We start from the raw sequence: 57,671 nt of genomic DNA, 5'->3' as shown, positions 1-57,671 counted from the left end.
ACTATTAAATTGTAGCTTAGAGGCCTAAAAATCAGGTTTAAGTAAATCTATTTTGGTCTTAAGACTAGCTAAATACCCCATATTCGTTTTCCTTTTTGGCTTGGCATTTTTTCTTGCCAAAGGGGAATTGTTACGTCCTACAGAAAAGGATTTGTTAAGAACAAGTATAGGTTCTGCCGCAAATGACCCTGAATTGATAGGGCCAGATCGATTGTGTAATATTGTGGGAAGTGTTGTGGGTATTTTCTCCGGGGGTGGGGATTCTGCTACTGATGTTTACAAATGGACAATTTTGGCACCAGATGGTAGCGTACTGTTCACTAGACCTCCTGGAGCTTTTCAAAAAATTGAATATACTTTTGAACAATTAGGAGTACACAAAGTCAAATTAGAAGTGAGCCGGGGAAACCAGCCACCATCGAAATTCGAAAAGGAAGTTCTAATAATAAAAGGGCCGACTTTCGCGCTTTCAAGTTCATATAAAATATGTGCGGGCCAGTCCATAGAACTTCAAGCGATATCACCAGCTAGCACAAATTTCTCAAGCTACGTGTTCAACTGGACAAATGAGGCTGGTGAATTGATAGGTTCATCGAATTTATTAAGTGTGAATATCCCCGGTAAATACGATGTTGAATTCTATATACCCGATAATAATTCGAACCCCATATGTCTTAACCGCCTAGCTACTTCTGTAGAAATTCTCGATGCAGTAGAAATAGTTCAGAGCTCTGGCTCAGTCTGTAAAGACGGTAACATCACTTTTCAAACAAACCCACCTACAAAAGGCCAATGGTTTCTAACAAGTCCAGGCGAAACGAATCCAGTATGGTTAGGGGATTCGGTAGATGTCACGCTTACCCCAGATATTGATATTTTAAACTTTGGGGAATATAAGTTGGAGCTCATCATCGAGAATGCAGAGAACCCGGCATGTTCTCCTAAAGCAAGCACCGTATTTACCTACCAAGAGGAGCCTAGAATATCATTTTCCTCATCACTAGGGGCAACCGGATGCTTCAATCCTGATGGTGGATTAGAATTGATTGCAGAGACTAACTTGGACCTTATTAGTGTAGGTGGAGTTGGATCTTCCTATGGCCCTTTTACAGCTGGAGACATCATTACTATACCAAATCTAGAATCAGGGGCATACACATTATATGCCTATTTGAACGGTTGCCAGAACACCTTAGGCGCTGTAGTACCATTAGACGATTCCCCCACAGTTTTAGCATTTACAATTGAGAACATAGAGTCAGAATCTTGTACCACCTCAGGGAAAACGAATGGCTCTTTTGAAGTAAACCTAACAAATGGAGCCACAGAAGGATCTTATCGTGTCCTAAGTGAAAAAGGTGATGTCATAACTAAACAAGCGCTACCTACCATTAATCCATTTACAATAGATCTAGGAGGAGGAAATTACTTTTTCGAAATATTAGATAAAGATAGCTGTAACCTTCCCAATCGAAAGATTATTGAAATTCCAGGGAAATCTCAAACAAACTTTAATATCCCCGAACTACTGACTATTTGTGGTTCTTATGACCTGATTCCTGAAACTACTGAACCTTTGCTGTTTACCTTAACAGACCCATCGGGAAATAGCTCTTCAAAATTAGCCGGTGAGCCCTTCACAATCACTGAAGCTGGAGAATACAGTTTAATAGGGATTTTGCCAGATCAGAGTGAAATATGTCCTTCACAATTGAAGTTGACGGTCAGCACAACAGACCCTATCCCTTTTGATCCTATTTTAAAAAGCGAAGATTGCGTGATAGGAAATAGAGTCTACGAAGCTGAGATCTATGGGACGGATCCAAATACAGCAAATTTTCTCTGGCGAAATTCCGAAGGTGATACTATTGGAACCGGGCAAAACCTTTTTCTTTCTCCTACCTCAATTGGAACCTTCTCGCTGGAAGTTCAGCCCAAAGACAGTGAACTCTGCCCTATTACTCCAAAGGAATTTCTTGTAAAAGCTCCCGTCCTATTTGTGGATGCAACGATTAATTCCACCAAACTCTGTGAATTTGGCCCGGAAGCAATTGTGGAGCTTACGACCACCTCACCAGAGGCAGTTACTGATATCAGATGGCGAAGATTTAACGAAAGTGGAGAAATAGAAGAGCTATTTGAATTCAATAATCAAAAAACAATTACGACGCGTATTGGCGGGACATATGAAGCATCCGCCTATAGCATCATACCTGCTATTCAAAAAGACTGTGAACTGGGAAGAGTAACTTTTCAGCTGGATTTAACACCAGATAAAGTGGTATTTGATATCCCTGAGCAACTGACGATTTGTGACTTTTATGAATTGCTTCCAGAGACCACACAAGATCTTCAATTCTTCTTAACCACGCCCTCTGGTGAGGTGGTTGAAAAACCGTCTGGGCAAACATTCACTTTAGATGAAGCCGGCACCTACACTTTTCTGGCATTTGATAGCAATAGCCCCTCAGTTTATTGCCCTGAGCAAAAAGAGCTGGTAGTTATCTTATCGGATGCAGTGGATTTTGAGCCAGTCATTTCTGAAGAATTTTGTGATGGCAGTATTACTTACCAAGCCATAGTAACAAATTATTCCATTGAGGATGTAGACATTTCTTGGAAGGATAAAGATGGAAATCAGATTGGAACTGAAGAGTTTCTTACGTTAAGAGAGCCTGGTAATTATTCTCTTGAAGTGCAGCCTTCCAATGTAATACCTTGCCACATTGAACCTAAATCCTTTGACGTTTTACCACCAGTTTTGGAGCTAGACGTGCAGTTGGTCGCGGAGCCTCTTTGTCCAGATAGCCCATCTGCCAGCATCGTTGTAGAAACTGATTTCACCACTGTAGAGTCAATAGAATGGTGGTACACCACTCCATCTGGGGAACAATCGGAATTAACTGCTGAAAGAAACAGGCAAGAAATCTTAGCTACAAATGAAGGAACTTATGAAGTCCGAGTCTTCAATGCTATCCCGTGCCTGTTAGGAAGTGATAAAACCTTAATTCTTAGAAGTACGGACACAGTCAGGCCACAGGTAGAAGAAAGCTATCAAATATGTCCTAAATATGAAATTGCTCCCACGATAAACCCTGGTAGCTTCGCAAGCTATGAATGGTATTTTGGAGATCAGCTGGTGTCCACTAGCCCTGTCTACAAACCCAACCTGATTGGTGACTACAACCTAATTGTTTACAGTCAGGAAGGCTGTGCATACCAAACTAGCTTTGTCACTGAAGAAGAGTGTGAGCTTAAGGTAATTTATCCAAATGCGGTGCAGCCAGGAAATCCCGAAAAAGAATTTTTACTCTACACAAATTACCTTATTGATGAGTTGGATTTGGTAATTATGAACAAATGGGGTCAGGTGGTTTTCCAATGCTCCAAAACCAATTTGATTTCGGAAGAATCCACCTGTGCTTGGGATGGTACGTATGATGGAAATGCCATTCCAAATGGAACTTACGCCGTCCGTCTTAATTTTAAGAATTACGAAAAGAACATCACCAAGACTGAGTTTGGATCTATTCTCATCATAGAATAGCTGTGCAAAACTGAATTGGAACATTTTTTGACCCATTTGCTTAAAATCAATTCATTGATAACAGGGATTGTTATCTTTGCACACACCCTAATTTGATTTCATTGAACTCTTATTGCCAAATACCTAATCGGATGATTGGGATGATTTTGGTTTGGATTACCCTCATTTTGTCACCAGAGCCTACGCTAGGATGGCAGGTAAAAAACCCAAATAAACCCGAAACGACCTACTCCATAAATGCTGCCCTGGCACTCACTGGCGACACTAATTTATGTATCGTGATAGGTGGCGTCATCGGCAACTACAGTGCTGGAGGAAATCCCGGTGATGTATATGAATGGAAAATAACTAACTCATCCGGCGATGAACTTTTAAATAGAAGTGGCGGTGACCAGTTTGAATCTATTCAGTTTTTATTCAGTGTAGTAGGAGACTATGTGGTTTCATTGAAAATCAGGAGAGGAACAGATGCTAATTTTTACGAAGAAAGTTTAGATGTAAAAGTTCAAAAAGGGGCGGAATTGGCCTTGAAGCCTGATTACCTCGTTTGTGGTGATGAGCCAGTTTTACTCACTGCATTATTCCCTTCAACACCAAATCTGGCTAATTATACCATCACCTGGAAATCCCTTGATTCAGATGGAGATCAGGTTGTTATCGGCACGGGAAATGAACTCCTAACGTATAATATCGGATACCATTTTGTGGAATTATACCTGACAAATGCCGACGGCACCCAAGCATGTACCATCAAAGGGTCCACTTTCGTAGGACCTCCGATTGATTTCCAAATCACCCAATCTGAGCAACAAATCTGTGAAGGCAGACCTATTACTTTTGGCACAGATACGCCTCTTACGGGTGAATGGTTTATCAAAAAAAGTACATCTCCAACCAAGACAAGTCTCGGGACGGCATTTGAAATAACACTCGAATCAAGCGAGTTGAATGGCCCAGGAATTTATGAGGTCTTTTTTAGCGCGGAGGATGAGCAGTATCCAGATTGTCCTTCTGAGAGAAAAGTTGCTTTCGAACTGTTAGAATCTCCAAAACTAGATGCGCAAATCCTAGTTTCACCGGATGATTGTATTACAGAAAATGGAAGCATGCAAGTTACTAGCAATACAAATTTGGATTCAATCGAAATCCCTGAACTAGGGATAAATACAGGCCCTGTCGCAGCGGGTCAAGTGCTTACTTATTCAAATATAAAGCCACAGATCTACTCGATTTATGCTACCCAAAATGGGTGTAAAGTCACCAAATTGGTACAACTAGAAGCCAAAAACCCACCTGTAACTCCCAACCCTCCTACTCAGCTGACGCCTTCCATTACCAGTACACCGGAAACATGTTCCCAAACTGGAGTAGTAGAAGGTAAAGTGGAGGTTAACTTTGGACAAAGTATAGCCGACGGGAGATATCGCTTACTAGCTGTGTCTGCAGGAGAAATTGAAGCGGGTATCGTTCCTGCGAGTGGATTATTGGCGTTTAATCTTTCTTCAGGAGAATATTTATTAGAGCTAGTCATAGACGGCTGTACCTACCCTATTGAACCTATTTCCATTGCTGATCAGCCACAAGTAAATTTTACAACTCCGGGAGATATTCAAGTCTGCGAAACCTTTGATTTCATCCCAGAAACTGAGGAAGATATGCTATTCACCCTTACCTACCCTGATAAAAGCGTACAAACGTTACGTTCAGGAAAGGCATTTACTATTACCGAAGGAGGATCCTATACCTTACTTGCCGAATCAAATAATCCCACCTCTACTTTATGCCCTAGAGTAGAAGTTTTTAATGCGACTATTTCTCAAAAAATATCATTTAAGCCAGTCAAAGTCGAAAGAGGCTGCTTTGACCCGATCCTTTTTGTTGCAGAAATAGAAGGAATCCTTCCAGAGGACGCAAGTATACGATGGGTGAATTCTGAAGGTGAAATTGTAGGTAGAGGCTATGAGTTTTATCCAGCCACGGTTGGGCTATTCACCTTAACAGCTCAGCCTCTAGAAAGTGGATTTTGTGATGTAGTACATGTAGAATTTGAGGTAATTCCTCCTATCACATCAGTCCCAATGGAGCTAGAAGCTACCAAAATTTGTCCTGAACCAGGCACTTCCACCGTTACTTTAACATCAGATGAAGAAGAAGTCTTTCATACGGAGTGGATTTTTTATGATGTCAATGACCAGCGAAGTGAGTTATCTCAATTTGAGGATTTGCTGGAAATACAAGTTGATCAGCCCGGAACCTACGAAGCTGTTGCCTACAACAAATTCAACTGTGAAATAGGCAGAAACTTCATTTTAGTGGAAGAAAGCAACTTATTAACTCTTCCAAATCTTGATGAAAGCTACCCTGCATGTACAAAAGGAAACACACTAGCCCCAATCGATCCAGGACAATATGCTTCATACGAATGGTATTATGGAGATCAGTTAGTTTCCACTCAACGGCTATTTAAGCCAGCCCAAGTAGGAGATTACCAATTAATTGTCACTACTGAAGATGGATGCGCATTTGAAGATTCCTTCCGAACCTACGATGTTTGCAACTACCAGATTGTATATCCTAATGCAATGATTCTAGGCAACCCTGACAAAGACTTCAGGGTTTTGATGAGCGAAGGAGTGACTGAAGCAGAATTATACATCTATAATCGACTCGGAGAACTCATTCACTATACTACTACAAATGAAATCCCTATCGAAGAGCCAGTGCTCAATTGGGATGGAAAATCTAAAGGAAAGTTCGTCCCAACGGGAAATTACGTAGTTGTAATAATCCTGAAAAATTCATCGTATGGACTTGAAGAAAAAGAGATTGGGTCACTTTTGGTGTTAAATTAGGAGGAAATTCAAAACAATATTTTTTATTAGCGGGAAAGCTGAATGCAATATTTTTCCTATTTTTCCACCTTTACAATCGATTGGTCACAACCCAAAAAATTTAAAACCTATCATATGACTCAAACCATTAACAAATCGGCTCTCTTCAACGCAAGTTGTTTTGCGCTCATTACCACCGCATTTACATTCTCTATTCGAGCTGGAATACTTCCACAATTAGGAGCAGAATTTAATTTATCCAATGAACAACTAGGTTTTATTAATTCCATGTGGTTCTTAGGATTCCCTATTTCTATGATCTTAGGAGGTCTACTTTATCACAAAGTTGGACCAGCAAATATTATGAGAGTTGCATTTGTGATGCACACGCTGGGTATCCTCCTAACTATTTATGCTGGAGGATATACGACACTATTGATGTCTACTCTTTTCATAGGCTTTGGTAACGGCTGTACTGAAGCTGCTTGTAATCCGCTAATTGCTGATATGTATACTGGCGATAAAATGAATAAAATGCTGAATAGATTCCATATGTGGTTCCCCGGTGGCATTGTTGTTGGTAGCTTGATTTCGGAATTTATGACCTCTACAGGTGGAGTTTTAGGTAGCTGGCAAACACAGATGTGGGTTTTAATGATCCCTACTGTAATTTATGCGGTGTTATTCTTCGGTAAGACATTTCCAAAACCACATATTGATGCAGCAATGTCAATTCCGCAGAATTTAAAGGCAATGATTTCCCCTATGTTCATATTCCTATTCATTTGTATGATTTTTACAGCAACTACTGAATTTGGAACAACACAATGGGCGAATGTCGTGTTGAGTTCATCAGGTGCAAGTGGTATGTTACTGCTAGCTTTGACAACAGGTGTCATGGCAGTAGGAAGATTCTTTGGAGGGCCAGTTGTTGCTAAATTTGGACAACCGGGAGTTCTACTAGGAAGTGCAGTACTAGCAACTATTGGTATATATATGTTCAGTACTGTCACTGGGCCTTTAGCTTATTTGGCAGCGATAATATTTGGTCTAGGAGTATGCTTCTTCTGGCCAGTAATGATAGGTGCTACTGCACAGAGAGCTCCTCTAACAGGTGCATTGGGTATGTCTATAATAGGTGGAGTTGGAATGCTTTCTAACTTCTTTTATAACCCAATAACAGGTAGATGGATTGATGATGCCAGAGCAACTAATTCTGCTGCTGGACTTACCGGCGACGCACTAGAATTGGCAACTGGACAAGACACTCTTCAGAAAATGATGCTCTTTCCGATCATACTCATTGTTCTTTTTGCCATATTCTACTTCTGGCAGAAAGGCAAAACACCAGCTGTTTCCGCAGCTCACTAACATAAAAAAAGCAACCTTCGGGTTGCTTTTTTTATGCTTTATTTCTTCTCCCAAAACTTCAGCTTGCCCTTATTACTGGAGTTTACCAATCGAAAACTTTCAGGTATCTCAGCAGCTTCTCCACAGTAAGTGACTATTCTTGTACCTACCGCTACTTCGTCAAACTTCCTCCGGATAAGATCTATGTAACTTCGATACTGGACAAAATCAATCCTGTTGTCTTTATCCAATCTATCTTTGAGATTGATGTTTTCTTCAAAGGAATTGAAAAAGTAAAAAGCGTCATAGTTCTTAAAATCTAGATCCTTCAAATCTCCATGAATGAAGTTCACTCGATCCAGTTTAAACTTTTCGGCTAGCTTTCTGGAGATCTGGACTAAGTTTTCCCGCTGCTCTACGCCTAGGATTTTAGCATCAGAATTTGCTGCAGCAATTAGGCAGAATTTACCTGCTCCAGAGCCGAGGTCCAATACAGAGTTTCCTCCTTTTTGATCTAAAAATGCTATTGCTTTTTTTGCCACTTCGACTGGAGTCCAATGGGTACTGGATAGCATTTTGATTTTCATGGGATAAAGAGAATCAAATTCCTCATCCCCTATTGCCTTCAGACTTGTAGAAATTCGGATCACTTAGAATGATTTGGTTTACTTAGTATCATCCTTAGCTTTTTGTCATACGCGATTGCATACTTTGCCATACCCAAGTCACTTGGGTGGGTTCCATCAACGAAGTCATCTACTCCCATACCAATTTCATCTTTTGACAAAGTATAAATCCCGGTTACACCAGAATCCTGCAGCGTTTCAAAGCTCTCTTGGAGCCATCGATTCAAATTTTGGTAAATCTCAGCTCTTGGCTCAAAAACCAATCCATCAGAATATCCTGCATGTTCCGTTAATAAAATAGGTGTGTTTGGATATTTTGACCGCAGAGTGTTAACGGCATAGCTCAGTTTGTTTTTGACCTCACTTTCAGAAAAGCTGCCTAAGTTTGGAAGACAGTCCAATACAAAAACAGCAGGGTCAATTTGAGACACGTATTGAATCACCTCTTCCTCCATCCTACCGTTTCCTGAGAAAGCCAAATTGATCATTGGCATATCCAAGTCCCTAGACAAAATATTTGTCCAAGCCATGCCCGGTCTAGAGGCACAGGCTCCTTGAGCAATAGAGGTTCCATAAACCAGAATTGGTTTTTCGGTTCTTCTCGGACTAAATGCAAAGCTTTTATCGTCAGGAACACCAATCTGAAGCTCACTCAATCCATTATAAAGAGGCAGGAAAAGTTGAAACTCTTTAGACGAACCTGGTTCATTATTTAGCTGAAAATTATAAGTGATTTTTTCGCCAAATTTATACCCTCCTCTCACCCAAAGGAAATTTCCAGAGGCATCTTTTACATACAAATCCACACCGCTTACACCCGTTGCTGGCATATGTGGCATTTCCAGACGGGTTGATGTTGGCGTGTAGGAAACTTGAATTTCGGGGCTATCAGTAGTAAAATGTAAGGAAAGACCTGCGGTCTGTCTTGACAAGTTCCATACTGGATCTCTTACAATTCCTTCTGAGGATGCTGGCAAACGATTAAATCCTATATCATCCCATCCTCTTCCTTCTAGCGCATTTATCATTTCTGGACTTTCTCCAAACCACTTTATTTCCTGTGCCCATGACGCATTCGCCAAAAGGACAAAAATCAGAACTGCAAAACTGATACGTGTAGTTTTCATACGCTAAAAATAAGGTTCTCCAGGACAAGAGCTAGTACCTATTTGCATGAAAAATGAGCTATCCTTTAAAACACAGACGTTAAGTTGTTTATTGACAAGTAAATGCTCCAGTCCTAAGGATTCAAACCTTGCTTTTTCATCAGTTTCCAAGACTTTTCCTTAATTTGAAGTCTTGTTTAAAAAACCCTATTAACCTCTCATCCTATGTTCAAAAAATTTACACTACTAAGCCTGTTGGGCTTCTTACTTTTTTCCTGTGAAAAAAAACCTGTTCAACTCACAGATGAAGAATATTCAAAACTCACAGACGAGCAAAAAAGATCACCTGAGCATGCGGTAGATGGAATTATCGTGGCGGATGAAAGGCTAGCGCTGACACTTTTTGCATCCGAACCGATGATGTCCAATCCTACCAATATGGATATTGACGATCGGGGTAGGGTGTGGATAGCAGAAGCGTATAATTACCGCACTTCTTTGAACCCTAGAAACCCAACCCGTGCAGAAGGTGATCGAATCCTAATTATGGAAGATACCGATGGAGATGGAGTGGCTGATGAATCAAAGGTTTTTTATCAAGGAAACGATATCAATGCCGCCTTAGGGATTGCCGTATTCGGAGATAAAGTTTACGTCTCAGTCAGCCCATATGTATATGTTTTTACAGATGCAGATGGCGATGATGTGCCGGAGAAAAAGGAGATCTTATTCGAAGGTGTAGGCGGTGAGCAGCATGATCATGGGATGCACTCGTTCACTTTTGGTCCTGACGGGAAATTATATTTCAACTACGGAAATGCTGGCGAAGGTCTTCATTACGCGGACGGCTCGCCTATTTTGGATCCACTTAGTAGACCAGTCAATAACAAAACTCAACCTTATAAAGAGGGCATGGTTTTCCGGATGAATCCCGACGGTTCGGATGTAGAAGTGCTAGGCTGGAATTTCAGAAATAACTACGAAGTTGCCACAGATAGCTACGGTAGAATGTGGCAGTCTGACAATGATGACGATGGAAACAGAAGTACGAGAATTAACTACGTCATGGATTATGGTAATTATGGCTTCAAAGATGAAGTCACAGGCGCGGACTGGAGAGCTAGACGAATCAATATGGAAGACTCCGTCTACCAGCAGCATTGGCACCTCAATGACCCAGGCGTTGTTCCTAATTTACTTCAAACCTATGCAGGTTCGCCAACGGGTATTTTAGTCTATGAAGGAAAATTACTTCCCGAAGAATACCAGAATCAGGTCATTCACTCGGATGCAGGTCCAAATATAGTAAGAGCGTATCCAGCCGTTCCTTCTGGAGCAGGTTTTACTGCTAAAATCATCAACCTTTTGGATGGAAACCCCAGAGACAATTGGTTTAGACCATCTGACGTGACAGTTGCCCCAGATGGTTCATTGTTTATCTCAGACTGGTATGATCCAGGAGTTGGTGGTCATGCTATGGGAGATTTGGACAAAGGAAGAATATATAGACTTGCCCCTAAAGATGTTGACTATGACGTAAGCAAGCCGGATTACACAAGCATTTCTTCTTTAATTAATTTACTTCAAAGCCCAAATCGCGCTACTCATTTTAAGGCGTTCATGGCATTGGTAGAAAAAGGCGACGAGGCAAAAGATGCTTTGGAGCAATTATTTACCGAAGGTGAAAGTAGAATGAGAGCAAGAGCATTCTGGGTACTTACCAAGCTTCCAAATGGCAATGATTACATCAAAACTGCTGCAACTGACCCAGATGAGAATATCAGAGTAGCGGCCATTCGTGCTTATAGAAATAACAAAATGAGTGACGTTTCCTTCTTGCTGGAAATGGCAGGAGACGAATCTGCTCAAGTTCGCCGGGAAGTGGCTCTAGCCATTCGCTATACTTCCGCGCCAGAGGTTTGGCTAAAACTGGTTGAGGGATATGAGAGCGGAGGTCGATGGTATTTGGAAGCGTTGGGAATTGCTGCTGAAGGCTTTTGGGATGATTACTTGCCTGTGTACTTAGAGAAAACAGGTTCAGGATGGATGGAAAATCAGGAAGCTAAAGACATAGTCTGGAGATCACGAGCTTCAAATACTGCAGATCTTTTAGGGAAAATTATACTTTCTCAACCTGGTCGCAACAATCAATCTTACTATCGTGCACTTGATTTCCAGTCTCTAGAGGCTAAAAACAAAACTCTCAAATCACTCTTAGCAAATGCTCCTGAAGAGGATCAACTCATTATCCTAAGACAGATTACTTTTGATCCAGCTTCACCAGATCGAGAGATTCTCACCTTGGCGAAAAACACGGCCGGAAGCATCGCAAATGACAGGGATTTTTTAGATATCGTAAGCAAATACCAGTTGAGAGATCAAAAAGTCAGGTTGGAAAAGCTTATCTACCAATCTGAGAATAGTCAGCATTCCCAGATGGCGGCTAATAGTTTTGCTGCCTTGTATGGAATGGGAGAAATAGAGAAGTCTTTTGTTAATCCTGATCAAGAAAAAGCGATGGCTTCGATTGAGAAATTTGGAGTGATTGATAATGAGGAAATGGCAAAACTCTTGGCTGAAGTTTATCTCAATGAATCCAACTCTTTAGAAATGAGGACTGCCGCGATGGAAGCAGCAAAAGGATATAATTCCGAACCGTATTTATTGGAATTGGCAAAAGCGGATAAGATCCCAGCTGATGTGCTTCCTATAGCGCAGAAAATCCTTCTATCCTCGTGGAATGGAACTATCCGGGCCGAAGCCAATGAGAAATTTGGAGCTGCATCTTCCAACGCAACGGTTGATTTGCCGAAACTTCTAGCTCAGCAAGGAGACGTAGAAAAAGGCCTTCTCATCGCAACTAATTACTGCCTTGCATGTCATAAAATTGCTGACAAGGGAATTGATTTTGGCCCTGGACTTTCGGAAATCGGAGATAAACTATCCAAGGAAGGGCTATTTAATGCCATCATCAATCCATCCGAAGGAATGGGTTTTGGCTATGAAACTCAACTTGTTAAAATGAAAGACGGAACAGAGTTTACCTGTATCGTCAATTCAAAAACAGAAAATGATTTAGTGGTGAAGTTGGTAGGATCAGCTGAGCAGAAGATTTACAAGCTGGTGGATGTCGAGAGCGTCACCCAGTTGGAAGAATCACTGATGCCTAAATTTCCACTATCAGAAACTGAACTGGTGGACTTGGTTAGTTATTTGGAGACGTTGAGAAAGTAATTTCTTTTTTATAAAATACACTGTAATCAATCCCAGCTTATTAAAATAGGCTGGGATTTTGTTTGAGAGATACACCCATAAGTTCAACTCTTCACTTACATTTCCTATGAAACTCTTTGCGACAATCCCTCTACTCATTTTTGCAATTCATTCCTCACCAGCACTTAGTCAAGAAAAAGAGGTCGCCTACAAATCCGAAACCCTACAAATCGAGCAAATTAGTCCAAATACATTTGTACATATCAGCTACCTAAATACGAATGATTTTGGCAAAGTGGCATGCAATGGAATGATCGTGATAAATGAAGGTGAAGCCCTGGTTTTTGATACCCCTGCAAATGATGAGGCAAGTTTAGAATTAATTAATTGGATAGAAAACGATCAAAAAGCCAAAGTCAACGGAGTTGTTGCTACTCATTTTCACTGGGATTGCTTGGGCGGATTAAACGAGTTTTATGCAAAAGGAATCTCTTCATACGCTTCTGACAAGACAATTGAGCTAGCAAGAACTGCTGGCTATCCCACCCCAGAAAATGGCTTTAAAAAGAAACTTATTCTAAAAGCTGGAAGCCTAAAAGTAACAAACCAATTCCTTGGCGAAGGCCACACCAAAGATAATTTCGTGTCGTATGTCCCTTCAGACAAAGTGCTTTTCGGTGGCTGCATGATCAAAGAAATCGCAGCTGGTAACGGCAATCTTGAAGATGCCAACATCGCAGCTTGGTCAGCTACCGTCTCGAAAGTGAAATCGACATTTCCTGAAATTTCTATTGTAATTCCAGGGCATGGCCAAATTGGCGGAACGGAGTTGCTGGATTATACGGTGGAGATGTTTAAAGTAAAACCATAACTCACAAAAAAAAGCTCTTGCAGATATCCGCAAGAGCTTTCCAATTTCAAACCATACTAATTACTTCTTTTCTACTACTTTAAAGACCGTTTCACCTGAATGAACCTGCCCAAAGCGATCAGTCGCCTGGATTCTTATCACGTGCTCACCTGCTTCTAATCCCGCCGGAATACCTCCACGCCACAGATGTTTGCTCGCTGCAGGGTTAGATGGTCTACGACCGTCGATCAGCTCCTCTGTGACATCCCACTGATACAAATCCACCAAATAGGCAGGATCATAATCCTCCACTTTAGATGCTGCTTTCCATTCTCCCTCATCAACTTTGATAAGTACTTCATCTCCCTCACTTCCCATGAAGAAGTTGACAAAGATGCCAGCCGTTGTTCGCTTGTCTTTTTCCAGAACTTTCGGTGCAAAAATCTCCATCTGGTAATCACTCGATTTGCCGGCAACCTGATAGCGGATTTTATACTGATTACCATCGAAATGAATCAGCGCGTAACCTTTTGGAGTTCCGTCACGCATGGTGGAAACGGGAATTCCCTTTTCATCCAACGTGCCCTTGTACCAGTCCCCTGATGTAGTTCCTACATTATAGTGATGATGTGGTTTTTCCTGTCTCCATCCATCTTTTTTATAAAACAAATCCTGCTTCTGCAAATGGGTATGAGCTGAAAGAGAAAGTGTATTCGGAAAATCAGCCAACAGATCAAATATCTCCTGACGATCTTCATCACGGAATGAATCCCCTTCTTCAGCTAAAGGAATATGCATAGATATCACTATCAGATGGTCCTTTGGCACAAACTTCAAATCGTTTCCCAAGAAGTCCAATTGATCTGGACGTAAGCCACCCCAATAGCCTTGTTTGTCTCTAGGGTCCGGCCAAAGGATATCATCAAGAACGATAAAGTGAACTTTACCAACATTGTAAGCATAAGCACTTGGTCCAAAATGAGCCTCGAAAGCTTCATCGGCTAACTCATCACTTTCCACATCGTAATTCTGATCGTGGTTCCCCATGACGTTATACCAAGGAAGGCCAACTTTCGCCACAGCTTTGGCATAAGGACCAAACAAACTCAAATCGTCACCGACCAAATCTCCCAAAGACAGACCAAAAGCGACATTCTGAATCCCTTCCACTTCGCTTACAATCCCCCGATCGAAGAAGTCTACTTCTTCCAAGGTGTAAGGCTGGGGATCACCGAAAATCAAGGCAGTAAAATCATCCTTCTCTTCCACGGCAGTCATGGCAAAATTGATTTCCTTTGGAAGGTCTCCCGTAGGGGCAGATCCTGCATATTTTAACTCTGGAGAGCCGCTAGGCTTATGGATGTAGTAAAACTGTGGTTTATTCAACGAATCCAATGCAACCGTGTACCCCGTTGGTTTGATGACAAAAAGCAGTTGCCCGTCTTCCAGACCAATTTCGTAGTAGCCCTTTTCGTCGGTCTGCACTACCTCATGCCCATTAGAAATGCTGACTCCGGCAAGACCAGCTTCCCGACGTTGCTTTTTGCCATTCCCATTGGCATCATGATAGACATAGCCCTTCGCCAAATCCTGAGAAAAAGCGGTTAAACTTGTAAAAATCAGAGTTGCTCCCAGCCCTGCGATAATTGAATTTCTCATTGTTCCCACCAAACTTTTGTGTTGATATCATCCGCGCCCATTCTGGCCACAGCATTCTTGTAATTTTCTGGATTGTTGATCTGCACACTCACAGGATAACGGAATCGTACCGGAGCCTGCTGATTGTTTAGCATACCCTCATTCTTTGGAAGTGCAGGAAATCCAGTTCTACGATATTCGAACCACTGCTGGTAATCGTTGAAATACAATCCCATATACTTCTGAAGCATAATGCGCTCCAGAGTGCCATCGTAAGAAGCAGCAGGATTTTCAAAATACCCTTCTGTCATTTCTACTTCCCACTGTTCCATGGCTGCTTTCACTCCATTTTCATAATGCGTAGCCGCGTCAGCTTCTATCACTCCTCGTTGAGCCAATTCTGCCTTGATGAATTCCACCTCCGCATACGTCAAAATCAAGGAAATCATCGGAGCTTCCACCAGTACTCTATTGTGATTGCTTGGTAGATACTGAAACTGGTTTTCATTTCCATCAAAACCACTAGGAATTCCTTTATATCCAATGTACGTCGTACCATCCATCTCACGAGCCTGCGTCATGAATCTCGCTCTTCTAGGATCTTCTAGCGCATTGAGATTATCTGCAAAAAACTCAGAAATCGACCGGAAAGTAGTGAAGTCAATCGCTCGTCCCCAAGGAGAAAGATTTGGAGTTACTCCAGTGATCTGAAGAATCGCTGACTCAGCGGTATTTTCAAAAACAGGATACTGCTCCGAATTAGAAATCATCGACGCCATCTTTGTAAATGAATTCATCTCAGCTCTATTCGACACTCTCAATAGCAGTCTCAAATGCAAAGAATTGGTAAACTTCCGCCATTTTTTTACATCGTTGTGAAATAAAATATCATCTCCATAGATCATCGCCTTCGTGTCGTCATAGAGTGTGTTTGCCCGCTCCAAATCTTGAAAAATCTGAGCATAAACCGCTTCCTGTGTATCGAAGGCAGGCTGGAAAATCCCATCTTCTGCCCGACTAGCTTCCACCATAGGAATATCTCCAAAGCTATCCGTCAGCTGACTCAAGCTGTAAGCTCTTAGAGTCAGTGCAATCGCTTCATAGTTTACATCCGAATTTTGAATAGCTGAAGTCTCCATCTCCTTGATGTTGATCAGCCATTTATAATAAGTGCTCCATGTAGAATTACCTGCAGACTCGGAAATATCGTAGCGGTGATAACCTCCATTTGCACTTGGAAATGGCAAAGCGATCTGCATAATCTGGAAAGTCCAGGCATCTGCTCTATCTGTGCCAAAGCTGGATATCCCGTAAATAATTGGGTTCAATAGAGTCCCCGGACTGATCTGGTCGATACGATTTGGATCAGTATTGATTTCTTCAAAATCATCAGTACAGGAAGTCGATGCCCATACCAATGTTCCTAGCAAAAGTGTCGCGATATATTTGTTCATAATTTTCATCGATTAAAACTTAAGGGTAAGATTCACACCCATATTTCTGGTAGTTGGCAACTGGCCCATCTCTATCCCCGGAAGTAAGGTTCCACCATTCAATGCTGCAGTTTCCGGATCAAACATTGGGAAATTGGTCCACATCGCCAGGTCTCTTCCGTATAGCGCGATCGAAGCCTGACGTATACTGGTTTTCTGCAAGAATTTGACAGGAATACCATATTCCAGTCTCATCTCACGCAGCTTGATAAAGGAAGCGTCGAAAGAATTGGACTCCACATTTGCTCTTCTGTAAGCTTCTTTGTAGTAATCTGCGATATTGACTTCTGTGGTGTTTGGAGAAAAAGTGCCGTCTCCATTGTCCACTACCCCATCGCCCACGATCATCCCAGTCTCTCTGCCCTCTAAGGTGTGCGCTAATTTGCCCTGTTCAGTCATTTTATGATGCGTTTGAGAATAGACAATTCCACCATACTGACCGTCAAATAGAACACTCATTCGGAGATTTTTATACACAAACTCATTTCTAAAACCACCTTTCCACTTCGCATAGGCATTGCCTTGGTATTCGATTTCGGAAGGTCTAGTGGGCAGACCATTACTTCCATAGATAATCTCTCCTTCTGGAGATCTCACAAAACCGAATCCATATATATCACCTGTAGTCCCTCCTACTTTGGCGATAATGGTAGCATTTCCTCCGTAGCCAATTACTTGGCTTCCGTCCACTTCGTCAGGAAGTGAGATTACTTCATTTTGATTTTTCGCCCAAGTCACAAATGAATTCCACTGGAAATTATTGGTTTTCACAGGACTTCCGTTCAGCACCAATTCAATGCCTCTGTTCTGTACTTTTCCGGCATTAAGAACTGCGCTGGAATATCCCGTGGTGATATCTACAGGTACTTCGAGAATCTGATTTTTAGTTTCTGAGATGTAGAAATTGACATCAAAACCCAATCTTCTGTTGAAGAAAATCATCTCCAAGCCCGTCTCAAAACTGGTCGTGATCTCAGGTTTGAAGTTAGTATTGTAAAGGGTAGATGGCACAGAAGCAGAACCTGGAAATTCACTTTGACCGTAGTATTTGGAAGTACGGTACGGGTCAGTATCATTCCCCACCTGTGCACCCGACACTCTTAGCTTCGCAAAAGAGATCGGTTCTGGTAAGGCGAAGATATCTGAAAGTACAAAACTGGTACTTACAGACGGGTAGAAGAAACTGTTATTTTGAGTAGGCAACGTACTTGACCAGTCATTTCTTCCTGTGATGTCCACGAATATTTTTTCATCAAAGTCAAAAGTCATTAAGCCATAAAGAGAGTTGATTACCCTGTTGTTGTTATTTGTGGAAAGCACTGGATTGTTGATACCATTGGCGAGTTTATATACACCGGGGATGACCAAACCATCTACATAAGCTGACATCATGCGGTATTTTCTCGACATGTGGTTTCCGCCTACACTTGCTCTCAAGGAGATTTTCTCGGCAAGTTTCCCATTATAAGTGAATAGGAAATCTGAGTTTTGCTCATAGTTCGTGATGTTCTGCTCCTTGTAATAACCTCTTTGGAAGTTTGCTGTGCTGTAAGGTCTTTGTTGCGCACGCTCTTCCTGACTCATCGCCAAACTGGTACGAGCCATCAATTCAAAATGATCATTGAATGTGTAATTGGCAGATAGATTTCCAAAGACTGTGTTATTGTTCACCGAGTTGGTCATCTCATAAGCAATCAGATAGGGATTATCAATAAAAGAGCTGAATGGATGCACCTGCTCTACATTCTCCTGTCCCTCTTTCCAGATAGGTCTGTACCACTCCAAGTCTATACTTGGATTTTGGAAAATCATAAAGTAGGCGATTGACTGATTGTTGTAGCCAGTAGCAGGAAGATTATCCGAACTCTTGTTGGTGTAATTTACTTTCGCATTCAGCTTTAGCTTTTTACTGATTTGCTGGGAAGCAGATAGTGCCGCTACCAGACGGTCAAAACCTGTATTTGGCATGATCCACTCATTCTTAGTTTGAGTGATGGAAGCCCTTAATGAACCCAGCTCGTTTGCACCTTCCAGTGACACACTGTTTATCATATTGAAACCAGTTTCCCAGAAGCCAGTCACGTTATCTTCATATGGCCTCCAAAGTTGGCGCTCTGCGGATTGCCCTTCCAAAGTAGGATCATATTGAAAGTATGATTGCCCATCAAACTTTGGCCCGAACCCACTTGAAGTACCTCCTGTGCTCGATCCATCTTCAGAAGCCCCATAGGAATAATATGGCTCACCAGCAGCATTGAAGGATTTGCCAGTTCCCTGACCATATTCGTATTGTCTTTCAGGCCATTTTAGCACATTTTGGAAGCTGAAGTTAGAATTGATCGTCACCCCAATTCCTTTGTTCTTTTTGGACCCACTTTTCGTAGTCACGATCAAAGCACCATTTGCTGCCCGGCTACCATAAAGTGCCGTGGCACTTGCTCCTTTAAGCACATTTATGGTCTCGATATCATCCGGATTCAAGTCTGCAATTCCATTTCCAAAATCAACAGGCACATCATTGCCAGATCCAGCTCCATACGCATTGCTGACACCGGAAGAAGTCAATCCTGAATTCATCGGAACTCCATCGACCACGATCAAAGCAAAGTTCCCATTTGGATTAAGTGAATTATCTCCTCTAAGGCTGATTTGGGAGGAATTCATTGGTCCTGAACCTGCTGAAAGCACATTCAAACCTGCAACTTTTCCACGCAAAGCATCTGACCAATTGTTCGATCTGGCATCCAAAAGCTGCTCGGAATCCACTTTTTGTGTAGCATAACCCAAGGCTTTTTCCTCTCTTTTGATTCCCAAAGCAGTTACAACAACTTCACCAAGCACATCACTGTCCAGTCTCAACCGAATAGTCAAATCTGTCTGATTTTGAGCAGTCACTTCCTGCTTGTCGTAACCTACGTAAGAGAAAACCAAAACTGCTCCCTCATCAACTGTAATCGCAAACTTCCCATCAATATCAGAAGTAGTTCCTTTTGTAGTGCCTTTGATGATGATATTGACACCCGGGAGTGTCTCACCTGTCTCTTCATCTACAACAATCCCTGAAATCTGCACCTTTTCTTCCTTCACAATCAACTGCTCCAGGTTACTTTTCGTACTTACAGCGATTGTGTTATTAATTTGCTTGAATTTCAGATTGGACTGACCGGAGATTTCCTCTAGAATCGATTGTAGGTCCGTTCTCTTTTTGGAATAGCTCACTTTGGTAGCTAGGTCCAAACCCGTTTCATAAGAAAACTTAAATCCCGACTGCTTTTCTATCTGATTAAATGATTCGAAAAGAGCCAGTTCAATTGAGCTGAGCGAGACCATCGTCTCTTCCAGTTTCTGAGCATTGACGCCACTGGCAAATACCATGGAGTACATGCAGCAACTGAGTAGGCAAGCCGTAAATAATCTCATAACCAAGGTTTTTAAGGCAGGTGGTAACTTTTTTTGCATAAATTTGAAATGTTCAGGTGTTAAAATGTTAGAAGCGTTTTTTACTCGAACTGAATGGATTCGTTGGCGCGGATCCATTCGTCTTTTAAGGGCAGTTTTTAAAGGTTAGGATTACATTTTTCTCTTTGATTTGATAGGTTATCGGGATGGAATATTGGATGAGTTCAAGTAGATTTTCCAGACTTTGTTTCTCATAGGTTCCAGATATTTCACAGGTATTCGTTTGCTTCAGGTCAGCCGAGATTTTCACTCCATACCAATCTTCCAGCGTCCTTATCATCTCTTCCATCGGGGTATTTTCAAAGACGAGTACATCTTTGGTCCAGGCGAATAGCGGATCATTTTCAGGAATGTTTGAGACTGCCCCGCCGCTTTTGGAATAGTCTAGTCGAAGATTTGGAGTGAGCATGAAAATAGAATCAACTTGATCAAAGACTTTCACCAAGCCTGATTTCACAGCGACGACTTCCTGCTGATCTGCTAGATTTTTGATAAGAAAAGATGTCCCTAGTACTTCCGTAGTAAGATTTGCAGACTCGACTCGGAATGGATGTAGCGTATCTCGTTTCACTTCGAAAAATGCCTCTCCGGAAAGCTTGATCAATCTGTTTTCGGAAAAGTTTTCGGCCACCTGAATAGTGGTGTTATGAAACAAACTCACGAGTGAACCATCGGGCAGTTTTACTTTTTTGAACATTCCTTTCGAATTTTCAAAAGTCAAAAAGGTCGTTTCCTGAATTTCCGGAGTTTCCGCAGGTAGTATTTTTAGAGCAAAGAGCCCTACTCCTATTAGGATGACAATAGACGCGGCGATCTTCCAACTTGCAAAGCCTTGCTTGGGTGAAGTAGCTGGAAGCTGCGCACGGGTAGCTCTCCGAATGTTCTGAAGCATCTCAGATTCTACTTGAGCTTTTTCACGTTTCTTATGATCTTGAATATGCCATGCAGAGTCAATTCCCTTGTCGTACCAAGAGTTAAACTGTTGAACTTCTTCTTTGGAAGCTTTACCCCGAAGGATTTTAGAAACAATGTCCGAGAGGACAGATGGTAATCTCATGTATGGTTGTCTTTCACTTATTAAGTGTCAAAACAACCTCTCGACTACCGTCCATTTTGATTATCTAATCGTGAATATTGAGTGGAGAAAAATTAATCTCAGGGTAACAAAGAAGTGTTTAAGCTATGAAGTAAACTGCTAAAGCCGGTGCTAAATGCTTAAGCTCTCCACGCATGATTTTGAGTGATTTGGTAAGTTGATTGTGAACAGTCTGCGGAGAAATCTTCAGCTTTTCGGCGATTTCATCTACAGAATAACCTTCCAATCTACTCATGCGAAATACAAGTTGTGCTCGGGGAGGAAGCATTTCCACTGCAATTTCTATCTCTTTATATAGCTCTTCGAAAGCGAATACATCTTCTTCATAAAAGGATTCTGGCAGATTATTGGCGGTGTTGGTTCTGTTCTTCGCTTGCTCATCAAAATGCTTCATGACCTGATATTTCACGGCCGTGAGTAGATATCCTTTGATCCCGGACTTGATCTCCAATGATGCGCGCCTCTGCCAGATATCTATAAAAATCTCCTGTAGGATATCCTCTACGATGGATTGATCACCTATTTTACTATAGGCACTTTGGTACATCAATTCCCAATTGTCCTTGAAAACCTGTTCGAAATGTGCTGAATTCTGAAAAGTGGACATAATCCTATGAAGCGTATGTATCAAAAATAATTGGCTTGGGACTAAAAGGTGAAAATGATAGGTTAAGATATTATTAAGAGGTGAACTCAAAGCTGAATTTTTACCTTTCAACTTATCAACTAGGAAAAAAAATTTTATGCAATCACTAAAAGAAAAAAGCGCGCTGATCACTGGCGCAGGAAAAGGATTAGGTAAAGCTATTGCTCTGGCTCTTGCCGCAGAAGGAGTTAATTTGGCAATTCTATCCAGAACAGAATCAGACCTTTTGAAGGTTAAGGAAGAAGTCGCCTCAATTGATTCCTCATTGAAAGTTGCGATTGCTGTCGCTGATCAATCAGATTATTCTAGCATCAAAACTGCTATTGCATCATTGATCTCAGAAGTCGGAGTTCCTGATATTTTGGTTAATAATGCTGGAACCGGAAAGTTTGGAAAGTTCATGGATCTGGAAGTAAGCGAATGGGAAAACATCGTTAAGGTTAACTTATTTGGCGTTTATTATGTGATCCACGAAGTTCTTCCAGGAATGCTTGAGAGAAAATCCGGTGATATTGTAAACGTATCTTCCACTGCTGGGCAAAAAGGAAATGCGATGACAAGTGCATACAGTGCTTCCAAATTTGGGTTGAACGGATTGACAGAATCATTGATGATGGAGGTGCGCAAATCTGACATCCGTGTATTCAGCATGAGCCCAAGTACCATAGCTACTGACCTAGCCATGGACAATAACCTGACAGATGGGAATCCAGACAAGGTATTGCAACCCGAAGATTTTGCAGAGCTGCTGGTAGCTCACTTGAAATTGCCAAAAAGAGCCTTGGTGAAGGAAGTAGGACTTTGGTCTACGAATCCTTAAAAGGATTATACCACGATCATAGATTTTCTAGGCATTCGTTTATGCAACACTATTGCATAAACGAATGCTTTTTTTACCTTTGATCAACAAACCGACTTTACGATGGAATCAAGCAAATTCGAGGTAATTATTATTGGAGGTAGCTACTCAGGCTTATCAGCAGCAATGGCACTCGGCCGCTCTTTGAGAAAAGTTTTGGTTATTGATGCAGGAAAACCATGCAATCGCCAGACCCCTCACTCCCATAATTTTTTAACACAGGATGGAAGTACTCCCGCCGAAATCTCAATTATAGGTAGAGAACAGGTAGCAAAATATGATACCATAACTTTTCTTTCAGGTTTAGCTGTGGAAGGAAAAAAGACTCATTCTGGCTTTGAAATCAAAACTGAAAAAGGAGAGCTAGTTGAAGGTAAAAAGCTGATTTTTGCAAGTGGAATAAAAGACATTCTTCCGCCAATCCCAGGTTTAGAAGCATGTTGGGGCATTTCTGTCATCCATTGCCCTTACTGCCATGGATATGAAGTCAGAAACCAACGCACGGGTATTTTGGCAAATGGAGAATTCGGTTTTGAATTTGGCAAAATGATTACCAATTGGACCAAAGATTTGACTTTGTTCACCAACGGAAAATCTACGCTGACCACAGAACAAAAATCTTCACTTGAGTCCAAAAATGTCAAAATCCTCGAAACTGAAATTGAAGAAATCCAGCATCAGAAAGGGCAAATTCAATGTATCAAATTGGCAGATGGGAGCTCAGTTTCCGTGAAAGCGTTATATGCTAAACCCGATTTTGAACAAAATTCTTCAATCCTTGCATCCCTTGGCTGTGAGCTAAAAAGCAATGGATATTTGGAAGTAGACCAACTTCAAAAAACGACTATCCCGGGAGTTTTTGCTTGTGGAGACAATACCAACATGTTTCGATCTGTGGCATTTGCGGTATCATCAGGAACCATGGCTGGTGCAGCTTGTAATAAGGAATTGATTGACGAAGAATTTTAGAACTACCAAAAATCCCCACCAAGCTTACGCATTTAACAGTACTTCTCAGGTTGCTATAGCAGTGTTTCGATAAACGAATAATCATGGTTAATTCCTGTGGCACAAGCATTATTTGACTGCTTTATTGATTATTAACAAGTCATAATTCTATTTTTTGACAAAAGTCAAGGCATAAGCTTCCCCATGTCCTTAGCTTTGAAAGAATTATTTCAATCAATTAACGCCCCATGAAACTACTTGGATACCTCGCACTTGTTAGCATTACTATTATTGGATTTAGCTGCAGCAGCTCTTCTAACGAGCAGACTTTTGACAGTTCTGAACTTCCTAGAATGACTCAGGAGCAAACGGAAAAAGTCATTGAAGATTTTATCATGGCTGAGGATGGGACGACGATTGAGATCCCTGGTGGATTCTATGAGTTGAATACTCAGCTGATTATTGACAATAAGTCAAATATCACAATCAAAGGAGCTGGGCTGATGGAAACAGTTCTCTCCTTTAAAAACCTCACTACGGGAGGTGAAGGCATCAAGCTAGTTGGAAATAATATCACAATCCAAGACCTCACAGTAGAGGATGCGCCTGGTGATGGAGTCAAAGTGCAGCATACGGACGGAATTACTTTTCGTAGGATCAACGTCACCTGGACGAATGGAGACAAGTCTAAAAACGGCACTTACGCGATCTATCCAGTGCAATGCAAGAACGTGATGATCGACGAAGTAATCGCTTCCCACTCCCGGGATGCAGGAATCTATGTAGGTCAGTCTGAAAATATCGTTGTAAAAAACTCTCTTGCCTTCGGAAATGTGGCCGGCATAGAAATCGAAAACTGTGACAATGCAGAGGTTTTTGGAAATGTAGCACGTGATAATGCAGGCGGAATTCTCGTTTTCAACTTACCTGGTCTACCAAAAGCAGACGGAGTCAAAACAAAAATCTACGATAACGACATCATCGAAAACAACCATGAAAACTTTGCGACTGCCACTGGTGAAGGAGCAAATGGCAATACCGTAACGATGATTCCTCCCGGATCTGGCGTTATTCTTTTGGCAGCAAAAGAAGTGGAAATATACAATAACAGAATCCTTCGCAACAAAACTACAGGAGTGGCTATTGCCAGCTATCAAATCACTGGTTTCCCAAGCGAGGCTCCGAACTGGTCACCTTTTACCAGCGACATTTACATTCATGACAATGAATATGACCGTACAAAAGGTTTCCCAGATCTAAGCAGGGAACTTGGGCAGTTGATCAGTATCTATAATGCCCATGGCAAAGCCAAAACACAGGACATTATTTACGATGGCATTTGGGATGAGTCCATCAGCAAGGATATCAACACAAATCCGATGAACATATGTCTGTCAGAGAAAAATATAAATGACCTTCTTTTCACTAGGTTTGATCTTAGCGAAGGAGAAGATAATATCAAAGCTTTTGCAGACGCTTCTCCCTTCCAAAACTGCACTGCACCTGTAAAAACAAACGTCAGCGCTTTGGCTGAAATGTAATGAGAAGTAGTAAAACACTTTTGGGATTCCATTTATGGTTGTTGCTGATGATGGTCACCTTTGCTTGCAAAAACGACTCTACCAAAATTACTGGTGAAACCCATGAACTAGAATTAGTCGAAGAACCTGCCGATGGAAACTTCCCTTATAAAAGACTCTCGACTTACGGGTTCTTTTTAGGTGAATTGAATACCCTAACCCCTGCAGAGGAAGTAACTCACTACAAACCTGCCTCTTCGCTTTTCACTGACTATGCACTGAAAAGCCGCTTTATTTTCTTTCCCGAAGGGACAAAAGCAATGTTGGAGGACAATGAATTCGATTTTCCCGAAGGAACTATATTGATTAAGAATTTTTATTATCCGACCGACTTCAGGAAGCCCGAAGGAGAAAGAAGAATCATAGAAACGAGGCTACTGATCAATAGCCCAAAAGGCTGGGAAGCTTTTCCATACATCTGGAATGAAAGTCAGACGGAAGCGATCCTAAAAGTGGTGGGAGGACAAATGGAGGTTTCATTCACCGATGCTACGGGAAAAGATCAGGTGATCAATTACATCGTCCCTAACAAGAACCAGTGTAAAACTTGCCACAACAAGAATGAAACTCTGGCTCCAATTGGTGTAAAAGTTCAGCACCTAAATAATGAGCTGGAATACACTTCGGGAAAGGCAAATCAACTCGCTCATTGGACTGAACTTGGAAAACTGGAAGGATTTGAGGAAAAAGAAGCACATCCTTCAATGATCAATTACGAAGACAAAAACCTTCCTCTGAATGACAGGGCAATGGCATACTTAGATATTAATTGCTCACATTGTCACAGCGCAGAAGGCCCTGCCAGTACCTCTGGGCTTTTCCTTACTTACGATCAAACGGATCCAAGAAAACTTGGAATTAATAAAATCCCCGTTGCCGCAGGCAATGGAGCAGGCACTTTTGATTTTGATATTGTGCCTGGAAAGGCAGATGAATCAATTTTGACCCATCGTATGAATTCCACTGAAGTTGGGATCGCAATGCCTGAACTTGGTAGAACGACTGTCCACAAAGAAGGTGTTCAGCTGATCAAGGATTGGATAAATGGGATGAAGGAAGCCCGATAACCTATGGCAGATGCAGGGAACCCGTTGACTATAAAAATTTTTAAATGTTTTTCTATCTTCTTTGTGTAAGATAGAAAATCCATTGACGGCAAATCGGACGGTGGAACTTCGACTTCGTTCCCTCTGACCGCATTGAACATTTCCTATTCCTAAGCTGCGAACTCTACGTCCCCTTTTTGATCTTTTCGGTTAATAATTACTCAAAAAAAAATGCCTCCGATTTAAAGCCGGAGGCATTTTACATGACTAAATTATTCCTTAGAAAGTATAGCCAGCAGATAATTTGAATCCTCTGTTATACACATCAGCATCACTATCCTTGAATATTGGAGTTAATCCCAAATCATAAGATGCTTGTACATTAAATCCTTTGGGTAGATTATATCCTACACCCATCGCTACTCCAAAGTCTGTTTCTTTGATCGCATCAGAGTCATAGGAAATCGTGTTTCCAAAGAAATCCCCCTCAAATTTTGAATTGAGTAAGAAGGAAATTTGAGGTCCTGCGAAAATATTAAAGCCTTCTGCAGGATAAAGTCGGAAAAGAACCGGAACATCCACATAGCCTAAAATCGCTCGGCTGTCTGCAAAATCATCATTTTGAGTCCCTTTCACAGAGTAATAAACTCCTGGCTCAAGAGCTAGGCGATCCGTCATAAATAACATCGTATATCCACCTACATGGAACCCTACGCGATTGGTGTAATCATTTTCGGAAACATCATCCCCGCTAAAATTGAAAAGACTGGCTCCACCTCGGACTCCAAATCCACCTGGTTTTTCTGAGGATTGTGCTTGAGAAAGTTGGACCATTCCTAGTCCAAGGGCGATAATTAACACTACTTTTTTCATAGTCAAATACTGGTTGGTTTTCTCCACTGTATTCCCACGACCATGCCAAAAGCTTTTTCTCAGTCCAACTTCTCTATTACTTTCTTATCGATGTAATCCGAATTTAGCAGACTAAGTGCACCCATATATTTCATATCGAAATTCAAGGTATCACCAACTTTATATCCTTGCGGATTTTCACCCAAATTGATAATTAACATATCTGAACTGCCACCCAGAATCTCGTAATTCCCATCAGCAGGAATTAGGTATTTTGGATCTACATCCAACAAACCTATATCGATGATTGCTCTGAAAGAACTTTGTCCATACAGCGTTTCATCGATCTCAGCAGTCTCTCCTTGTGGGTTAGCTGCCAGATTACCAACTGGTAAAAGCGGTTTTTCCTGCATTTCAATGATTTCCGCATGCAGTTCAAACACATCTCCATTCATTCCCTCGATTACTTTTTCCTCAAACAAATCAAGACCAAAATATAAGGTCTCTCCTACCCGGAAATGATTGATTCCCTTAGGTAGCTGGTGAGTGAGCATCAATGGAATTGTCACTGAAGTTCCTGCTGAAACCCAAGGTATTTTCTTGTTGAATTTTAGCTCAATAATCTGCTTGTATAAGGAAAGCTGAATGAGCTTATCAGTGCTTGGCATTACCCCATTTAGGCAATTCAGATTGGTGCCCAAACCTATGATCTCAATATTTGGAAGGTGGAAGATTTGGGAATAAAATTCCACTAATCGCTCACCCATTACTCCTTCGCGAAGATCTCCCGTCTCCACCATAATGATAATCTTGTGCTTCTTCTCCTGCTTCACCGCTTCCTGACTGATCCATCGGATAGTTTCTAGCTCACTATTCAAACTGACGTCAGCAAACTGAACCATTTTACTCACGTATCTTTTGGATACGGGTTTGATGTAAACAGTCTGTAGATTGGGGTCTAGACCTTTGGCAATTTCGAGATTTCCAATCCTGCTGTCGTGAACCTCCTTTACTCCAAGGTCTATTAATTCCTGGAGAAAAAGTTTGTTGCCACAAAGCAATTTGGATACGACACCCCAGGAGATATCGCTTTCTGCAAAGGTTTTTTTGAGAAACTCAAAGTTCTCTTTGAGCTTAGCTCTATTTAATGTCAGGTAAGCCATTTCACTTAGTCAACCTCATTTCAAGGTACTTGTTTGTAAAGCCGATTCTTTCGTACAATTTCTTGGCAGGATTATCTGGCTCCACGTGCAATGCGATAGAGCCATTAGCCATTTTAATAGCCATTTCCATAATTTTCCCACCAATTCCTTTTCCTCTTTGTTCTGCATCTACAGCGATGTAAACAAGAATATTCTCAGGAATATACCCGGACATACCTGTTTTGTTCATGATAAGTGCTCCGAGAATTTTCCCATTTTCTCTCGCCATTACTACAAAACCACCGGCATGTAGACTTTGGTCAAGAGCATAATCCAAACACTTCATAATATCCTCTTTCGGGTCACCATACTGGCCAAGGTGGACGAAAAGAAAATCTGCGATCTCATTCTTTTGCAGATAAGTCGCAGAGTCAATAGTTGATAGAGTTTCTAGTTTGATCATATAGATTTTAACTTTGAACTGTTGTTTTTTTCGAAATAAATCACTGACAAAAACGTCAGCAAGGAGAGCGTTAGCCCAAATAAATTGGCATCTAAGCCAAAAGGAAGTGCCACTTCGGCGATAATCAATCCCGCCGTCAATGAACCTCCAGTTATCATAGATGCAGTGGCTGCTTTGGCACTGGTCTGATTGAAAAACAAACCAGCTACAACTGGAACTAGCAAGCCCGACACCATAAACGCATAGGAATATAGCATCAAACTCAAAACTTCCGTCATCTGCCAAGCAATTATAATTGCCACGATTCCAATTGCTAAAGTCAGCAATTGGGAGATTTTCATCTCTTCTTTCAGAGATTTTGAAGTGTAATATTTCCCCAGAATATCAGTGGTAAGATTTCCCGAAGCTGCCATCAAGCAGGAATCCGCTGTAGAAAGAACTGCTGAGAAATAAGCCGACATCATCAAACCTAAAATTCCTGCTGGTAAGATCTGGCTCAGCAAAACAGGAAGCCCCATCTCGGGATCCATCGCTGTAGTAAACCCTTCCAACGCACCCTGCTCCACCGCTACTCTGGATAGTAAACCCAAAGAAACGCCTAAAAGTGCCATGATTGGCCATTCAAATAGTCCGGCGATAAACCAAGCCTTCTTGGCTGACTCCACATCCCGTGCTGCAAAAATCCGCTGATAAAGCGTCATCCCCACAAACCAAATCGGGATAATAGTAATTCCCCAGTTGGCTAAATCCTGCCAGGTGAGATTGGAAAAAGAAAAGAATTCCTGTGGCAACGTATTTTGGATACCTTCCCAGCCCCCTACAAAGTTGTAAGAAATCGGAATTCCGATAAACATCAGTCCGGCCATTAAGACGATCCACTGAATGGTATCGGTGTATATCACCGCTTTCAATCCTCCCATCACGGTATAAATCACCGCCACGGCTCCCATAATCAATAGTGCATAGGAAAGGTCGAGTTCCTCGAAAGTCCCTGAAGCTAGCTTGGCCCCAGCTAAGAGTTGTGAAGAGGTAAAACCAAGATATCCGAGAAAACAGATGACAGCGGCGACTTTGGCGGTGGTGGAATTGTAAAGATGCCCGATGATCTGCGGAAAGGTAAAAAACTTAGCAAAAGCTGGGTCGGACTTTACTCGAGGAATCAAAACAACTGCTGCGAGCCAAGCGCCCAAAAGTCCTGTAAAAAGCATCCAAGAACCCGACATTCCCATCACAAAACCTAATCCACCAAGGCCGATAGAAAAGCCTCCTCCTACATCAGTCGCAACTACTGAAAGACCTATGTGCCAGTGGCCGATATTCCTTCCACCCACATAGTAATCCTCCTGACCTGAGTTCTTCTTCATGTAAAAATACCCCACTCCCAGCATAGCCAGCATGTAGGCGACAAAGATCCCCAGATCTATATAACTCATATCTAATTTGTATTTGTGACAAAATCTTCTTAAAATATAATTTTTCAAAGTTAAGCATAAAGGCTCAGATTCAAAATTTTAATTGGTTTTAAGAGTAATTTTGATCTTTCAATACAATTTTGGATTGGAATAGTTCTAATATTTATAAAGAGAGCAATTGACATGTAGAAAATTGTTAAAAAATAGAACTTCAAAATCAGAAAATAGAAAAAGCCGACTCTTGCCGACTTTTTATCTTCTTTATGAATTAGTAATTGAATTATCCATTCTCTCTTTTTACAGAAAAGAAGAAATACTCTCTGCCTATTCTTATCCCTTTTTCAGAATCCCCTTCTCCACACTTTCGTTAATCAAGTTCTCTGCATAACTCCAGATTGCCTCGGAGCCCTGCTTGATTGCTTTTTTCTTGTCGTAAACTTTTTGGTAGGGAACATCAAATTCCGCCCAAGTACCACCATTGTTTGAGGTGTTTTGTAGCAGGGGTTCAAATCTATCCATGGCTTTTGCGAATTTTGCTTCATCAGTTTCACCAGCCTCAAACTCCTCCCAAACAGCTATAAACTCCTCTGCTTGCTCCTTCGGTAAAAGCCCAAAAATCCGCTTAGCAGCAAGAAGTTCTTCTTCAGTATTCGTATGGTTCTTTGTGGAATCATAGATAAACGTATCGCCAGCATCGATCTCCACTATGTCGTGGATTAGCACCATTTTCACCACCTTCAGCAAATCAATTGGCTTGTCCGAATGCTCAGCCAGTACAATGGTCATCATCGCCAAATGCCAACTATGCTCAGCATCATTTTCGGGTCTGTCGCTGTTGAATAATTTGGTCTTGCGCTGAATGTACTTCAGCTTGTCTATTTCTTTGATGAAGGCTACTTGTTGTAATAAGTTGGAGGTGTTCATTGGGTTGTGGGATTTTGAGGGGATTTAATTGCTATTGAGAAGTGCCTTATATTTTGTATTAACAGCCCTATAAAGGTAAGTATCCCAAAAGGCCACTCGGGCGAAAACTAGTTGTTGCCCAAAATACATTAAACAATCCTTTCTCGCTGTAATTCAAATTTCCAATCGACTTTTTTAGCTTTATATAATGCAACTTGCTTAGTTTCAGCAAGACTAATTATATTTTGGAATTCGCTTTCTGGAAATCTAGCTCCGATGATGATTTCTTTAAAAAACGAATCTGGAATTGTAAATTTCCTTTTTTCAGAAAATTGATCAATGTCATTATCATAAATCTTAACTAGGCGATACTCTTCTTCATATTTCCAATTACTAGCTTTATGATGTGTTTGTTTGCTAGCCGCCTCTATTTCAATAGATTTTATTGGATCTATCAAAGGGTAATCATTACTGTAATGAACAAATCCTCCATATGTAAATTCTTTCGAATTTTGTAAAGCTTTAAGGTCAAATCCATAGCAAATTCCTTTATGATTATTTCCATAATGGCTCCACATCAATATGTCATTCCATTTATTTGTCAAGGATAAAACTCCTAAAATCTTATTTTGGACATCAAAAGTTATTTGACTGATAACATTTTGTACAACCTCAGGCTTATTCCACATCAAATTCTTATAATCATCTGAAACTTTGTCAAATTCATTACCCAAAGCTGTAATTTGACTTTTTTGAGTATTTAGAATTCTAGCTGCATATTCAAAACTTCTTTCTTTAGTTCCTAATAGCTTTAAACAAGGAGGGATTCTGCAATCAAATGGGTCATTAAAACTTTCAGGACTTGATAGGAATAATTCATTTTTAGTAAAAACCATTCTACTGTATTCTTCGGTGAAGTCTTTGTATTTATATATTATATCTGGCTCTTTCATAAAATTTTGCAGGCTACATTATTGTACATACAATTGTGCGTATCTCTCAAACATATAGATAGCCTCGTATCTTTTCAATCTGACTAAACAATTGGTAACTAAAATTAGACAAAACTCTCATTCAAACTGGAATCCAATCTCTTTTCAACTATTTTTTTATCCTACCAGTCTAAAACCCTTCGAAAGTCTCTCATTCAAAAACCAAAAAAAGCCGACTCTCGCCGGCTTTTTCATTCTTTATGAATTCGTAATTCAATTATACATTCTCGCTCTTCATAGAAGCAGAGAAATACTCTCTGTTCATTCTAGCAATATTCGTTAGGCTGATTCCCTTAGGACATTCTGCTTCGCAAGCACCTGTGTTGGTACAAGCTCCGAAACCTTCCTCATCCATCTGAGCGACCATCTTCTCTGCTCTGGACATACGTTCCACCTGACCCTGTGGAAGCATTGCCAACTGAGAGATTTTGGCAGAGGTAAAGAGCATCGCAGAAGCATTTTTACAGGCTGCCACACAAGCTCCACAACCAATACAAGTAGCAGAATCAAATGCCTCATCAGCAATTCTCTTTGGAATAGGAATCTCATTTGCATCAGGAACACCACCGGTGTTCACAGACACGTAACCTCCCGCTTGGATTATTCTATCGAAAGAACCGCGATCAACCACCAAATCCTTCACCACCGGGAAAGCCGCAGCTCTCCAAGGCTCGATCGTGATGGTGTCTCCATCAGAGAACGAACGCATGTGAAGCTGACAGGTAGTCGTCTGCTTCGGCCCATGTGGATGGCCATTGATATAAAGTGAGCACATTCCACAGATACCTTCTCGGCAATCGTGATCAAAGTGCACTGGATCTTCTCCTTTGACAGCAAGTTCCTCATTCAAGACATCCATCATCTCTAGGAATGACATGTCAGTGGAAATTCCATCTATAGGATAGGTGACAAAACTGCCTTTATCGCTGGCGTTTTTCTGTCTCCATATTTTTAATGTCAGTTTCATACTAATATAGTTATGAATTAAAGTCTTGAATTTATTTGTAGGATCTCTGAGTCAACTTCACGTTTTCAAACACAAGCGGCTCTTTGTGTAGCGTTTCAGGGGAATTCTCCGCCATAAACTCCCAAGCTGCTGCATAAGCAAAGTTCTCATCATCTCTCAGTGCCTCTCCTTCCGGAGTTTGAGATTCCAGTCTGAAGTGACCACCACAGGACTCAGATCTATTCAGCGCATCGTCGACCATCAGTTCGCCTAGCTCTAAGAAATCAGCCACTCGGCTAGCTTTTTCAAGTGTCTGGTTCAATTCTTCGTTTGCACCCAGCACTTTCACATCTTTCCAGAACTCTTTTCTAAGCTCCTGAATCATGCCCTTAGCCTTGGTCAAACCTTCTGCATTTCTTGCCATACCACAGTATTCCCACATGATATGCCCTAGAGCTTTATGGAAGTGATCTACAGTTTTGGTACCGTTGATAGACAATAGCTTTTGGATAGCATCTTTCACGCCTTTTTCTGCTTTCGCAAATTCAGGATGATTGGTATCCACAGGTGCTGGGCCGATCTGTGCCAAATAATCCCCGATAGTATAAGGAATCACAAAGTATCCATCTGCCAGACCTTGCATCAAAGCGGAAGCTCCTAATCTGTTTGCTCCGTGATCTGAGAAATTAGCCTCTCCTAAGGAATAAAGCCCTGGAACGGTAGTAGATAAGTTATAATCAACCCAAAGTCCACCCATAGTATAGTGAACTGCTGGATATATTTTCATTGGAGTCTGGTAAGGATTCTCCCCGGTGATCTGCTGATACATGTCAAACAAGTTGCCGTATCGCGCGCGGATCGCATCCTCGCTGTCACGATTGATCGCATCACGGAAGTCAAGGAAAACAGCCTGGCCAGTTTCATTTACGCCGCGACCTTCATCACAAACGTCTTTTGCATTTCTGGAAGCCACATCACGAGGAACCAAGTTACCGAAGGAAGGATACTTTCTCTCCAAGTAGTAATCTCTGTCCTCATCCTTGATATCTCTAGGCTTGATTTCTCCTTTGCGAAGCTTTTGCGCCAGCTCTACAGTCTTTGGCACCCACACACGACCGTCATTTCTGAGTGATTCAGACATCAAGGTCAACTTGGACTGATGATCTCCGGATACCGGGATACAAGTCGGGTGAATCTGCGTGTAGCAAGGGTTAGCGAAATAAGCACCTTTCTTATGGGCTCTCCAAGCAGCGGTCACATTCGATCCCATCGCATTGGTAGATAGGAAAAATACGTTTCCGTAGCCACCAGTACAAAGCAGAACCGCATGAGCTGCGTGAGTTTCGATTTTACCTGTAATCAAATTCCTGGTCACTATACCTCTAGCATGTCCGTCGATAGTCACGACATCCATCATCTCGGTACGTGGATAAAGTTTCACTTTACCATTGGCTACCTGACGGCTCAAGGCTGAATAAGCGCCCAAAAGCAACTGCTGTCCCGTTTGGCCCCTAGCGTAGAAAGTCCTGGACACCTGAGCTCCACCGAAAGAACGGTTCGCGAGCAATCCTCCATATTCTCTGGCGAAAGGAACACCTTGCGCCACACACTGGTCAATGATATTTACAGAAACTTCTGCAAGACGGTACACATTGGATTCACGGGAACGATAATCTCCACCTTTGATGGTATCGTAAAACAATCTGAATACCGAGTCACCGTCATTTTGATAGTTTTTGGCAGCGTTGATCCCGCCTTGTGCAGCGATGGAGTGCGCACGACGAGGGCTATCCTGGAAGCAAAATGCTTTCACTTTATAGCCAAGTTCTGCCAAAGAAGCAGCCGCTGAGGCTCCGGCAAGACCGGTACCTACCACGATTACTTCATATTTTCTCTTATTTGCCGGGTTTACCAGCTTACTGTTAAACTTATGTTTAGTCCACTTTTCGGCTAAAGGTCCGATTGGGGATTTTGAATCTAGTATCATAGGGGACTATTGATTAGCTCTGTGTGAAATAGATATAAACTGGCATGCTGGCAAAAAGAATTGGCACCAGGATGCAATAGATTTTTCCGATCACCGCTATGGCAGGGGAATATTTCACATGGTTCAATCCAAGTGTCTGGAATGCACTTGCAAATCCATGAGAAAGGTGGAAGGCCAAGAAAGCCATTGCCACTACGTATCCGATTACCATCAGCTCGTTTTGGAAAGCAAAAGTCACAATGCTGAAAAGGTCTTTGTATTGCTCTCCTTCATAGGTCACAATAGGAAGATCTCCCCAATGCATCTGGGCCCAGAAGCTTTGCATGTGAACGACGATAAAGATCAGAATGATCGTACCCAAGATTCCCATGTTGCGGGAAGCAACCGTAGTAGAAGGCGGAGTAGATACGCCATATCCAATCGGACGTGCTGATTTATTTCTCTTGGAAAGCCAGATAGAAAAGATCACATGGCCAATGATAGAAATATAGGTCAAGTAAGAAAGAAGCTTTACTGCGGGATTGGTGGTCATGAATTTGGCATAAATATTAAATGCCTCACCACCGTCTCCTTTGAACAACAGTAAATTACCCGATACGTGACCTGTCAAAAACAGGATCAGGAAAAGTCCGGTCAATGCCATGATCAGTTTCCTGCCTATTGTGCTACTCAAGGTTTTTGTAACCCAGCTCATACAATTTTTGCGATTAGATTAAAACGAAATCTTTGATTAATTGTGCCAAATTTACATTTGGAACAACTAGCAAACAATCCATTCAAAAACACTTCTCTTATTTTAATCAGTTCTAAATAGACTTCAGCACTTTTAAAATTCGTTGGCCTTATAACCTTATCATAAGATTTAATGTTTGATTTTGCGGAGATTTTCTACTTACTTCCCTTTATTTCGTAAAAGGAAAAAGATGTAAGCTAAAACCTTAAAAGAGGATAAATTCGTACATTCTATTTCTCCTTACTAATGAACTTGACCAATATGAAGCTGAAAATCACCCTTGGACTTTTTCTAATCTTCTTGATTGCCGGAATTTCTGAAGCTTTGGCCACACATATCAGAGCCGGTGAAATCACAGCTGAGCGGGTATCGCCGCAATCTTTGGAGTATAGAATAAGAGTAGTTGGGTACACTGACACCCGATCAAATGTAATTTTTGGGCCTGGAGAAATCAATTTTGGAGATGGTAGATTCACTGAATTAAATACAGAAAGTGATTTTGAGCTAGTAACGGACTTAGGAAATCAAATTGAACGAAATGAATTTGTTATTTCACATGTCTTTCAAGGACCCGGAACTTACACCATTAGGTTTCAGGAATTCAACCGAAATGACAAGACATTAAATATGGACAATTCGGTAGATACTCCATTTTATGTAGAGACCACCATTACCATTGATCCATTTATAGGTGTTAATAACTCACCAGTTCTAACAATCCCACCCGTCGATAACGGCGCTGTAAATCTAAGATACATTCACAATCCAGGCGCTTATGACCCGGACGGAGATAGCTTGGCCTACGTGATGGATGTTCCTAAGCAGAATTATCAACGTCCTGTAAATAACTACAGAAGTCCAGCTTCTCCTGAATTCAGCTTCAGCCAAGAAGACGGGACTACGCCTGCATTTTTAACATTAGATCCAATCACAGGTGACCTGGTTTGGGATGCCCCTGGTACTGCCGGGCAATTCAATGTAGCCTTTCGAATAAATGAATATCGAAAACTAAATGGGGAATGGGTTCTAATAGGCTATGTAGTCAGAGACATGCAGATTATCATCGAAAACTCAAATAATAGAAGACCAGAGTTAATTTTGCCCCCTGACCTGTGCGTAGTAGCAGGGACGAAAATAGAAGAAATCATTCAGGGACAAGACCCAGATGGAGACCCGATCAGGATCGAAGTATTTGGGGAACCGATAGAAATAACTACCTCTCCAGCTACTTATTCCCCAGAATCCGCATACCAAGTGAGTCCAGGGATAGTAAATTTCGATTGGCAAACCGTCTGCAATCACGTGAGAGCGAGGGAATACGAAGTGCGAGTTAGAATCACTGATGATCCAAGCTCTGGTCCAGCTCTTGTGGACATTAAAACCTGGCGCATCAAAGTAGTAGGACCACCGCCTGTGTTTGACGAAATAGAGCAAATGCCTGGAAGAACTGCGGAACTTAAATGGGATCCTTATGCCTGCGAAAACTCTGCAAGTGAAATGCAAATCTGGCGAAGAATCAATTCTGACCCTTACCTACCAGACAGCTGTGAAACTGGAATCCGGGCCGGCTATGAATTGATTGGCACTACTACTATGCAAACATTGAATTTCCTTGACACAAATGGTGGGGATGGCCTAGCTCCAGGCAATACCTATTGCTATAGATTGGTGGCTGCTTATCCTCAGCCAAGAGCTGGAGAAAGCATAGTTTCTCAGGAAATATGCGTCACAATCGATGTGGATGTGCCGATTATCACGAATGTAAGTGTGGAGCAGACAGATCCTTCAGCTGGTGAAATTTTCGTGAAATGGACTCCTCCGTATGATATTGATAAAGTGCAGTTCCCAGGGCCTTATAGCTATGAACTATTGCGAAGCACAGGTTTCACTGGAAACACAGGTCAGGTATCACTTGGAGTCACATCAGACACCTTATTTACCGACACAGGCCTGAATACAGAAAATGTCGTTTACAATTACGAAGTCGTGTTGCTAGACAGAAACACTAAAATTGACACTTCTTCCAAAGCATCCTCTGTCTGGGCAGATCCTACCATTATAAATGAATCAATAGAATTGAACTGGGAATTCACTGTTCCATGGAACAACTCAGTAGCCCAATATAAGCATGAGGTATATAGAAACAGAACAGATGCTGCCGCCGCAGATGAAGCCACATTTGTGAAAATCGCTGAAGTGGATGTGACGACTAGTGGCTTCAAGTATTTGGATGATGGTAGCTTCAATGGTGTTCCACTCGAGAAAGAAATTGAATATTGTTATTACGTAATCACAAAGGGATCCTACAATGTAGCTGGACTTGTTTATCCATTGGAAAACAAATCTCAAATCGTTTGTGCCAAGCCTGATGACAACCGCTTGCCTTGTCCGCCTGTATTGACTTTCGAAGGTCCAGAATGTACTGAATATGTAGCAGAGGTCCCTTGTAATAACACCACTTATGAACATGAGTTAAGTTGGACTCCTGACTTTACTGGAGAATGTGATGACGAGTTGAGTGGATATAGACTTTACTATACATCTGATGGAGAGGATAGTCAATTTGAATTGATTGCACAGATTTCTTCATTGGAACTTTCTACCACTATCTCTAACCTGACTACCTATAGAGGATGCTATTACATCACGGCTGTGGACAGGTCAGGTAATGAATCTGAACCGAGCAATGTGGTCTGTGTGGAGAACTGTCCAAGCTACAATCTGCCAAATGCATTTACTCCAAATGGAGACGGATTGAATGAGACCTTCATGGCATTTGATAATCCTTTTGCTCAGTGTCCAAGATTTGTATTAGGTGTAGATATCTTCATCGTCAATCGTTGGGGAGTGGAAGTTTTCTCCTATAACAGTTTAAATTCAGGTGAAAACGACCTTTACATCAAATGGGACGGCAAAGATAAAAATGGAAATGAACTACCTGCTGGCACCTATTACTATTCAGGAAATGTAGTGTTCGATGTTCTAGATCCTGCACAACAAAACCAAAGTCTAAAAGGAACTATTCAACTTCTTAGATGATAAACGCGAAATCCATCATTTTTTTTGATGGGGTTTGTAACCTCTGTAATGCTTCCATTGATTTTGTGATCCAACGAGATAAGAAGGATCACTTCTTAGTGGGAGCATTGCAAGAGGATTTCAGTAAAAAAATTCTTGCCAATTATGATGTGAGAGAGGATTATCTTGATTCTCTGGTTCTTTTGGAAGAAGACAAAATCTATTACAAAAGCTCAGCTGCACTTAAAATAGCCAAAAATCTATCGGGACTTTGGCCAGCATTGTATCCACTTATTTTTATACCAAAATTCCTCCGCGACCCCATTTACAATTGGATCGGAGCGAATAGATACCGATGGTTCGGCAAGAAAAGCACCTGCCGTCTCCCAACTCCTGCAGAAAAAGCAAAATTTCTTTCAGCAGAAACCTTATCCAAATCCAGGCTTATGGCGAATTCATGAATCTGGAAGTGAAGACTGCCTTTAGGAAAAGCCATATATTTGCACCGAACAAAAAACACTAGTTAATGAAGGCATTTGTTTTTCCGGGCCAAGGCGCCCAATTCCCAGGAATGGGAAAAGCACTTTATGAAGAAAGTACAGAAGCAAAAGAATTATTTGAAAGAGCAAATGAGATCTTGGGCTTCCGAATCACAGACATTATGTTTGACGGAACTGCTGAGGAGCTCAAGCAAACAAACGTAACACAGCCTGCAGTATTTCTTCATTCCGTTATTTTGGCTAAGACTGCGCCTGACTTCGCTCCTGATATGGTAGCAGGTCACTCATTGGGAGAGCTATCTGCTTTGGTAGCCAACGGTACCCTTTCTTTTGAAGACGGACTGAAATTAGTCTACCAAAGAGCGCTAGCTATGCAAGAAGCCTGCGAAATCAACCCATCGACCATGGCTGCTATTTTGGGTCTAGCCGATGAAAAAGTAGAGGAAATCTGCGCTACGTTCACAGAAGAAGTAGTCGTACCAGCTAATTATAACTGCCCAGGCCAATTAGTGATATCGGGATCAAACAAAGGAATCGAACTTGCTTGTGAGAAAATGAAGGAAGCTGGAGCAAAGCGTGCTTTGCCACTTCCAGTGGGCGGTGCTTTTCACTCCCCACTCATGGAACCTGCTCGTGAAAAATTACAGACTGCCATCGAAGCCACCACTTTTCACACACCTAGCTGCCCAGTTTACCAAAACGTAAGTACTACAGCCGTGACAGATGTGACTGCCATTAAAGCCAATTTAATTGCCCAACTGACGGCTCCGGTAAAATGGACTCAATCGGTTCAAAACATGGTTACTGATGGTGCGACTGAGTTTGTAGAGTGTGGGCCAGGAAAAGTACTCCAAGGTCTAGTTAAAAAAATCCATCCAGAAGCTGAAGTTTCAGGATTATAAAACAAAAACCCGCTCTCAAGGCGGGTTTTTTGTTTGTTTAGCTTTTTAATAAAAATCGAAAACTTTCCTATCAACCTTCCCACACTCGCACTTCAGATTTATCCTTACACTCTTCCAATAATTGCTGATTGCTTTTTCTCAAACTAGGATGAATAAAATCTGGTAAAATCTCAGCGAGTGGAATCAGCACAAACTTCCTCTCTGATATATATGGATGTGGAATCTGAAGTTCTGAAGTATCTATGATGTTCCTTCCAAAATAAATAATATCAATATCCATCGTCCGATCTCCCCAGTGTTCATCTCTTTTTCTACCAAGACCTATCTCGACTTTCTGAATAAAACTCAAGATTTCATAAGGTGAATATTCCGTTTCAATTTCAACTATTTGATTCAAAAAAGGCCCCTTAGCTACTCCTCCCCATGCTTCTGTTTCATAAACTTTCGACTTCGCCGTTATTTCACCCAATCCTGAAACAGCCTCCACAGCCGAGAATAGTAGTGCATTTCTATCTCCTTTATTTCCTCCTAGTATTAAAACTACTTTTTCAAACTTTCTCTGCATAAAATTGCTTTTGTATACATGCCCCAAATTAGGTTATTTTGGGCTTCAAATAATTTAGCTTATGAAATTCCTAGGAAATGTACTGGCGGTAATCGTTGGTCTTTTTGTTTTCAGCATACTTGGTGTGCTTCTTATGTTTGGCTTGATTGGCATAGTGGCCTCCTCCAGCGGATCAGAAGAAGTTTCAGTAAGTGAAAACACAGTTTTGCATCTTGATCTAAACGGTAGAACAATCGTCGAGCGAACATCTGAGGATGATTTGGATCTCTCCATGTTTGGAAATCCATTCGGTCAGGAATTTAATGCTGGGCTTATCAATCTTAAGAAAGCTATTGCTGAAGCAAAAACGAATGAAAATATCAAAGGCATCTACCTAAATACAGGATTGGTAATGGCTGGACAAGCGAGTTTGCTAGAGCTTCGTGAAGCCCTAATTGACTTCAAAACCTCGGGTAAATTCATCATCGCTTATGACGAAGCCTATACCGAGGGAGGCTATTACATCGCTTCCGTGGCTGACGAAATCTACCTCAATCCTTTGGGAGGAATTGACTTTAATGGCTTTTCTTCAGAGGGTATTTTCTTCAAAGGCCTTTTCGAAAAAGTTGGTGTAAAACCTGAAATCTTCCGTGTAGGAGAGTTCAAATCAGCTGTAGAACCTTTTATCCTGGAGAAAAATAGTCCAGAGGCTAGATTGCAGACTCAGTCATTTTTGGATGATATGAATCAATTTGCTTTACATGCAGTATCTGACTCTAGAGGGATTCCTTATGATAGTCTGAAGAAAATCAATGACATGATGCTCGTTCGCAAGCCTCAAGATGCTGTCTCCTATGGTTTAGCGACTGAATTACTTTATTTTGACCAAGTGCTTTCCAAGCTGAAAGAGAAACTTGGAGTCGATGAAGAGGATGATATTGAAACTATCAACGCAACCGACCTGAATAAAACGGCAAAATCCAAGAACCTCACTTCCAAAAATAGAATTGCTGTTATCATCGCAGAAGGTGAGATTGTAGGAGGAGATGCCGATGGCGTGATTAGCTCAGATAAATTTGCAAAAGAAATACGCAAGGCTCGCAAAGATGATAACATCAAAGCAATCGTACTTCGAGTGAATTCTCCTGGCGGATCAGTGGTAGCTTCGGAGGTGATCTGGAGAGAAATGGCTGAAGCCAAAAAAGCCAAGCCAGTCTACGTATCTATGGGTGAAGTAGCAGCCTCAGGTGGCTATTACATCTCTGCTCCAGCAGACACCATCGTCGCTCAGCCAAATACCATTACAGGTTCAATCGGGATATTCGGCATGATGTTCAACGCACAGGAGCTACTGAATAAGCATTTAGGCATTACTACGGACGTTGTGAAAACTGGGGAGCTTTCAGACTTCATGAATCCTACAAGACCAATGACAGAAGTGGAAAGAAACATCATACAAAACACCGTAGAAGACGGGTATGAGACTTTCATCACCAGAGTATCTGAAGGCCGAGGAATGTCTCCAGAGGCAGTGAAAGAGGTAGCTTCAGGTAGAGTTTGGACAGGAAATCAGGCCAAAGAAAGAGGCCTGGTAGATGTGCTCGGAGGTTTAAATACCACCATCGATCTTGCTGCATCACGAATTGGAGCTGGAGATGACTACCGAGTAGTTTATTACCCTACCAAAAAACCTTGGTTTGAAACGATCATGGAAGATTTGGGCGAAAGCGTACAAATCAAAATGTTTCAGAGTAAGTTGGGATCTAACTATGAACTTATCAAGCAAGTCGAGAAATTGAAATCCTACGAAGGGATTCAAGTAAGAATGCCTCAGGAATTCATCATCAAATAAAAAAAGCGGCTTAGGCCGCTTTTTTTATGACTTTTGTAAAAGGATCAACCAAGCTCTCTCCACATCATTTTCATCCAGAGCTTCCTTTGCCAAAAGATGTAAATGGTCCTGAAGTGAGTCTAGGTCATATTTGAAGCGAAGTCTCATTTCCTGGATCTCGGATCCTTGACCAAAAGTCTCAATTTCCTCTTGGCTTGGAAGTACTTCCACGTTCCCTAATCTCCCCAAATTATTCCCACTTAAAATGGTGCTGTTTCTAACATCGGCAGGCATTTGATCTATTCCTATCCCTAAAGTCCGTAGCGGTTTTGGAATCTGAAAAAGAGAGGAACCACTAGCTCTACTGTACCAATTACCTCCTAATCGGGCCACAGCATCCAATTTGCGAGGATCAATCACTCCCATCTCGTCCAAGACCGCTTCATTCACATGTGCTACCAGCACCTCGCAGATCACCAAATTACCAGCTCCTCCACTATCACCCAGCGACTTTACCTCGTTCACTTTGCACTCAAAAGCCACGTGCGCTTCTTTGATTCTCGGCGGCTTCACCTCGTTTGATTTCACTTGGGTGAACCCCGCTTTATCAAACTCATTTACACCTTTTCCATACTCTGTACTCGCTAGAGACATCTGCTCTACTATACCAAAATGAACTACATGGATCACCACTTCAGGCACTTCCAACACATTTTCGAGCGTATGCTTGGTTGTATTATCTCGAACACGACGTGAAGGCGAGAAAATCAAAATCGCAGGATTGGTACTAAACAAATTGAAAAAACTAAAAGGACTCAGATTCACATTCCCAGCTTTATCTATCGTACTGGCAAAAGCGATAGGTCGCGGTGCTACTGCCCCTTGAAGCAATCCATGAAATTCTTGAGTGGTAAGGTCTTTGGGATAAAAGGTCTTCATGTGTTTTTAATTTGATTTTTAATGGCCACACGCCTGTCCCAATATTTCGGGATGGTATCTTGCATATTAAGAAATACTCTTCTTTGAAAAGTTTTCTCGATGTTCGATTTCATTTGATGAAATTATGACTCAATTTTAAATACTTAAACCATTTTTCAAGAATAAGTTCTGAATTCATGACAAAAACCCTGATAAGTTTATTAAAAACAAGCCTTTTGTTGCTGGCTCTAAACCTAGGAATTAATTCGATTTCTGTCGCCCAAACCCATAATTTCGCTACGTTCAACATCCGATACGCCAATCCAAACGATGTAGGAAATCTTTGGGCAGATCGCCTTCCGCATGTGGCAAGCTTGATTCAATTTCACCAAATCGAGCTCGTTGGCGTACAAGAGGCATTAAATAACCAACTCAAGGATCTTACCAAAGAACTTGGCTACTCATTTATTGGTGTGGGGCGCGATGATGGAACTGAGAAAGGTGAATACGCAGCAATTCTCTACGACCCGAAGAAGTTTGAAATGCTGGATCAAGGCACTTTTTGGCTTTCACCAACTCCTGAGAAACCAAGCAAGGGCTGGGATGCTGCGCTGAATAGAATCTGTACTTGGGGCAAATTCAAGGATACCAGCGGAAAAACTTTCTATGTTTTCAATATTCACTACGATCACATCGGTCAGCAAGCACGGGAAGAAAGTAGCAAGTTGGTGATGGCACAAGTGTCTTTGATCAACAAAGAAAATGCACCGGCAATTCTTATGGGAGACTTCAATGTAAAACCTGATAACTCAGCATATTCTACTATCACTTCAAATCCAGATTGGCAAGATGCCAGACTAATTTCTGAAATCCCATCTTATGGCCCAAGAGGCTCATTTACAAGTTTTGACTGGGAGAAAATGCCTGATGGAATCATCGATCACGTGTTTGTAAAAGGTGATATCAAAGTGATTCGTCATGGGATTCTGACTGATAATTATGGAAAAAAATATCCTTCAGATCACTTTCCTGTGTTGGTGGAAGTAGCGTTTTAACTTCTCCCCCACTTCGAAATTCAGAATTCATGATTTGAAATTTGGAATTTGAGTGAAATTCTGAATATCCTAAAATATGTATTCGTTGCAGTTTAAAAAGTCAAAAAAAAGACCTTCGGGGTTTTAATAACTCCGAAGGTCTGAAATAAATGTCTGAAATTTTTAAGGCTCCAAAGCCGCAACACCTGGAAGCACTTTGCCTTCCATATGCTCTAGCAATGCTCCACCACCAGTAGATACAAAGGATACATCATCTCCATATCCAAACTTATTAACCGCAGCTGCAGAGTCACCTCCACCGATTAGAGAATAAGCGCCAGCTTTGGTCGCAGCTACTACCGCCTCAGCGACAGCCTTTGTTCCTTTGTCAAAAGAATCCATTTCGAAAACACCCATTGGGCCATTCCAAAGGATAGTCTTTGAATTTGCGATTACTTCAGAGAACAATTCACGGGATTTTGGTCCTATATCCAAGCCCATCCATCCATCAGGAATTTCGCCTTTGTTAGCCATTCCCTGCTCAGCATCATTTGCAAAAGCCTTAGAAATCACTGTATCAACCGGAAGGATAAGATTAACTCCTTTTGCTTTTGCGGTTTCCATCAGTTCAAGAACGAAATCCATTTTATCAGCTTCAAGCAAAGAATCACCGATTGTTCCACCTTGTGCTTTGGCAAAAGTATAGGACATACCACCACCAATAATCAGGTTATCTACTTTGTTCAGCAATTGCTCGATGATCAAGATCTTGTCAGCAATTTTAGCACCACCCATGATTGCCGTATAAGGTCTCTCAGGATTACCTAGCACTTTGTCTGCATTTTTCAACTCAGAAAGCATTAGGTATCCGCAAACTTTATCATTGAAGAACTGAGCAATCACTGCTGTAGAAGCATGCGCTCTATGTGCTGTACCAAAGGCGTCATTCACATAGACATCTCCAAGTTTGGAAAGCTTCTCTGCAAAATCCTTATCTCCTTTTTCTTCTTCCTTGTGGAATCTTAGATTTTCCAAAAGCAACACTTCACCAGGCTTCAAACCTTCTGCAAGCATTTCCGGCTCTTGTCCTATGCAGTCTTGGGCAAATTTTACTTTTCTTTCCAAAGCTTTTTCCAAAGCAACTACGATATGCTTTAATGAGAATTTATCCTCAGGTCCAGATTTTGGTCTTCCCAAGTGAGACATCAAGATCACAGATCCGCCATCATTCAATATTTTATTGATCGTCGGTAGTGCAGCTTGGATACGGGTATCGTCAGTCACATTCAGTTGGTCGTCCAAAGGAACATTGAAATCCACTCTCACGAGTGCTTTCTTGCCTTCGAAACTAAGATTATCTACATTTTTGATTCTAGAGTTCATAGTAAGGTTAATAGCTTTTGATTAATTAAATAGATAAAAATCAGGTGTGAATTTATCAAAGATTACGGCAAAAATCGACTTTCGCCCAGGATCAATTTGTTAAGAAATACTGCAATGGTTAATTACCCCTTCGTTGCAGCACGCTTTAGGCGGTCATTTATGGCTTTTCCCAAGCCTTCCTCAGGCATCAATTCTGCCAAAATCACAGAAGCATTGGACGCATCCAAAGTTCTCATAGCAGCAAAGAGATTCGTAGCCGCCTCTTTCAAATCTCCCTTAGTACTCAGAGCGATTTGATTTCCTGTTGGAATAGCTGGAAAGGATTGAACTAGAGAAAGTACAGCAAAGTCAATTCCCTGCCTTTTGCGCTCAGCAATCAATTCTTCCAGGTTACCTAATATAAAAGGCTTCGTAGGCGCGTAGTGGCTCTCTAAAAGGCCAGGAGATTGAGGATTGGACGAGCTATGGCTTTTCACAGTCACTTCCCCCACAATACGTTCAATTTCCGAAATTTCTAATCCCCCGAGACGATAAACCACAATTTCGTTTTCTTCCATTCCTACTATAGTACTCTCCAAGCCTACCCTGCATTTTCCTCCATCCAAAATATAAGAAATCCTTTCTCCCAACTGAGCATCTACATGCTGTGGGGAAGTAGGACTAATGTATCCAAAAGGGTTTGCACTCGGCGCAGCTAGAGGGAAATCTAACTGAGATAGTAATTCTAAAGTCAAGGAATGATCAGGTACACGAATTGCAACTCGTTCCAAACCAGAAGTAACTATGTCAGGAATAGTGTTTTTTCTCGGGAGAAGCAAAGTCAAAGGACCTGGCCAGAATTGCTCGGCAAGTTTTCGGAGCGGATCAGGAATGTCAATTACATAGTTCTCTGCTACGTCAAGAGAAGGAATATGAACAATCAAGGGGTCAAAACTTGGGCGGTTTTTCGTCTCAAAAATCGATGCTACAGCCACAGGATTCAGTGCATTTCCTGCCAAACCATAGACGGTCTCGGTAGGAATAGCAACTAACTCACCCTCATCAAGGACTCTTTTTGCTTGCGATATGTCCTGCCCAATCAAAGCCATCTTATTCGCAGAAATCGTCTATCCAAGTTTTAGCTTCAGTGTATCCAAGTTGAAGAGCCATCTTAAGATCTGCACATCCTTCTTCTTTTTCAGATTCTCCCAAAGCGGACATTCTTGTCACGCCAAGTAAGTAATAGGCAGCGCCATTTTTCCCATCCAAATTGATCGCATCAGTTAAGGCTTTCATTGCATTTCCTGGATCATTATTTCCTAAAAGTGCTTTTCCACGATTGAAGTGAACAAGTGCTTGGTTTGGCTCTACTTTAAGTGCTTGGTCAAAATCGAGTAGTGCATCTTCGTATTCCTCCAAGCCTAACAAAGCCAGTCCACGGTTGTAGTAAATATCTGTTTGAGATGGATCAAGCAAAGTAGCCATGTTGTAATCAGACACTGCATTTTTAAAGTTCTCCAGTTTCAAATTAGCATTTCCACGGTTGAACCATGCCTTATAACTAGCGGAATCTGCTTGAATTGAAGCAGTAAAAACAGGAACTGCTTCTTCAAATTTTTCTTCCTGAAAAAGAGCTGCTCCTTTTGCATTCAAAGCCAGTGCATTTTCCGGATTGATCTCAAGCGCTCGGTCAAAAAGCGTAATTGCTCCACTCCAATTTTGAGCATCCATTTGAAGGATTCCCTCTTGTACCAATTCCTCTTCACTTGGGCTACAGCCCATCAATCCTGCCAATAGCAAGGTAATTATCCAAAGTTTTTTCACAGCTTAAATTTTGCGCAAAGATAAGGATTGCGTCTTTGAAATCAGGAATTGGACTGAAGTTTTGCCCTATAGTTTTCTGGAAGCGGCATGGGCTTCATCGATTTCATATCTACAGAGACCAGTATGCATTTACTTTTTGCAAATGTATAATGCTCTCCAGTCTTCGTTTCTCCCACCAAATATTGCTCTAAATCAAAGGAGGAATTTCCAATTCTACTGCATTTCACCAAGGCTTTGAGGGTATCATCTACATGAATAGGCCGGAAATAATCCATTTCAATTCGGCCGACCACACAGCCTACTTTCATAATATCCCATTGACAAACCTGCTCCAAGAAAACCGCTCTGGCATGTTCGAAGTAATTGAAATATATCCCATTATTGACATGCATGTAGCCGTCAATATCTGAGAATCTAATCTGAATAGGTAAGGAAAATGTGATCTCGCGCTCTAACTGCGCAGGGTCAAACTTAATCATCAAAGAAGAATTTCTGATTTACTGGTTTTCTCAAGCATTCGTAGAATAGAAGGATTGTAACCGATCACATCCTGAACTGAGTCAAATGCTACCCAAGCCAAAGAAATACTCTCATCGCTTTTAATCAATGGCTCATACAAGTCTGCCTCCAAAATATAGCGCACATCGTAGTGAAAGTGCTCAGGTACATGTGGACGCTCTGGAATAATATGCTTATCCAAGTCAAAAATCGTTTTGTCCACAAACTCCAGACTCTTCAATCCACTTTCCTCCTCAGCTTCCTTCATGGCGACTTCCAGTAAATCCTCATTTCCATCTGCATGCCCACCTAGCTGAAGCCATCTGCCGAGTTTGCGGTGAAGTGTAAGCAAAGTATGCGTACGCTTGCGGTTCACTATCCAAGCAGAAGCTGTGAAATGGCCTTCCAAGCGGGCTCTTTCATAAGCAAGCGGGTCTTCCGTCAAATCCAAAAAACATTGAATAAAACTCGCCTCTTCCTCATATGGTGTCCGATATCTGCCTAGTTGCTCTTTTAATGTAATTCTATCCATCATTTGTTGCTTCAAATATGTGATCAAGAAATTGATCGAAAGGTTCTGGATCCTGGTATAGCCTATCCGAATAAAACGTCGCTAGCACCTTGAGGTAATTGGGCTGGTTATTTACGGTGATTTTCTCTATAGCAATATTGCCAAATAACTGAGAAATCAACTCATTCTTGCCAAGTGCTTTGAGCGGAGGTTTGAAATAATACTTATCAGTGATTTTCACCTGCTCGTTTATTTCTTCCATTTTCCTATCCAAACTCACTTGCCTATATCCCAAAGCTAGAACACGCTGCGCAAAAGCCAAGAAAAGCAAGGAAAATGTTTGCTCATCTAATGGATCATCATAAGTTATGGCAAAACCTCTAGCGTACTTAGAATCCAAAATATGAATCTGCGGGCGCTCTTCGATCTGGATAGTTTTGAAATGATACGACTTGGCAATCCTGGCTATCAACTCTTTACCTTCATTAGAGTCCATCCATTTTCTCGCATCTTCGATCTCCAACTCCTTGTGCACAATATTTTCCTTGTGCGTCATAGGAGTCCTTTCCGAAGACTTAAATACTTTGTTGAATAAATCGTCAAGAAAATTACTCATGAGTTGAAATTACATAGTTGCCAGACCTCGCTTGTGTAATATATCCCTGATCCTGCAAAATGCGCAATACACGAAGATTTTTTTGAGAGGCAGGAAGCCTAATACGTTCAAAGATCTGCTTCTCTGACAACTCGCCAGTGCTGCTTAAAGTTTCCAGAATTTTACTTTTAAGCTTATTCTCAGCCTTTTCCGGGTCATTTGCCTTACGGTTTGCGATGCAAACATCACACACTCCGCATTCATGATCTGTGCTTTCACCAAAGTATTCCTGAATGAATTGTGTCCGACAAAGTTCATTTTGCTGACCATACGCAACCATGCTTTTAGCCTTTTCCAAAGTCAATGCTCTTCGAAGTTCTATTCGTTTGAAATTTAGCGGCAATTTCCCGGCGTCATAACGTGGCGTCAAAAAGGTAATCTGAGGTTTATCCTTGCGCTGATCATACACCATCACCTCCAATTGCTCCAATTGCTTCAGTGATTTGATCACCTCACTTTCATAAAGATTCAGTGACTTGGCAAGTTTAGCTTCCTGGATTTTGATGTATTCGGAAAAGACATTCCCACCGTAGGTCCGCATGATGATTTTTACCACAGGATCCAGCTTTGCGTAAGCAATCTGAATCTCATACAAGCGGGATGGATCCACTGTGAAATGAATTTTAGAGGGAGAATAATAGCTTTCACTCAAACCTATAAAACCTTCCTCTTCCAATAATTTCAGTGCATAAAAAGTCTCCAAAACCCCCAGTTCATAGGTATTCGCAAACTCACTCCACTCAAAATCATAACTGCTCAGCATATTGCTACCAACAGCAATCCGGTAATAATTAGCAAGGCACTGGTAAATCCTTTTTACAAAATCCAGTGGAGGATAAACCAAGGCAGCACGTTGGAGTATAGTCTCGAAATCCTGATTATTGACAAGTAAAACCCCATATGCTTTCGCTTCATCACGTCCTGCCCTGCCAGCTTCCTGATAGTAGTTCTCTACATTTTCCGGCAAATCGCTATGAATAACCACCCGGACATCCGGCTTGTCAATTCCCATCCCGAATGCATTGGTACTGACCATCACACGCACTTCATTATTCATCCAAGCTTCTTGACGCTTCGCACGATCCAGCATGGACAAGCCAGCATGATAAGCTAAAGCTGAGATCCCTAATTGGCTCAATGCCTTCGCAATTTGATGTGTCCCTTGTCTATTTCTCACATACCAGATCGCAGTCCCTTCGATTCTGCTGAGTATTTCCAGCCCTTTTTCTAATTTGTTTTCTACTAGGCGAACCGAGTAACTAAGGTTTTCCCTGGCAAAACTCTGATGGAATTCTGCCGGCTTTTTCATCTCCAGCTTCTCCATGATATCGGCACAAACCTGCGGAGTAGCCGAAGCTGTCAGTGCCAAAACCGGGACTTTCGGGTGATAAGGTCGTATCAGAGCAATCTCCAAATATGGCGGGCGGAAATCATAGCCCCATTGGGAAATACAATGCGCCTCATCGACTGCGATCAGATTGATTTTCATTTGCCGAAAACGCTCCACAAAGAGTTCCGCCTTCAATCGTTCGGGAGATACGTATAGGAATTTGTAGTCTCCATAGATGCAATTATCCAGTGTACGGTCAATCTCCCGATAACTCATCCCAGAGTAAATCGCTGCTGCCTTAATCCCTTTCGCCTTTAACCCATCCACCTGATCTTTCATTAAGGCTATTAGCGGACTCACAACAAGGCAAATTCCATCCTGCGTCAGCGCTGGAATCTGATAGCAAAGTGACTTTCCTCCTCCTGTTGGCAAAAGCGCAAGGGTGTCCTTTCCAGTCAGAACTGACTCGATGATTTCTTTCTGGACAGGCCGAAAATCAGCGTGACCAAATACTTGATGTAGGATTTCTGTAGCCCGATTCAGCATTTACCAAGCTGGCGTATTTTTAGTTAAGAAAGCAGCAATACCTTTCTTGCAGTCCTCATGAGCTCGAGCTTTGGCGTTAGTTTCAGCAGCTAGCTCTAGAGATTTATTTCTGCTTTCTTGGTTTAGCTCCCGCAATAGTGTTTTGGTTTTCCCCATGGAAAAGGAAGAATTCTGGGTAATTAGTTTTATAGCGAATTCCATCACATATTTCCCCAAAAACTCTGCTGGCTCCACTCCTGTAATCAAACCGAGTTCTGCAGCTTTGCTGGCAGTAATAAACTCTCCGGAAAGTAATAGTTCTTGGGTTTTGGCAGCACCAATTTGCTCTTGCAAAAAGACAGAAACCAATGCTGGCACAAAGCCAATACGCACTTCAGTATATCCGAAAAGTGCATCAGGCACTGCAAATGCAAAATCACAAACCGTCGCCAAGCCACATCCTCCCGCCAAGGCATGGCCTTGTACCTCTGCTATCACGATTTTGGGAAGACAGTAAATCAAATTAAACAAGTCCATCAATCTACGGCTATCTTCCAGATTTTCTTCATAGGAGAAATCTTGCAGCTGCTGTAAATAGGCCAAATCTGCACCAGCACAGAATGCTTTTCCAGTAGATCGAAGCACAATGATTTTCACCTCGTCATTGGAATTCATCGTCTCAAAAGCCTCGTGCAACCCTGCTATCAACTCTGGACTCAGCGCATTACGCTTTTCCGGCCTATTCAGTGTAATGATTCCAATTCTATCAGTGATCTCTGTAAGTACAGCACTCATTTGTATCGCAATTTGGGTTTGGGATCAAGTTAGTTTCAATAGCAGGGTTTGCAAAATCTGACTCAGAAAAGTATTCGGTACGCTAAGGAATCAATCTCTAACATGTCTTTAGTCTGCATCGCAACCCATTTACCTTCTGACCAACTATAAATTAATTTTGGAGGAGCTAGAAACCAGAGTTTTTTATGGGTTGGATCAAAGGTAAAACCGGCGCTAATGAATTCTAGTTTCCCAGAATCTAGCTCCTGTGCGATTAATGAAGTTGGAAATTGAGCTAATTGATTATGAATTCGATAGGGCTCCACAGAATAGCTGATCTCTCCTCCATCCAAACCTTGATTCCAGGAATAAGTTTCTCCAGAAACAGAAAAATCAAGCAACTGAGATTTCTTGCCTTGATAAATCATCAGTTCTCTGAAAGGTTTTTGAAGTTCGGAATTGAATCGAAAACCAGCCCACAAAAATAAAATGCTCAAACCTATCCAAGTCAATTTTCTTTTCGAACCAAACTCCCACGCCGCAATAATCAGAAGCATTCCCCACACCACAAGCATTCCGGCAAAATCAATGGTAAGCCTATCTAATTTCCCTCCGGGAATCACTCGTATAGCTTCAGCAATCCAATTTTGAAGCCAGATCAACCAGCTTAAAACCCAACCTAACACTTCACCTAATAAAGGAATCCATCCAAGCATCATCAACGGAACACCGACTTGCATGATCACAAAAGCTAGCGGAAGTATCAGGAGATTACCTAGCAAAAAGTAAGTTGGGAAGACATGAAAGTAATAAATAGAAAGAGGAAAAGTCACCAACTGTGCAGCTACACTCACAGAAGTGAGTTGCCAGATATATTCCAAAACTTTATGCCTCGGCAACCATAGATTCAAAATCAAAGGCTGAATCATCACTATGCCTAGCACTGCTAGATACGAAAGCTGAAATCCAACTTCATAGATCACATTAGGATTTATAGTAATCATCAGGATCGCCGAAAAAGCAAGAATATTGTAAATCGAAGGAGGCCGCTCACGCATCTGACCGAAGGTTAGCAACGAAAACATGGTAGCAGCTCGAACCACCGATGGCGACAATCCAGTCAGGAAGGCATATAGCCAGATTATGAGAATGACGACAAGAAGATATAACCTAGCCCTTTCCTTCTTCAATTTGAGAGGCTTGAGAATCAAAATAAACAGGGCGTAAATAATCCCAACATGAAGTCCTGAAACTGCCAAAATATGCATCACACCAGCTTGAGTGTAGGCTTCTTTAATTGTTGGATCTAGCTCCTTTTTTTGCCCCAAGAGCAAGGCTAGAGCAATTTGAGCAGAATTCTCATCGGGAATTTTAGATTTGAGCATCTCGCCGATTTCGTGTCTCAAACGCACCAAAAAGTAGTCAAAAACGCTAGTCCTAGCTGAATCAACTACCTGGTAGTCCTTGCCTAAAAACTGGCGAAAGTGAATCCCCTGCCTCTCCAAATACTGTCTATAATCAAACTCTAAGGGGTTGAGCGGAGGAGTGATTTGCTCCGGATTTTTCTTGACCAAAAGAACTTGCCCCGGCTCAAGTCCTTGCTCATTTTGATGATAAATCAAGACTTTAACCTGAGCATCCTTCCATACCCCGTCGACTAAAATTGATTTTACTTCCAACAGGTTTTCAAATGAATTAGGTTTCTGCTGATCGTATAGCGTCACCTCAGCGAGATAGCTGTCTGAATGAAGTATCTCTGTATTGAAATCAGTTTGAACCAGTTTATTTTGAACCAGTAAGGCACCAAATAATATCAAACCTACATAAGCTAAATAACCGGGCTGAAACTTCGATTTGCCATTTTCTAGCTTTACAATCACAATCAAATAGGCTAACCATAGCAGGCTAAGAGCGAGTGCCAATGACATAAAACTGGGTGACCAATTTGATTGGCCAATAAAAATCCCTATCAAAATGAATGGTAGGTACCGTAAAAATGGAAAGTCAGCAAATCTCATCTTCAAAAAATTAAAGAATTAATTTACTTTATTTTTTTGAAAAATACAGAAGGAAAATAATCCAGCGTTTATGTATCACTAGTTTTCAAACAGCATAAATCCTTTAATTGGCCCATTCTCTTTTTGATTACTTTGCTGTTGGTAAAATCATTATTCACCCCAAAGAAACAGATATCACAAAGCTCAAACCATCAATGATCAAGGACTTTTATCACAGGCTATTTTGCCAAAAACACCTGTATTGGTAAAATTTTTAGCATAAAAAAAGAGCCCAAAAAGGGCCCTGTATAATTATTCGATGGCATGGGAGATCTTAGAATCTATACCCCAAGTTAAACCCTGCATTGAATTCTATTCCACTGAAACGGTCAGAAACATCATCACTGAAGTTACGTCCTACACTTGCAAAAGGCCCAAAAGCAAAGTTTTTTGACAATTCCCATTTGTATCCAGCTCCTGCGCCAAGTATAAATGCTGTCATATCCGTGGTTTGAACTCCTCCACCATCTGCAGGCTCTTCAAAATCTCCGAATCGAAGTTTAGCTAAAGGAAATAGAAAGAATCTGCCGTTATCACCATCTCCAAAGTAAAAATTCATTGAAGCCTGCACAGAATTAGTCTTGTACTTTTTGCCGTTTTTCTCATTATTAACACCAAAACGATCATTAATAAATCCTTTGAATTCCAACGAATGATCATCACTCAAATAACGCTCAAATCCTACCTCTAGTGATCCAAACCAGATTAAATTAAGAAAGTTGACATGAATTTCATTCGAAAAACCGCCATCACTTGGAGTGGAACCACCACTGCTTGATATCACCTCTTGAGCGTAACCCGAACCAATCATGGTTAACATTGCGAGTACAGTAAAAATTGATTTTTTCATATTTCTATAATTAGTTGGTCAATTCACCATCAATACTTAAGCCAATTGCATTTTATAGTGCATTATATTACACTCTTCAAATATATCTCCTACTTTATTAAAACCAAATTTCGAATAAAGCGGAACAGCCGAAAGTTGAGCATGCAGGTATTTGCTTTTTAGGGCAGCTTCGGGCTTTGCTTGGATATCTGCCAATACTGCCTTTACCAATGCCTGCCCTACACCTTGCCCTCTAGCATCAGCCAAAACGGCAAATCGTTCCAGCTTTACACCATTTGAGGTGATTCGCCAACGAGCCGTTCCCACAGGCTTTTCATCCAAACAGGCCAGAAAATGTGCTGAACTACTTTCATGCTCATCGTATTCAGCATTAGGGTCCACTCCCTGTTCCACCACAAAAACCTCGTTTCTGATCTGGTAAGCAGACTTCAACTGATCATCACGAGTTATTTTTTCTACTTGCAGACTCATCCTTTTCCTGTTCTTTTTTGTAGTGGTCTTTTTCGTAAGCTTCTATGATTGACTTTACCAATCTATGTCTGATCACATCTTTGCCGCTCAGGTTCACAATACCGATTCCTTTCACATCCTTCAGGATCTTTAGTGCCTCGGCTAAGCCGCTTTTTTGCCTTACCGGCAAATCAACTTGTGTTTGATCACCTGTTATTATCACTTTGGAATTTGGTCCCATACGGGTTAAAAACATCTTGATTTGCTCATTTGTTGTGTTTTGAGCCTCATCCAGCAAAACAAAAGCATCATGCAGCGTTCTTCCACGCATGTAAGCCAAAGGGGCAATTTCGATTACTCGAGTTTCCTGGTAATATTTAAGTTTCTCCGGTGGCACCATATCCTGAAGTGCATCGTAGATTGGTCTTAAGTATGGATCCAATTTCTCCTGAAGATCACCTGGTAAAAAGCCCAGGTTTTCCCCTGCTTCTACAGCAGGTCTAGTGATAATTATCCGCTTTACTTCTCTATTTTTCAAAGCTCGAACAGCCAGCGCAACCGCAATGTAAGTTTTACCAGTACCTGCAGGTCCCAAAGCAAAAACTAGATCATTCTGCATGGCAGATTCTACCAGCTTTCGTTGATTGGCAGACTTAGGTTTAATAACCAACCCTTTGTTCCCAAAAACAATTACCTGATCCCTGTTAGCTTCTTCGAATGGAACACCTTCCACTTCTAAGTAGTCTTTTACATTTTCCGGGGTAATATGACCAAATCGATCCACATGCTCCAGCAGAAGATTAAGCACATCGTTAATTCTCAGAATCTCAGGCGCTCCGCCTTGAATCCGAATCTCATTACCTCGGGAAATAATTTTACTTTGGGGAAAGGCAGCGGCAATTTGCCGGATATTCTCATTGGCTTCGCCTAGAAATTCTGCCAAGGGAACATTTTCTAACGTGATTACTTTTTCGACCAAACTCTTATTATTGATTAGATTATCCTTGAAGGTAGAAGAATAAAATTTCTATTTTTGTTCCAACCCCTCCTAAACAAAAGTACATAAATTTTAATTGACTTGCTTCTATGGCATTGGTTACATTCCTCTCAGATTTTGGGGACAAAGATTACTACGTACCGGCAGTAAAAGCTAAAATGCTTGCCGTAAATCCACAATTGAACATCATCGATATTTCCCATAATATCGAGACATTTGACATTGCACATGCTGCATTTGTACTCAGGTCTACCTTTAGAGATTTTCCAAAAGGGACTGTGCATTTGGTGTCGCTTAATACGACCGGAAGCATCACCCATGGATACATTGGCGTAAAGCTGGAAGAGCATATTTTTATTGGACCGAATAATGGAATTCTGAGTTTGCTTGCAGATCATGAGCCAGGGATTCTGGTACAGTTTGCTGACATACACTTGAAAGATTCCACCTTTCCTACCAAAGATATTTTGGCACCGATCGCTGCGAAAGTTGCCAGTGGGGCCGCGATTCACGATTTCGGCGGACCTTTGAAAAACTTCCGAAAGCTTATGTCCCGACATCCAAAAGCTACACGTGAGCACATCACAGGTCATGTTCTTCGTGTTGATCGCTATGGCAACCTTATAACCAATATCAAAAAGGAGGTATTCGATAAGTTAAACCCAGGCAAATTCACCATAGAATTCGGTCGAGAATCTGTTAATAAACTAAACAATGGGTACGATCAGGTAGAACCCGGAGATTGTTTTGCCTTCTTCAACAGCTTGGAGCTACTGGAAATTGGCATCAATCATGGTCATGGGGGTGATTTGCTTGGATTGAAATACGATAGTGTCGTTTATGTAACCTTCCATCCTTGATGCTGATTCGCATAGTAAGAATGACTTTCAAGCCAGAAAGAGTAGCTGATTTTCTGGAAAACTTCCATACAAATAAGAAATCTATCCGCAATTTCCCCGGATGTCATCATTTAGAACTTTGGCAAGACGAAAATGACAAAAATATTTTCCTGACTCACAGCCCCTGGGAAAGCGAAGAAAAGCTGAATCAATACCGTGATTCTGAGCTTTTTAAAACCGTTTGGACATTTACCAAAGCACTCTTTTCAGAAAAACCAATTGCTTTCAGTTCAAAAAAGATGGAAGAAGTGGAAAAATGAGTTTGTAGAAAAAAGATTCTTTCCTCATATTTGCATCCCGTTACGCAAGTGACGGAGCCAAGTCAGGTGTAAGACCAGACTTACCGAATGCCCAGATGGCGGAATCGGTAGACGCGTTGGTCTCAAACACCAATGCCGCAAGGCGTGCCGGTTCGACTCCGGCTCTGGGTACTAAAAATGGCAGAAATGCCGCGCGCAAATGCTGAGAGGGGAT

Annotated in this window: 46 protein-coding genes and 1 tRNA gene; 17 read left to right on the top strand and 30 right to left on the bottom strand. The window is 41.5% G+C overall.

Features of this window, described 5'->3' with window-relative positions:
• Positions 1 to 52 precede the first annotated feature (52 nt).
• The 3 genes from AACZ87_RS06500 to AACZ87_RS06490 all read left to right on the top strand — a co-directional run bounded on the left by AACZ87_RS06500 (position 53) and on the right by AACZ87_RS06490 (position 7,749).
• Entirely contained in the window at positions 53 to 3,547 is a 3,495-nt protein-coding gene (locus AACZ87_RS06500; protein WP_339865889.1) for a hypothetical protein, read from the top strand.
• 131 nt (positions 3,548 to 3,678) lie between these two features.
• Complete coding sequence (locus tag AACZ87_RS06495) at positions 3,679 to 6,399, top strand: hypothetical protein (RefSeq protein ID WP_339865888.1); 2,721 nt, start codon at positions 3,679 to 3,681, stop codon at positions 6,397 to 6,399.
• A 114-nt stretch (positions 6,400 to 6,513) separates the two neighbouring features.
• Entirely contained in the window at positions 6,514 to 7,749 is a 1,236-nt protein-coding gene (locus tag AACZ87_RS06490; protein WP_339865887.1) for an MFS transporter, read from the top strand.
• Between the two features lie 38 nt (positions 7,750 to 7,787).
• On the opposite strand, the gene AACZ87_RS06485 is transcribed toward AACZ87_RS06490, so the two are convergent.
• A complete protein-coding gene (locus tag AACZ87_RS06485; RefSeq protein ID WP_339865886.1) occupies positions 7,788 to 8,378 on the bottom strand; it encodes a methyltransferase domain-containing protein in 591 nt (196 codons plus the stop codon).
• Positions 8,375 to 9,481: an SGNH/GDSL hydrolase family protein gene (locus AACZ87_RS06480; protein ID WP_339865885.1), complete on the bottom strand. Its 1,107-nt coding sequence runs from the start codon at positions 9,479 to 9,481 to the stop codon at positions 8,375 to 8,377. The genes AACZ87_RS06485 and AACZ87_RS06480 overlap by 4 nt, the downstream gene beginning before the upstream one ends.
• A gap of 204 nt (positions 9,482 to 9,685) precedes the next feature.
• Here AACZ87_RS06480 and AACZ87_RS06475 point away from each other — a divergent pair, with 204 nt between their 5' ends.
• Positions 9,686 to 12,694, top strand: a complete 3,009-nt coding sequence (locus tag AACZ87_RS06475; RefSeq protein ID WP_339865884.1) for a PVC-type heme-binding CxxCH protein — start codon at positions 9,686 to 9,688, stop codon at positions 12,692 to 12,694.
• 106 nt (positions 12,695 to 12,800) lie between these two features.
• The gene (gene bla / locus AACZ87_RS06470) at positions 12,801 to 13,544 is read left to right on the top strand and encodes a subclass B1 metallo-beta-lactamase (protein WP_339865883.1); all 744 of its coding nucleotides are present in this window, start codon (positions 12,801 to 12,803) and stop codon (positions 13,542 to 13,544) included.
• Positions 13,545 to 13,604: 60 nt separating this feature from the next.
• Here bla and AACZ87_RS06465 read toward each other — a convergent pair whose 3' ends face one another.
• From AACZ87_RS06465 to AACZ87_RS06445, 5 genes are all read right to left on the bottom strand, one after another.
• Positions 13,605 to 15,182, bottom strand: coding sequence for a calcineurin-like phosphoesterase family protein (locus tag AACZ87_RS06465; RefSeq protein ID WP_339865882.1), 1,578 nt, complete (start codon positions 15,180 to 15,182; stop codon positions 13,605 to 13,607).
• On the bottom strand, positions 15,179 to 16,615 hold the full coding sequence (locus tag AACZ87_RS06460) for a SusD/RagB family nutrient-binding outer membrane lipoprotein (protein ID WP_339865881.1): 1,437 nt from the start codon (positions 16,613 to 16,615) through the stop codon (positions 15,179 to 15,181). The genes AACZ87_RS06465 and AACZ87_RS06460 overlap by 4 nt, the downstream gene beginning before the upstream one ends.
• A gap of 12 nt (positions 16,616 to 16,627) precedes the next feature.
• The gene (locus tag AACZ87_RS06455; protein ID WP_339865880.1) at positions 16,628 to 20,074 is read right to left on the bottom strand and encodes a SusC/RagA family TonB-linked outer membrane protein; all 3,447 of its coding nucleotides are present in this window, start codon (positions 20,072 to 20,074) and stop codon (positions 16,628 to 16,630) included.
• Between the two features lie 124 nt (positions 20,075 to 20,198).
• Positions 20,199 to 21,170, bottom strand: coding sequence for a FecR domain-containing protein (locus tag AACZ87_RS06450; protein ID WP_339865879.1), 972 nt, complete (start codon positions 21,168 to 21,170; stop codon positions 20,199 to 20,201).
• 118 nt (positions 21,171 to 21,288) lie between these two features.
• Positions 21,289 to 21,840, bottom strand: a complete 552-nt coding sequence (locus tag AACZ87_RS06445; protein ID WP_339865878.1) for a sigma-70 family RNA polymerase sigma factor — start codon at positions 21,838 to 21,840, stop codon at positions 21,289 to 21,291.
• A gap of 112 nt (positions 21,841 to 21,952) precedes the next feature.
• On the opposite strand from AACZ87_RS06445, the gene AACZ87_RS06440 reads away from it, so the two are divergent.
• The 4 genes from AACZ87_RS06440 to AACZ87_RS06425 all read left to right on the top strand — a co-directional run bounded on the left by AACZ87_RS06440 (position 21,953) and on the right by AACZ87_RS06425 (position 26,309).
• Entirely contained in the window at positions 21,953 to 22,675 is a 723-nt protein-coding gene (locus AACZ87_RS06440) for a 3-ketoacyl-ACP reductase (protein WP_339865877.1), read from the top strand.
• Between the two features lie 102 nt (positions 22,676 to 22,777).
• Positions 22,778 to 23,683 carry an NAD(P)/FAD-dependent oxidoreductase gene (locus AACZ87_RS06435; protein WP_339865876.1) on the top strand — a complete coding sequence of 302 codons (906 nt, stop codon included), beginning with the start codon at positions 22,778 to 22,780 and terminating at the stop codon, positions 23,681 to 23,683.
• A 227-nt stretch (positions 23,684 to 23,910) separates the two neighbouring features.
• A complete protein-coding gene (locus AACZ87_RS06430; RefSeq protein WP_339865875.1) occupies positions 23,911 to 25,203 on the top strand; it encodes a parallel beta-helix domain-containing protein in 1,293 nt (430 codons plus the stop codon).
• Positions 25,203 to 26,309 carry an SO2930 family diheme c-type cytochrome gene (locus AACZ87_RS06425; protein ID WP_339865874.1) on the top strand — a complete coding sequence of 369 codons (1,107 nt, stop codon included), beginning with the start codon at positions 25,203 to 25,205 and terminating at the stop codon, positions 26,307 to 26,309. The genes AACZ87_RS06430 and AACZ87_RS06425 overlap by 1 nt, the downstream gene beginning before the upstream one ends.
• Positions 26,310 to 26,567: 258 nt before the next feature.
• On the opposite strand, the gene AACZ87_RS06420 is transcribed toward AACZ87_RS06425, so the two are convergent.
• The 9 genes from AACZ87_RS06420 to AACZ87_RS06380 all read right to left on the bottom strand — a co-directional run bounded on the left by AACZ87_RS06420 (position 26,568) and on the right by AACZ87_RS06380 (position 35,679).
• Positions 26,568 to 27,161, bottom strand: coding sequence for a porin family protein (locus AACZ87_RS06420; RefSeq protein ID WP_339865873.1), 594 nt, complete (start codon positions 27,159 to 27,161; stop codon positions 26,568 to 26,570).
• 59 nt (positions 27,162 to 27,220) lie between these two features.
• Positions 27,221 to 28,303 (bottom strand): alanine/ornithine racemase family PLP-dependent enzyme, encoded by a 1,083-nt coding sequence (locus tag AACZ87_RS06415; RefSeq protein ID WP_339865872.1) that lies wholly within the window; start codon positions 28,301 to 28,303, stop codon positions 27,221 to 27,223.
• 1 nt (position 28,304) lies between these two features.
• Positions 28,305 to 28,745: a GNAT family N-acetyltransferase gene (locus AACZ87_RS06410; RefSeq protein WP_339865871.1), complete on the bottom strand. Its 441-nt coding sequence runs from the start codon at positions 28,743 to 28,745 to the stop codon at positions 28,305 to 28,307.
• Positions 28,742 to 30,178: a sodium:solute symporter family protein gene (locus AACZ87_RS06405; protein WP_339865870.1), complete on the bottom strand. Its 1,437-nt coding sequence runs from the start codon at positions 30,176 to 30,178 to the stop codon at positions 28,742 to 28,744. The genes AACZ87_RS06410 and AACZ87_RS06405 overlap by 4 nt, the downstream gene beginning before the upstream one ends.
• A 309-nt stretch (positions 30,179 to 30,487) precedes the next feature.
• A complete protein-coding gene (locus tag AACZ87_RS06400) occupies positions 30,488 to 31,081 on the bottom strand; it encodes an HD domain-containing protein (protein ID WP_339865869.1) in 594 nt (197 codons plus the stop codon).
• A 128-nt stretch (positions 31,082 to 31,209) separates the two neighbouring features.
• Positions 31,210 to 32,013: a DUF2971 domain-containing protein gene (locus AACZ87_RS06395; RefSeq protein ID WP_339865868.1), complete on the bottom strand. Its 804-nt coding sequence runs from the start codon at positions 32,011 to 32,013 to the stop codon at positions 31,210 to 31,212.
• A 256-nt stretch (positions 32,014 to 32,269) separates the two neighbouring features.
• Entirely contained in the window at positions 32,270 to 33,019 is a 750-nt protein-coding gene (locus AACZ87_RS06390; RefSeq protein ID WP_339865867.1) for a succinate dehydrogenase/fumarate reductase iron-sulfur subunit, read from the bottom strand.
• Between the two features lie 31 nt (positions 33,020 to 33,050).
• Positions 33,051 to 34,985: a fumarate reductase/succinate dehydrogenase flavoprotein subunit gene (locus AACZ87_RS06385; RefSeq protein WP_339865866.1), complete on the bottom strand. Its 1,935-nt coding sequence runs from the start codon at positions 34,983 to 34,985 to the stop codon at positions 33,051 to 33,053.
• A gap of 13 nt (positions 34,986 to 34,998) precedes the next feature.
• On the bottom strand, positions 34,999 to 35,679 hold the full coding sequence (locus AACZ87_RS06380; protein WP_339865865.1) for a succinate dehydrogenase cytochrome b subunit: 681 nt from the start codon (positions 35,677 to 35,679) through the stop codon (positions 34,999 to 35,001).
• Between the two features lie 300 nt (positions 35,680 to 35,979).
• On the opposite strand from AACZ87_RS06380, the gene AACZ87_RS06375 reads away from it, so the two are divergent.
• From AACZ87_RS06375 to fabD, 3 genes are all read left to right on the top strand, one after another.
• Positions 35,980 to 38,757 (top strand): gliding motility-associated C-terminal domain-containing protein, encoded by a 2,778-nt coding sequence (locus AACZ87_RS06375; RefSeq protein WP_339865864.1) that lies wholly within the window; start codon positions 35,980 to 35,982, stop codon positions 38,755 to 38,757.
• Positions 38,754 to 39,197 carry a DUF393 domain-containing protein gene (locus tag AACZ87_RS06370; protein ID WP_339865863.1) on the top strand — a complete coding sequence of 148 codons (444 nt, stop codon included), beginning with the start codon at positions 38,754 to 38,756 and terminating at the stop codon, positions 39,195 to 39,197. Before AACZ87_RS06375 ends, AACZ87_RS06370 begins: the two co-directional genes overlap by 4 nt.
• Before the next feature lie 65 nt (positions 39,198 to 39,262).
• On the top strand, positions 39,263 to 40,138 hold the full coding sequence (fabD, locus tag AACZ87_RS06365) for an ACP S-malonyltransferase (RefSeq protein WP_339865862.1): 876 nt from the start codon (positions 39,263 to 39,265) through the stop codon (positions 40,136 to 40,138).
• Positions 40,139 to 40,208: 70 nt separating this feature from the next.
• Here fabD and folK read toward each other — a convergent pair whose 3' ends face one another.
• The gene (gene folK / locus AACZ87_RS06360) at positions 40,209 to 40,703 is read right to left on the bottom strand and encodes a 2-amino-4-hydroxy-6-hydroxymethyldihydropteridine diphosphokinase (protein WP_339865861.1); all 495 of its coding nucleotides are present in this window, start codon (positions 40,701 to 40,703) and stop codon (positions 40,209 to 40,211) included.
• Positions 40,704 to 40,764: 61 nt separating this feature from the next.
• On the opposite strand from folK, the gene sppA reads away from it, so the two are divergent.
• Positions 40,765 to 42,534: a signal peptide peptidase SppA gene (gene sppA / locus AACZ87_RS06355; RefSeq protein ID WP_339865860.1), complete on the top strand. Its 1,770-nt coding sequence runs from the start codon at positions 40,765 to 40,767 to the stop codon at positions 42,532 to 42,534.
• A gap of 24 nt (positions 42,535 to 42,558) precedes the next feature.
• On the opposite strand, the gene AACZ87_RS06350 is transcribed toward sppA, so the two are convergent.
• Positions 42,559 to 43,452, bottom strand: coding sequence for a flavin reductase family protein (locus AACZ87_RS06350; RefSeq protein ID WP_339865859.1), 894 nt, complete (start codon positions 43,450 to 43,452; stop codon positions 42,559 to 42,561).
• A gap of 176 nt (positions 43,453 to 43,628) precedes the next feature.
• Between AACZ87_RS06350 and AACZ87_RS06345 the strand changes: the two genes are divergently transcribed.
• Positions 43,629 to 44,486 (top strand): endonuclease/exonuclease/phosphatase family protein, encoded by an 858-nt coding sequence (locus AACZ87_RS06345; protein WP_339865858.1) that lies wholly within the window; start codon positions 43,629 to 43,631, stop codon positions 44,484 to 44,486.
• Between the two features lie 162 nt (positions 44,487 to 44,648).
• Here the strand turns inward: AACZ87_RS06345 and AACZ87_RS06340 are convergent, their stop codons facing one another.
• The 12 genes from AACZ87_RS06340 to AACZ87_RS06285 all read right to left on the bottom strand — a co-directional run bounded on the left by AACZ87_RS06340 (position 44,649) and on the right by AACZ87_RS06285 (position 56,280).
• The gene (locus tag AACZ87_RS06340; RefSeq protein ID WP_339865857.1) at positions 44,649 to 45,848 is read right to left on the bottom strand and encodes a phosphoglycerate kinase; all 1,200 of its coding nucleotides are present in this window, start codon (positions 45,846 to 45,848) and stop codon (positions 44,649 to 44,651) included.
• 122 nt (positions 45,849 to 45,970) lie between these two features.
• Positions 45,971 to 46,936: an L-threonylcarbamoyladenylate synthase gene (locus tag AACZ87_RS06335; RefSeq protein ID WP_339865856.1), complete on the bottom strand. Its 966-nt coding sequence runs from the start codon at positions 46,934 to 46,936 to the stop codon at positions 45,971 to 45,973.
• Position 46,937: 1 nt separating this feature from the next.
• A complete protein-coding gene (locus tag AACZ87_RS06330; protein WP_339866222.1) occupies positions 46,938 to 47,609 on the bottom strand; it encodes a tetratricopeptide repeat protein in 672 nt (223 codons plus the stop codon).
• A gap of 83 nt (positions 47,610 to 47,692) precedes the next feature.
• Positions 47,693 to 48,130, bottom strand: a complete 438-nt coding sequence (locus tag AACZ87_RS06325; RefSeq protein WP_339865855.1) for a thioesterase family protein — start codon at positions 48,128 to 48,130, stop codon at positions 47,693 to 47,695.
• Complete coding sequence (locus tag AACZ87_RS06320) at positions 48,130 to 48,681, bottom strand: NUDIX hydrolase (RefSeq protein ID WP_283414861.1); 552 nt, start codon at positions 48,679 to 48,681, stop codon at positions 48,130 to 48,132. Before AACZ87_RS06320 ends, AACZ87_RS06325 begins: the two co-directional genes overlap by 1 nt.
• Complete coding sequence (locus AACZ87_RS06315; protein WP_339865854.1) at positions 48,674 to 49,276, bottom strand: hypothetical protein; 603 nt, start codon at positions 49,274 to 49,276, stop codon at positions 48,674 to 48,676. The genes AACZ87_RS06320 and AACZ87_RS06315 overlap by 8 nt, the downstream gene beginning before the upstream one ends.
• On the bottom strand, positions 49,269 to 51,191 hold the full coding sequence (locus AACZ87_RS06310; RefSeq protein ID WP_339865853.1) for an ATP-dependent DNA helicase RecQ: 1,923 nt from the start codon (positions 51,189 to 51,191) through the stop codon (positions 49,269 to 49,271). The genes AACZ87_RS06315 and AACZ87_RS06310 overlap by 8 nt, the downstream gene beginning before the upstream one ends.
• A complete protein-coding gene (locus tag AACZ87_RS06305; RefSeq protein WP_339865852.1) occupies positions 51,192 to 51,965 on the bottom strand; it encodes an enoyl-CoA hydratase-related protein in 774 nt (257 codons plus the stop codon).
• 62 nt (positions 51,966 to 52,027) lie between these two features.
• The gene (locus AACZ87_RS06300; protein WP_339865851.1) at positions 52,028 to 53,872 is read right to left on the bottom strand and encodes a ComEC/Rec2 family competence protein; all 1,845 of its coding nucleotides are present in this window, start codon (positions 53,870 to 53,872) and stop codon (positions 52,028 to 52,030) included.
• Between the two features lie 403 nt (positions 53,873 to 54,275).
• Positions 54,276 to 54,851, bottom strand: coding sequence for a DUF3575 domain-containing protein (locus tag AACZ87_RS06295; protein WP_339865850.1), 576 nt, complete (start codon positions 54,849 to 54,851; stop codon positions 54,276 to 54,278).
• Between the two features lie 36 nt (positions 54,852 to 54,887).
• Positions 54,888 to 55,322: a GNAT family N-acetyltransferase gene (locus tag AACZ87_RS06290; protein ID WP_339865849.1), complete on the bottom strand. Its 435-nt coding sequence runs from the start codon at positions 55,320 to 55,322 to the stop codon at positions 54,888 to 54,890.
• Positions 55,291 to 56,280 (bottom strand): PhoH family protein, encoded by a 990-nt coding sequence (locus AACZ87_RS06285; protein ID WP_339865848.1) that lies wholly within the window; start codon positions 56,278 to 56,280, stop codon positions 55,291 to 55,293. Before AACZ87_RS06285 ends, AACZ87_RS06290 begins: the two co-directional genes overlap by 32 nt.
• A 107-nt stretch (positions 56,281 to 56,387) precedes the next feature.
• On the opposite strand from AACZ87_RS06285, the gene AACZ87_RS06280 reads away from it, so the two are divergent.
• From AACZ87_RS06280 to AACZ87_RS06270, 3 genes are all read left to right on the top strand, one after another.
• Entirely contained in the window at positions 56,388 to 57,158 is a 771-nt protein-coding gene (locus AACZ87_RS06280; RefSeq protein ID WP_339865847.1) for an SAM-dependent chlorinase/fluorinase, read from the top strand.
• Positions 57,158 to 57,457 carry an antibiotic biosynthesis monooxygenase family protein gene (locus AACZ87_RS06275; protein ID WP_339865846.1) on the top strand — a complete coding sequence of 100 codons (300 nt, stop codon included), beginning with the start codon at positions 57,158 to 57,160 and terminating at the stop codon, positions 57,455 to 57,457. The genes AACZ87_RS06280 and AACZ87_RS06275 overlap by 1 nt, the downstream gene beginning before the upstream one ends.
• Positions 57,458 to 57,546: 89 nt before the next feature.
• Positions 57,547 to 57,628 (top strand) — tRNA-Leu (locus AACZ87_RS06270).
• The last annotated feature ends 43 nt before the right edge of the window (positions 57,629 to 57,671 follow it).

This window comes from uncultured Algoriphagus sp. (genome assembly GCF_963974365.1).
GTDB lineage: Bacteria > Bacteroidota > Bacteroidia > Cytophagales > Cyclobacteriaceae > Algoriphagus.
This window is presented reverse-complemented; position numbering and strand designations above follow the sequence as displayed.

Excerpts from the sequence above, each read along its gene's own strand:
- AACZ87_RS06495 (WP_339865888.1), top strand. The coding sequence starts at position 3,679 with ATGATTGGGATGATTTTGGTTTGGATTACCCTCATTTTGTCACCAGAG.
- AACZ87_RS06490 (WP_339865887.1), top strand. The coding sequence starts at position 6,514 with ATGACTCAAACCATTAACAAATCGGCTCTCTTCAACGCAAGTTGTTTT.
- AACZ87_RS06480 (WP_339865885.1), bottom strand. The coding sequence starts at position 9,481 with ATGAAAACTACACGTATCAGTTTTGCAGTTCTGATTTTTGTCCTTTTG.
- AACZ87_RS06475 (WP_339865884.1), top strand. The coding sequence starts at position 9,686 with ATGTTCAAAAAATTTACACTACTAAGCCTGTTGGGCTTCTTACTTTTT.
- bla (WP_339865883.1), top strand. The coding sequence starts at position 12,801 with ATGAAACTCTTTGCGACAATCCCTCTACTCATTTTTGCAATTCATTCC.
- AACZ87_RS06465 (WP_339865882.1), bottom strand. The coding sequence starts at position 15,182 with ATGAGAAATTCAATTATCGCAGGGCTGGGAGCAACTCTGATTTTTACA.
- AACZ87_RS06460 (WP_339865881.1), bottom strand. The coding sequence starts at position 16,615 with ATGAACAAATATATCGCGACACTTTTGCTAGGAACATTGGTATGGGCA.
- AACZ87_RS06455 (WP_339865880.1), bottom strand. The coding sequence starts at position 20,074 with ATGAGATTATTTACGGCTTGCCTACTCAGTTGCTGCATGTACTCCATG.
- AACZ87_RS06450 (WP_339865879.1), bottom strand. The coding sequence starts at position 21,170 with ATGAGATTACCATCTGTCCTCTCGGACATTGTTTCTAAAATCCTTCGG.
- AACZ87_RS06440 (WP_339865877.1), top strand. The coding sequence starts at position 21,953 with ATGCAATCACTAAAAGAAAAAAGCGCGCTGATCACTGGCGCAGGAAAA.
- AACZ87_RS06435 (WP_339865876.1), top strand. The coding sequence starts at position 22,778 with ATGGAATCAAGCAAATTCGAGGTAATTATTATTGGAGGTAGCTACTCA.
- AACZ87_RS06430 (WP_339865875.1), top strand. The coding sequence starts at position 23,911 with ATGAAACTACTTGGATACCTCGCACTTGTTAGCATTACTATTATTGGA.
- AACZ87_RS06425 (WP_339865874.1), top strand. The coding sequence starts at position 25,203 with ATGAGAAGTAGTAAAACACTTTTGGGATTCCATTTATGGTTGTTGCTG.
- AACZ87_RS06420 (WP_339865873.1), bottom strand. The coding sequence starts at position 27,161 with ATGAAAAAAGTAGTGTTAATTATCGCCCTTGGACTAGGAATGGTCCAA.
- AACZ87_RS06415 (WP_339865872.1), bottom strand. The coding sequence starts at position 28,303 with ATGGCTTACCTGACATTAAATAGAGCTAAGCTCAAAGAGAACTTTGAG.
- AACZ87_RS06410 (WP_339865871.1), bottom strand. The coding sequence starts at position 28,745 with ATGATCAAACTAGAAACTCTATCAACTATTGACTCTGCGACTTATCTG.
- AACZ87_RS06405 (WP_339865870.1), bottom strand. The coding sequence starts at position 30,178 with ATGAGTTATATAGATCTGGGGATCTTTGTCGCCTACATGCTGGCTATG.
- AACZ87_RS06400 (WP_339865869.1), bottom strand. The coding sequence starts at position 31,081 with ATGAACACCTCCAACTTATTACAACAAGTAGCCTTCATCAAAGAAATA.
- AACZ87_RS06395 (WP_339865868.1), bottom strand. The coding sequence starts at position 32,013 with ATGAAAGAGCCAGATATAATATATAAATACAAAGACTTCACCGAAGAA.
- AACZ87_RS06390 (WP_339865867.1), bottom strand. The coding sequence starts at position 33,019 with ATGAAACTGACATTAAAAATATGGAGACAGAAAAACGCCAGCGATAAA.
- AACZ87_RS06385 (WP_339865866.1), bottom strand. The coding sequence starts at position 34,985 with ATGATACTAGATTCAAAATCCCCAATCGGACCTTTAGCCGAAAAGTGG.
- AACZ87_RS06380 (WP_339865865.1), bottom strand. The coding sequence starts at position 35,679 with ATGAGCTGGGTTACAAAAACCTTGAGTAGCACAATAGGCAGGAAACTG.
- AACZ87_RS06375 (WP_339865864.1), top strand. The coding sequence starts at position 35,980 with ATGAAGCTGAAAATCACCCTTGGACTTTTTCTAATCTTCTTGATTGCC.
- AACZ87_RS06370 (WP_339865863.1), top strand. The coding sequence starts at position 38,754 with ATGATAAACGCGAAATCCATCATTTTTTTTGATGGGGTTTGTAACCTC.
- fabD (WP_339865862.1), top strand. The coding sequence starts at position 39,263 with ATGAAGGCATTTGTTTTTCCGGGCCAAGGCGCCCAATTCCCAGGAATG.
- folK (WP_339865861.1), bottom strand. The coding sequence starts at position 40,703 with ATGCAGAGAAAGTTTGAAAAAGTAGTTTTAATACTAGGAGGAAATAAA.
- sppA (WP_339865860.1), top strand. The coding sequence starts at position 40,765 with ATGAAATTCCTAGGAAATGTACTGGCGGTAATCGTTGGTCTTTTTGTT.
- AACZ87_RS06350 (WP_339865859.1), bottom strand. The coding sequence starts at position 43,452 with ATGAAGACCTTTTATCCCAAAGACCTTACCACTCAAGAATTTCATGGA.
- AACZ87_RS06345 (WP_339865858.1), top strand. The coding sequence starts at position 43,629 with ATGACAAAAACCCTGATAAGTTTATTAAAAACAAGCCTTTTGTTGCTG.
- AACZ87_RS06340 (WP_339865857.1), bottom strand. The coding sequence starts at position 45,848 with ATGAACTCTAGAATCAAAAATGTAGATAATCTTAGTTTCGAAGGCAAG.
- AACZ87_RS06335 (WP_339865856.1), bottom strand. The coding sequence starts at position 46,936 with ATGGCTTTGATTGGGCAGGACATATCGCAAGCAAAAAGAGTCCTTGAT.
- AACZ87_RS06330 (WP_339866222.1), bottom strand. The coding sequence starts at position 47,609 with ATGGGCTGTAGCCCAAGTGAAGAGGAATTGGTACAAGAGGGAATCCTT.
- AACZ87_RS06325 (WP_339865855.1), bottom strand. The coding sequence starts at position 48,130 with ATGATTAAGTTTGACCCTGCGCAGTTAGAGCGCGAGATCACATTTTCC.
- AACZ87_RS06320 (WP_283414861.1), bottom strand. The coding sequence starts at position 48,681 with ATGGATAGAATTACATTAAAAGAGCAACTAGGCAGATATCGGACACCA.
- AACZ87_RS06315 (WP_339865854.1), bottom strand. The coding sequence starts at position 49,276 with ATGAGTAATTTTCTTGACGATTTATTCAACAAAGTATTTAAGTCTTCG.
- AACZ87_RS06310 (WP_339865853.1), bottom strand. The coding sequence starts at position 51,191 with ATGCTGAATCGGGCTACAGAAATCCTACATCAAGTATTTGGTCACGCT.
- AACZ87_RS06305 (WP_339865852.1), bottom strand. The coding sequence starts at position 51,965 with ATGAGTGCTGTACTTACAGAGATCACTGATAGAATTGGAATCATTACA.
- AACZ87_RS06300 (WP_339865851.1), bottom strand. The coding sequence starts at position 53,872 with ATGTCATTGGCACTCGCTCTTAGCCTGCTATGGTTAGCCTATTTGATT.
- AACZ87_RS06295 (WP_339865850.1), bottom strand. The coding sequence starts at position 54,851 with ATGAAAAAATCAATTTTTACTGTACTCGCAATGTTAACCATGATTGGT.
- AACZ87_RS06290 (WP_339865849.1), bottom strand. The coding sequence starts at position 55,322 with ATGAGTCTGCAAGTAGAAAAAATAACTCGTGATGATCAGTTGAAGTCT.
- AACZ87_RS06280 (WP_339865847.1), top strand. The coding sequence starts at position 56,388 with ATGGCATTGGTTACATTCCTCTCAGATTTTGGGGACAAAGATTACTAC.
- AACZ87_RS06275 (WP_339865846.1), top strand. The coding sequence starts at position 57,158 with ATGCTGATTCGCATAGTAAGAATGACTTTCAAGCCAGAAAGAGTAGCT.